General features: G+C 69.8%; 36 protein-coding genes and 1 pseudogene (1 of these 37 running past the window's edge). 20 read left to right on the top strand and 17 right to left on the bottom strand.

All coding sequences use genetic code 11. From position 1 onward, the window contains the following. Both IF188_RS20545 and IF188_RS10475 read right to left on the bottom strand, forming a co-directional pair. Positions 1-2,936, bottom strand: partial view of a DEAD/DEAH box helicase family protein gene (locus IF188_RS20545; protein ID WP_191171754.1) — the 5' portion only. It extends 454 nt beyond the left edge of the window; the window shows 2,936 of its 3,390 coding nt (coding positions 1-2,936); it begins with the start codon at positions 2,934-2,936; its stop codon lies off the left edge, out of view. Between the two features lie 182 nt (positions 2,937-3,118). Then, complete coding sequence (locus tag IF188_RS10475; protein ID WP_191171753.1) at positions 3,119-3,448, bottom strand: DUF222 domain-containing protein; 330 nt, start codon at positions 3,446-3,448, stop codon at positions 3,119-3,121. A 145-nt stretch (positions 3,449-3,593) separates the two neighbouring features. Here IF188_RS10475 and IF188_RS10470 point away from each other — a divergent pair, with 145 nt between their 5' ends. The 3 genes from IF188_RS10470 to IF188_RS10460 all read left to right on the top strand — a co-directional run bounded on the left by IF188_RS10470 (position 3,594) and on the right by IF188_RS10460 (position 6,909). Next, the gene (locus IF188_RS10470; protein WP_191171752.1) at positions 3,594-5,003 is read left to right on the top strand and encodes an HNH endonuclease signature motif containing protein; all 1,410 of its coding nucleotides are present in this window, start codon (positions 3,594-3,596) and stop codon (positions 5,001-5,003) included. 123 nt (positions 5,004-5,126) lie between these two features. Then, positions 5,127-6,065 carry an Ltp family lipoprotein gene (locus IF188_RS10465; RefSeq protein ID WP_191171751.1) on the top strand — a complete coding sequence of 313 codons (939 nt, stop codon included), beginning with the start codon at positions 5,127-5,129 and terminating at the stop codon, positions 6,063-6,065. A 97-nt stretch (positions 6,066-6,162) separates the two neighbouring features. Beyond that, a complete protein-coding gene (locus IF188_RS10460; protein ID WP_191171750.1) occupies positions 6,163-6,909 on the top strand; it encodes a PIN domain-containing protein in 747 nt (248 codons plus the stop codon). A 144-nt stretch (positions 6,910-7,053) separates the two neighbouring features. On the opposite strand, the gene IF188_RS10455 is transcribed toward IF188_RS10460, so the two are convergent. The 3 genes from IF188_RS10455 to IF188_RS10445 are packed head-to-tail and all read right to left on the bottom strand — an operon-like array spanning position 7,054 to position 10,756. Next, on the bottom strand, positions 7,054-8,019 hold the full coding sequence (locus IF188_RS10455) for a restriction endonuclease (protein WP_191171749.1): 966 nt from the start codon (positions 8,017-8,019) through the stop codon (positions 7,054-7,056). Further along, positions 8,016-9,197, bottom strand: a complete 1,182-nt coding sequence (locus IF188_RS10450) for a restriction endonuclease subunit S (protein WP_191171748.1) — start codon at positions 9,195-9,197, stop codon at positions 8,016-8,018. Before IF188_RS10450 ends, IF188_RS10455 begins: the two co-directional genes overlap by 4 nt. After that, a complete protein-coding gene (locus IF188_RS10445) occupies positions 9,194-10,756 on the bottom strand; it encodes a type I restriction-modification system subunit M (RefSeq protein WP_191171747.1) in 1,563 nt (520 codons plus the stop codon). The genes IF188_RS10450 and IF188_RS10445 overlap by 4 nt, the downstream gene beginning before the upstream one ends. Before the next feature lie 249 nt (positions 10,757-11,005). Here IF188_RS10445 and pulA point away from each other — a divergent pair, with 249 nt between their 5' ends. Continuing rightward, positions 11,006-16,777: a pullulanase-type alpha-1,6-glucosidase gene (gene pulA / locus IF188_RS10440; protein ID WP_191171746.1), complete on the top strand. Its 5,772-nt coding sequence runs from the start codon at positions 11,006-11,008 to the stop codon at positions 16,775-16,777. Between the two features lie 58 nt (positions 16,778-16,835). On the opposite strand, the gene IF188_RS10435 is transcribed toward pulA, so the two are convergent. From IF188_RS10435 to IF188_RS10425, 3 genes are read right to left on the bottom strand one after another with little or no spacing between them, the layout of a single operon-like run. Continuing rightward, entirely contained in the window at positions 16,836-17,192 is a 357-nt protein-coding gene (locus IF188_RS10435) for a hypothetical protein (RefSeq protein WP_191171745.1), read from the bottom strand. A 38-nt stretch (positions 17,193-17,230) separates the two neighbouring features. Further along, the gene (locus IF188_RS10430) at positions 17,231-17,599 is read right to left on the bottom strand and encodes a bleomycin resistance protein (RefSeq protein ID WP_191171744.1); all 369 of its coding nucleotides are present in this window, start codon (positions 17,597-17,599) and stop codon (positions 17,231-17,233) included. 40 nt (positions 17,600-17,639) lie between these two features. Then, complete coding sequence (locus IF188_RS10425; protein WP_191171743.1) at positions 17,640-17,819, bottom strand: hypothetical protein; 180 nt, start codon at positions 17,817-17,819, stop codon at positions 17,640-17,642. Between the two features lie 137 nt (positions 17,820-17,956). On the opposite strand from IF188_RS10425, the gene IF188_RS10420 reads away from it, so the two are divergent. The 3 genes from IF188_RS10420 (at position 17,957) to IF188_RS10410 (ending at position 22,033) form a co-directional block, all read left to right on the top strand. Next, positions 17,957-18,283 carry an L-rhamnose mutarotase gene (locus tag IF188_RS10420; RefSeq protein WP_191171742.1) on the top strand — a complete coding sequence of 109 codons (327 nt, stop codon included), beginning with the start codon at positions 17,957-17,959 and terminating at the stop codon, positions 18,281-18,283. 121 nt (positions 18,284-18,404) lie between these two features. Next, the gene (locus tag IF188_RS10415) at positions 18,405-18,758 is read left to right on the top strand and encodes a YciI family protein (RefSeq protein WP_191171741.1); all 354 of its coding nucleotides are present in this window, start codon (positions 18,405-18,407) and stop codon (positions 18,756-18,758) included. A gap of 260 nt (positions 18,759-19,018) precedes the next feature. Continuing rightward, positions 19,019-22,033 (top strand): glycoside hydrolase family 2 TIM barrel-domain containing protein, encoded by a 3,015-nt coding sequence (locus tag IF188_RS10410; RefSeq protein ID WP_224751722.1) that lies wholly within the window; start codon positions 19,019-19,021, stop codon positions 22,031-22,033. A 10-nt stretch (positions 22,034-22,043) separates the two neighbouring features. Here the strand turns inward: IF188_RS10410 and uidA are convergent, their stop codons facing one another. From uidA to IF188_RS10395, 4 genes and pseudogenes are all read right to left on the bottom strand, one after another. Further along, entirely contained in the window at positions 22,044-23,840 is a 1,797-nt protein-coding gene (gene uidA, locus IF188_RS10405) for a beta-glucuronidase (protein WP_191171739.1), read from the bottom strand. Then, positions 23,834-24,160 carry a glucuronyl esterase domain-containing protein gene (locus IF188_RS10400; RefSeq protein WP_191171738.1) on the bottom strand — a complete coding sequence of 109 codons (327 nt, stop codon included), beginning with the start codon at positions 24,158-24,160 and terminating at the stop codon, positions 23,834-23,836. Before IF188_RS10400 ends, uidA begins: the two co-directional genes overlap by 7 nt. 34 nt (positions 24,161-24,194) lie before the next feature. Continuing rightward, positions 24,195-24,947, bottom strand: a pseudogene (locus IF188_RS20665) (glucuronyl esterase domain-containing protein); the annotation flags it as partial. A 114-nt stretch (positions 24,948-25,061) separates the two neighbouring features. Beyond that, positions 25,062-26,330 (bottom strand): ROK family transcriptional regulator, encoded by a 1,269-nt coding sequence (locus tag IF188_RS10395; protein ID WP_191171737.1) that lies wholly within the window; start codon positions 26,328-26,330, stop codon positions 25,062-25,064. Positions 26,331-26,551: 221 nt separating this feature from the next. On the opposite strand from IF188_RS10395, the gene IF188_RS10390 reads away from it, so the two are divergent. The 13 genes from IF188_RS10390 (at position 26,552) to IF188_RS10330 (ending at position 49,046) form a co-directional block, all read left to right on the top strand. Beyond that, entirely contained in the window at positions 26,552-30,187 is a 3,636-nt protein-coding gene (locus tag IF188_RS10390; protein WP_191171736.1) for a glycosyl hydrolase, read from the top strand. Between the two features lie 10 nt (positions 30,188-30,197). Next, entirely contained in the window at positions 30,198-33,506 is a 3,309-nt protein-coding gene (locus tag IF188_RS10385; protein ID WP_191171735.1) for a DOMON domain-containing protein, read from the top strand. A gap of 73 nt (positions 33,507-33,579) precedes the next feature. Next, complete coding sequence (locus IF188_RS10380) at positions 33,580-34,731, top strand: oligogalacturonate lyase family protein (RefSeq protein ID WP_191171734.1); 1,152 nt, start codon at positions 33,580-33,582, stop codon at positions 34,729-34,731. An 83-nt stretch (positions 34,732-34,814) separates the two neighbouring features. After that, entirely contained in the window at positions 34,815-37,061 is a 2,247-nt protein-coding gene (locus IF188_RS10375) for an FAD-dependent oxidoreductase (protein WP_191171733.1), read from the top strand. Between the two features lie 125 nt (positions 37,062-37,186). Continuing rightward, complete coding sequence (locus tag IF188_RS10370) at positions 37,187-40,249, top strand: alpha-mannosidase (RefSeq protein ID WP_191171732.1); 3,063 nt, start codon at positions 37,187-37,189, stop codon at positions 40,247-40,249. Positions 40,250-40,340: 91 nt separating this feature from the next. Then, complete coding sequence (locus tag IF188_RS10365) at positions 40,341-41,729, top strand: ABC transporter substrate-binding protein (protein ID WP_191171731.1); 1,389 nt, start codon at positions 40,341-40,343, stop codon at positions 41,727-41,729. A 78-nt stretch (positions 41,730-41,807) separates the two neighbouring features. Beyond that, positions 41,808-42,743, top strand: a complete 936-nt coding sequence (locus IF188_RS10360) for a carbohydrate ABC transporter permease (RefSeq protein WP_191171730.1) — start codon at positions 41,808-41,810, stop codon at positions 42,741-42,743. Then, a complete protein-coding gene (locus IF188_RS10355; RefSeq protein ID WP_191171729.1) occupies positions 42,740-43,723 on the top strand; it encodes a carbohydrate ABC transporter permease in 984 nt (327 codons plus the stop codon). Before IF188_RS10360 ends, IF188_RS10355 begins: the two co-directional genes overlap by 4 nt. Positions 43,724-43,727: 4 nt before the next feature. Next, the gene (locus IF188_RS10350) at positions 43,728-44,651 is read left to right on the top strand and encodes a dihydrodipicolinate synthase family protein (RefSeq protein ID WP_191171728.1); all 924 of its coding nucleotides are present in this window, start codon (positions 43,728-43,730) and stop codon (positions 44,649-44,651) included. Beyond that, entirely contained in the window at positions 44,648-45,754 is a 1,107-nt protein-coding gene (locus tag IF188_RS10345) for a hypothetical protein (protein ID WP_191171727.1), read from the top strand. The genes IF188_RS10350 and IF188_RS10345 overlap by 4 nt, the downstream gene beginning before the upstream one ends. Before the next feature lie 9 nt (positions 45,755-45,763). Beyond that, on the top strand, positions 45,764-46,582 hold the full coding sequence (locus IF188_RS10340) for an IclR family transcriptional regulator (RefSeq protein WP_191171726.1): 819 nt from the start codon (positions 45,764-45,766) through the stop codon (positions 46,580-46,582). Next, on the top strand, positions 46,579-47,733 hold the full coding sequence (locus IF188_RS10335) for an amidohydrolase family protein (RefSeq protein ID WP_191171725.1): 1,155 nt from the start codon (positions 46,579-46,581) through the stop codon (positions 47,731-47,733). Before IF188_RS10340 ends, IF188_RS10335 begins: the two co-directional genes overlap by 4 nt. Then, on the top strand, positions 47,730-49,046 hold the full coding sequence (locus tag IF188_RS10330) for a Rieske 2Fe-2S domain-containing protein (RefSeq protein ID WP_191171724.1): 1,317 nt from the start codon (positions 47,730-47,732) through the stop codon (positions 49,044-49,046). Before IF188_RS10335 ends, IF188_RS10330 begins: the two co-directional genes overlap by 4 nt. 9 nt (positions 49,047-49,055) lie before the next feature. Here the strand turns inward: IF188_RS10330 and IF188_RS10325 are convergent, their stop codons facing one another. Genes IF188_RS10325 through IF188_RS10305 form a run of 5 tightly spaced genes read right to left on the bottom strand, consistent with a single transcriptional unit; the run spans position 49,056 to position 57,557 of the window. Continuing rightward, positions 49,056-50,672, bottom strand: coding sequence for an FAD-dependent oxidoreductase (locus tag IF188_RS10325; RefSeq protein WP_191171723.1), 1,617 nt, complete (start codon positions 50,670-50,672; stop codon positions 49,056-49,058). A 49-nt stretch (positions 50,673-50,721) separates the two neighbouring features. Beyond that, complete coding sequence (locus IF188_RS10320; protein WP_191171722.1) at positions 50,722-52,416, bottom strand: hypothetical protein; 1,695 nt, start codon at positions 52,414-52,416, stop codon at positions 50,722-50,724. Continuing rightward, the gene (locus IF188_RS10315) at positions 52,406-55,573 is read right to left on the bottom strand and encodes a GH92 family glycosyl hydrolase (RefSeq protein WP_191171721.1); all 3,168 of its coding nucleotides are present in this window, start codon (positions 55,571-55,573) and stop codon (positions 52,406-52,408) included. Before IF188_RS10315 ends, IF188_RS10320 begins: the two co-directional genes overlap by 11 nt. A gap of 20 nt (positions 55,574-55,593) precedes the next feature. Then, positions 55,594-56,574 (bottom strand): carbohydrate ABC transporter permease, encoded by a 981-nt coding sequence (locus IF188_RS10310; protein WP_191171720.1) that lies wholly within the window; start codon positions 56,572-56,574, stop codon positions 55,594-55,596. Further along, a complete protein-coding gene (locus IF188_RS10305) occupies positions 56,574-57,557 on the bottom strand; it encodes a carbohydrate ABC transporter permease (RefSeq protein ID WP_191171719.1) in 984 nt (327 codons plus the stop codon). The genes IF188_RS10310 and IF188_RS10305 overlap by 1 nt, the downstream gene beginning before the upstream one ends. Between the last annotated feature and the right edge of the window lie 114 nt (positions 57,558-57,671).

Below are 57,671 nucleotides of genomic sequence, written 5' to 3'. Positions count from 1 at the left end.
AAGCCGAGCAGCTTCTCGCGGAACGCTCGCCGGTTGAGGCCGGGAACGACCCGTGCGAGGTCGACGTCGCGGACGCCTTCGAGCGTGTCTTCGAAGTCCGTGTACACGATCGCCTGGCTTTCGCGACCGATCAGACGCACGAGGTCGCGCAGCTTCACGCGGACTCGCTCGAGGAGGACGACGTCCACGCCCTGCCACCATTCGGGGTCGACGATCGCATCCAGCAGGACTGTCTGGGCGGCGACGGCGGGAATCGCGCGTTGGTCACTGAGCGCCTGGGCGATGCCGATGATGCGCGACACGATTCCGGCAGGCATCGGATCGCTCGCGGCGACGGCGACCTGGGCGTCCAGTACGAGCGCGTCGAACCGTTTGGCGGCCTCGTCGTTGTCTTGCTCGGCGGCCGACGGAAGCCCGGCCAGTTCGGCAGCGGCATCCACGTCTGCGGCCGTGAGCGTCTGCCACGCGTCAGCCGTCGCGAACCGCTCCACCGTGCGCAGACGCGCTCGTACCAGGAAGTTGTCGCGGTTCATGCCCGTCACCGTGGCATGCAGGCGGCCTGCGAGCGCCGAGCGCAGCGCGGCGGCATCCGGATCCGTGACCCCGTGCAGCGCCGCGAGCAGCTGCGTACGCAGCCGGAACGTGCGTTCCGAGAGCGAAGGCGAGTGAGAGATGGATGCCTCGGGCAGCTCCTCGTTGAAGAAATCGAGGTTGCCGCACACATCGAAGATGACGAAGTCGCGCTTGTCGTCGCCGGGGCCGTAGAGGTCGGGCCGCAGCCGCGTGCCACGCCCCACCATCTGCCAGAACTTGGTGTGCGAGTTCACGGGCTTGAAGAAGACGAGGTTGACGACGTCGGGGATGTCGATGCCGGTGTCGAGCATGTCGACCGAGATGGCGATCTGCGGGTTCTTGCCCGGCGTCGAGAAGTCGTTGATGAGCGTCTGGGCGTATGGTCCTGAGGCGTACGTGATCACGCGGGCGAGCTTTCCGCGCCTCTCGGGGAACTGCGCATCGAGGCGCTGCTCGATGAACTCGGCATGCCGTTGGTTCTTCGCGAACACGATCGTCTTGCCGAGCACGTCTCCGCCGCCGACGCGACGACCCTCGGTGACGAGCACCTCGAGCACCTTGTCGACGGTATCGGCGTTGAACAGCCAGCGGTTCATGGATGCCGCGTCCACGGCATCCGGGATCTCGCCGTCCTGCCATTCCAGTTCGTCCCACTGCTCGCGTTCGTGCGCGGGGAGGTCGGCGTAGCGGATCCCGCGCGTCATGAACCCGAGGTCGATCGGCCGTGCGACGGGAGGCACGAGAAAGCCGCCGGCGATCGCGTCGTCGAGCTCGAACGCGTCTGTGGGCACACCGTCGTCCAGTTCGAACAGCCGGTAAGTGTTGTGATCGACGTCCGCGCGCGGCGTGGCGGTGAGGCCGACGACGAGGGCGTCGAAGTAGTCGAAGATCTCGCCGTACCGGTTGTAGATCGACCGGTGTGCCTCGTCGACCACGATGAGATCGAAGTAACCGGGGCCGAAACGCCGCTGCGCGTCCTCACCGGAGTCGATGAGCCCCATCACCGTCTGGTAGGTCGAGACGAAGACTCGGCCCTCGCTGTCGGCGTCGGTGACGAGGTTGACCGGCGCACTGTCCGGAAGATGCGCCTTGAACGCCCCGACGGCCTGATTGACGAGGGCAGTCCGGTCGGCCAGGAACAGGACGCGTTTGACCCAGTTCGCTTTCTGCAGAATGTCGACGAGCGCGATGACGGTGCGGGTCTTGCCGGTTCCGGTGGCCATCACGAGCAGCGCCCGCCGACGCTTCTGCTCGAAGGCCTCGCTCACGGCACGGATGGCCCGGAGCTGATACGTCCGCTCCACGATGCTGCGGTCGATCGGCACGATGGCGAGCGGACGGAGGGTGCGGCGCCGTTCGATGGCCAGGGCGAGCTGATCCTTCGTCATGAATCCGGCGACCATGCGGGGCGGATAACGACGGTCGTCCCACAGCCAGGTCTCGAAGCCGTTCGTGTAATAGATCAGGGGGCGCTGGCCGAAGTCCCGTTCCAGGGCATCGGCGTAGAGCTCGGCCTGCAACCGCCCCTCTTTCGCACTCTTCGTGGTGCGCTTGGCCTCCACGACGGCGAGCGGCTTGCCGTCGTCGCCCCACAGCACGTAGTCGACCTTGCCGGTTCCTGACGGCGAAGGGATGCCGGTGACCGGCCATTCCCGATCGCGGCTGTCGGCAAGTGCCCATCCTGCCTCGCGCAGGTAGAGGTCGATGAGGTCGCGCCGGGTCTCGGCTTCGGTCGCGAGGGTCGGGTCGGGCGTGCCGCGGGACGCGTTGGCTGCGTCGTTCGCGGCTCTGGCCGCCGTCGCCTCGGCGTGGAGGGCATCGAGCTGCGCCTGCAGCGCTGTGCTGCGCTCCTGCTCTGCGGCCAGAGCGCGACGCGCCTCGTCGAACTCCGCCTGAGTGCGCTCGAGTTCCGCACGCGCCCGCTGGACGACCGCAGCCGGCGCCGGCGGGACCTTTGCGAAGTCGAACGGCGGCGCATCCACGCCGTCGGGATCGCCGTAGCAGTGGTCGAGCCAGCGGCAGATTGTATGCAGCTGCTCGAGCGAGCCGCGCGCGCGATCGAGGGGCATCGCCGAGTCCTTGTGCACGGCATCGTTGCCGACGCGTCGCACGAGGCGCAGCCCGCCGTCGACGTTGACGCCGACGGCCTGGCGAAACGCCTGCTGCGCGGTCAGGTTGGCGAACGAGTCGTCGTAGGGCCGCGTCAGCTTCTCGGCGGCGTAGATCCACTCGGTGAACATCTCGCCCGCCCGGCGGGAGTAGGTGGCGGACGCACGCGGGTCGCTGCGCAGGTACGACTCTGCGCGGGATGCGGCCTCCCACACTTTCGGCCAGCGATCCCGGACGAAGTCGAAGTTCCCCACGAACGGCTCCCGGCGGCAGGCTCGGCCCCTGCTCTCGCGCCATGCTAGCGAAAGGTGCCGACATCAGGCGTTCGGTGTCGATCTGGTCGCGGTGAGCGCGTGAGCGCGTGGGCGCTCCGCGCGGTGGCGAGGCGTCGTCGGTGGTCCGGCGGCGGGGTCGTGCGGCATCCACCGCGCTGCAGCTACGCACGCGGGACGGGCGCGGGTGGTGTCGCAGCCTCCAAGGCCGCCGCGACGCGTTCCATGAGGAGCATGAATGCGTCGTGGCTGCGCTGATCGGCTGTTCGGTTGTTTCGCGTGCCTCCGGGAAGAAAGCTCCTCATGTCTTCGGCGTGCAGTTCGGCCGTCACACGACCGAGCGCGTGCACGAGGGCGGCTCCGGCGTCGCCGCCGATCGTGCCCTCGAACTCGAGCATGCCGTCGTGCTCGTGGCTGTTCGCCATGATGACCTCGAATGCTTCGATGATCAGCCGAGCGGGTTCGCCCTCGACGATGGTTTCGTTGTCTGTCATGGTCGCACCGTAGGGCGAGCGTCGGACATCCATCGCGTCCTCCACAGGTGCAGGGCTTGGGGGTGTGGAGCGGGGTTATCCACAGGCGTGAAATCGCCCTGGATCAGGGTGTTTGGATGTCGGAACCCCTCGGCATGATGGGGGTATGACGAACTTCATCGACGCTCTCGCGGGGGTTGATGATGTGTTGGCGAACGTGGTGGCCGACGTGGTGGAGGGGTTGCGGGTCGCGACGGATGCAGACGTGCTGGGGGTGTTGGCGGCGGCGGGCAGGGTGCGGCGCCTGGTCGACGCGGCGATGGTCGAGGCGGTCGCGGTGATCGTGGAGCGCGACGAGGCGGTGTCGCATGCGGATCGTGCGACGACCCGGTACGGATGTCGCAGCACGGCCGAGTTGGTGCAGCGGGTGACTCGGGTGTCGGGCCGGACGGCGGGGGACGTGGTGGCGGCGGCCCAGGCGGTGCGGCGGTCGGTGGCGCCGTCGTCGGGCGAGGTGCTGCCGGCCGAGTTCCCGGGGATGCGGGACGCGTTGCTGTCCGGGGATGCGGGCCTTGACGGGGTGGTCGCAGTGTCGGGGGTGTTCCGGGGTTCGCTGGGCGGGCGGGCGGGGATCCTCGCTGCGGATGAGGAGTTGGCTGCGGTCGCGCAAGGACGTGCGGCGGATGCAGGCGGGTCGGTGTCGGCGGATGAGCTGCGGGCGATGGCGCGGGTGTGGGCGGTGTTCCTCGATCCGGACGGGTCCGAGCCGGTCGACACGCGGGCGTTGCGCAAGCGTGGGCTCACGGTGGGGAGGCGCGGGTCGGACGGGCTGGTGCCGGTGCGGGGTGGGCTCCTGCCAGAGGTCGCTGCGCAGCTGCAGCTCGGGCTGGACAGTGTGCTGAACCCGAAGGTCGACGTGTCGGGGCCTCGTTTCGTCGAGACCGATGACGGTGACGGTCCGTTCGAGGATGCGGCGGATACGCGGACGGCGGGGCAGAAGCGGCATGACGCGCTGGCGATCCTGCTGGCCGCGGCCGCGGCATCCGGGGAGTTGCCGATGCTCGGCGGTGCCGCACCCACGTTGGTGGTGCAGGTGCGGGAGGACGATCTTTCCGCCGGACGCGGGTGGGCGCATCTGCCCGGGTATGACGAGCCGATCTCGATCGGGGTGGCCCGGCAGGTCGCGTGCGCGGGTGTGGTGGAGCGGGTGGTGCTCGGCGAGGGTGGCCGGATCGTGTCGCTCACCACGTTGGACCGGGTGTTCTCGCATCATCAGCGGCGGGCGATCACCCTCCGCGACGGCGGATGCGTGATCCCGGGGTGCGACGTGCCTCCGCAGTGGTGCGAGATCCACCACGTGCAGGAACACTCGCGGGGTGGGCCGACGCACACTGACAACGGGGTCTTGTTGTGCTGGTTCCACCATCGCACGATCGAGACCGGCGGCTGGCAGATCCGCATGGTCGACGGCACCCCGCACGTGAGGGGTCCGTACTGGTGGGACGCCGAGCGTGCCTGGCGGCCGGCGACGAAATCCCCGATCCGGCGACAGAACCAACTCCCGTTGCGGATGTGATCCACGCGCGACCGACCGACGCCGCCAACGCAATGTCGGAGGTCTGGTGTGTCCTGTTCTACTGGCCGTCGGCCGGTGGCGCGCACCTGGGGGTCTGCGCCTCGAACGACCAGAAGGTTCGTCATGTCTGGAATCAACAACAACTCGTCTTCGTCGCTGCCGGTCGCGGGGTGGTATCCCGACCCGCACAGGGCCGGCGGGCAGCGCTACTGGGACGGCGCGCAGTGGACCGAGCACGTGGCCGCGCCGGAGACCGACGGGAACGCAGCACCGGCCGCGGGGCAGCCCGACGCCGGCGCACCGGGAGTGACCGGGACTCCCGGTGCTGGCCTCTCCGCGCCGGCTTCGGTCGCAACCGGCGTCACGATCGCGGCTCCGGTCAAGCGCGGGCTGCCGACGCTGAAGTGGTGGCAGTGGGCGCTCGTGGCGTTCGGAGCCCTCATGCTCGTGAGCATCATCGTGGGCAGCATCGGCGGCGGCCGTGACCAGGCCGCGGTCACGCCGGCGAAGTCGGCCTCGACCGCGCCCGCGCCCGTGCGTGAGGTCGAAGCGCCCGCGGCTCAGCCTGTCGATGATCGCGAGAAGATGCCGGGCCTGGTCGGGCACACCGTGGCGGAGGCGCGTGCCGCGGTCGAGGCCGCCGGGTTCGTGATCGAGATGCCCGTCGACATCGGCGACGACTGGGTGGTGCTGACGCAGACGATCAGCGAGGGACGCCAGGCGGATGCCGGCACCGCCGTGTTCATCACGGCCGAGGCTCCCAAGCCGGTCTACACGCTGGCGCAGCAGAATGCGATCGGCAAGGCGCAGTCCTACCTCTCGTTCGCCGGGTTCTCGCGCGTAGGCCTGATCGACCAGCTCGAATACGAGGGCTACTCCACCGAAGACGCCACGTTCGGCGCCGACAACGCGGGGGCCGACTGGAACGCCGAGTGCGCCGAGAAGGCCGCGTCCTACCTGGAGTTCTCGTCGTTCTCGCGTCAGGGACTGTACGACCAGCTGGCGTACGAGGGCTTCGCCGACGCCGAGATCCAGTTCGGTCTCGCGGCGGTGGGCTACTGAGCCGTGTCGGGGTGGCCGTCGCTTCGGCGGCGGCCGCCCGTTCGATGTCCCTCTTGTCTGCCACGATGAATGAATGCGATTCCGGCGCCGACGCGCGATGAGGGTCGGTGTCTACGTCGACGCCTTCAATGTCTACTACGGAGCACGCGGGCAATGCGGGCGTGGTTCTGCGGGATGGCGATGGCTTGATCTGCTGAGCTTGAGCTCGAGTCTGGCCGAAGCCCGGTTCGGGCCGAGGGCGGCCATCGTTGGATTGGCCTACTGCACCGCGCTTCGCGAGAAGGAGGGCGATCCCTCGTCGGTCCGCGATCAGCTCGTCTATCTCAATGCTCTGCAGCTGGACGGGCGTGTACGCGTCGAGTTCGGGCAGTACAACGTCAAAACCGGTAAGGGCGTACTGCTCGCTCCCAGCTCAGCACGGCGACGCCGATATCAACGGGTCATCTCGCCAGGGGTAGCGGAGATCCCTGCCTGGCTGCCTGCCGAAGAGACCATCGGGCCCGAGGGGGACACGAATCTCTTCGTGCACTATTCGTCCTTCGAGGAGAAGGGTTCCGACGTCAATGTCGCGACTCGGCTGCTCACCGACGTCCTCGAGCGTCGTGTCGATGCAGCGATCGTCGTGTCGAATGACGGCGACCTCAGTCTGCCGCTCCGAGTCGTCCGGCAGCACGTCCCCGTCGGTCTCGTCAATCCGACCGCTCGGCCCCTGTCGCAGATGCTGAAGGGTCTTCCCGCAGACGGCGTTGGCGGCCACTGGTGGGTAAAGCTCGGGCCCGATGACTATCGGGCACATCAGTTTGCGGAATCAGTTGGAGGTTTCGACAAACCTGTGGGCTGGTGAGCTCGGTGTCGGCGAGTTGTGCTTTTATGGAGACACACCACCCAGTTCTCTCCCTAGCGGAGGGGCTGGGTCTTTTCTTGCGCACACCGTCTCTTGCGTGACCTGCAGCCACACGGAAACTGACTGCGCAGCCACTCGTATCAATCACAGCATCAGCGGGTCTCCGATGAACACGTCGGTATCGATGCGGCGGATCGGGATCTGGCGCTCCACCGTCACTCCCACGCCATGCTTGACCATAAGCTTCGCGAGCTCGCGACCCTCGATCAGCCGCACATTTGTGCTGTGGGTGCGAGCGACCTCTTCATGTGAGGTCTTCGGGAACGTCGACGTCGTGATCATCACTCCGACCGATGCGCGATGCAGACCCAGGCTGCCGATGAACGCGCGGACCGCCTCCGCGCTCACCGTGTTGCCCTCGGCGTAGCGCTTGGCCTGGATATAGACGCGTTCGAGTCCGAGCTTGTCGCGCCAGACGACGCCGTCGATGCCGAGATCGCCCGACCGTGCGGTCACCTCGTAGTCGTCGCCGTATCCAAGCGCAGCGATGAACCGCGTCACCAGATCCTCGAAGTAATACGGGTTCTGGACCTGGTGCAGCAGCTCGTACACCTGCTCCTCGAGCTGGCGAGTGAGGAGCTTGACCGCGTCCTCGATCTGATCCTCGGGCGTGCGCTCGTCGTCGAGCGCTTCGACGACGTCGCCCGGGCTCACGGAATCGGACGCTGCCGCCCTGCGGTCTTTGCGGAAACTGGCGATCCACTCGATGTAGGCGGGGTACTGCCGCAGTGTCGACTCGTCGACTCTTTCGTCAGCCCGTGCTCGGCTGCGGCCCTCGACCGTCAGCGAGTAAACTGCCCGCGCTGGTTGTTCCAGCAAGCCCGCGCCCTTCGAGCGCGACACCGCCCACCCGATGCGGTTCCAGTACACGGGTTGCCGCGCCGACGGAGTCACTTCAGCCTTGGCGGCGTCGCTGAGGCCGACGCGGTCGGCGACGCGGTCGTAGATCTGCTGCAGGGTGAGCGACGGCTCGTCGGCGAGAACACGGAACACGGGATCGATGAACTCGTGCCACTTCGGAATGGATGCCCGGGCTGCGGGGTCGCTCATAGTTCTCCTCGGAACGCGCGGTACTGGAGGGAGACGAAGAGCGCGTCCATTTTTGTCGCTGCCGAACGCATGGTGGAATCGACGATCGCACGCTCGGCTTCCAGTTCGTCGATCTGCCGCTGCGCTTCGATGCTGGGGACGGGAACGACAACAGATGCGAGCAACTGTTGGTTGACCTTGTATGTGCCGTTGGTGGTGCGTGCACCGCGCCGAATTTGCTCGCGCACGTATTCGTGACGCCAGGCGGCCAGGAGCGTCGCTGAAGTCACCGCGGATGAAGGGCGAGTAGCGATCATTGTGTCAGGGAACGCGACGCCCTCGAGCGTTTCAGGTGCCGAAGCCATGACGCCGACCAGGTCGGCATTGCCGTTGCCTCGGCAGATTAGATGCAGACCGGCCGTAACGAGCTTGTCCGCCGAATGGGGCGAGGTGAACGTGTCCCTTTTTCGAAAGTGGGCGTCGAATGAGCCACGCGTGATCGCCGAAAGCGTCAGCACGTCGCCTTCCACGTTGCCGCTTCGAGAGGGCGAGATGCCGTTCCTTAAGGGTTCGTTTATGAGCGTTCCGAACGGTCGGTGTTCGACTGCACCGTCGATGAGTGAGCTGATCCGGTTGTCCACCGCGTGATTCATCAGCTGGCGGTCTCGTGCGCGAGACGCTCGGACCGCATCGGCCTCGTCGAGGATCGCCGCGATGCGGCGCTGCTCGGGGAGAGGCGGGAGCGGGAACCGGAGACGCAGCGTCCGATCGACATTGAGATTTGAGATGTTGGTCGTCTGCTGGCCAAAGCCGCGCACCGTTTGCTGGATCGATGGTGACGAGAACCAACGGAAACCGAAGCGCGGGTCAACCATCCGCGGGTCGAAGCGAAGTCCACCGATGAATCCGCCGATGAGCATGCCCGTGGCCTGGGCGTCGGCAAGGACGGCCCGACCCACAAGGTGCCAGCTATTTGCAGATGAAACAAGGACGTCATTCGCCTGGACCTGCTGTTGGGCGCGATGACGCAGATCGCCGCGCACATACACGAGATCCCCGAGATCGAGCGTGGACTGGATGTTCTTCGTACGAAGGCAGGCGACCCCGCCCTCGCCTTCGCCGACGACATCGGCGGGCTTGTAGGTCACACCGCGGACGTACTTGGCGACCTCACCCAGTGGCACCGTCTCCCAGGTCACGCGAGCATCTCCCGCAGCCGCGCCAGCCCGTCCTGGATCTCGACCTCTAGCGCATCGAGCTCGTCGAGGATCTCCAGCGGACTCCGGTGCTCGACCTCCTCGACCTCGATCTCTTTGTACCGGTTGAGGCTCAGGTCGTAGCCGTTGTCGACGATCTCCTGGCGCGGAACCATGAACGACTGCGCCGTGCGGGGGCGGGCGTACTCGGATTCGAGTTGTCCGTCCGGTCGGGGCGTTTCGTCTCGCTTCGCTCGCTCAACGAGCAGGGAGCTGTCGATCGGGGACGTGGTGAATGAGTGCCACCTCGCCAGCACATCCGGCAGGTCGTTCGCCTCGATCGGCGTCCGCTTGTCGTCGAGGGTCATGCCGTCGGCCCGCACGTCGTAGAACCAGACGTGATCCGTGCCGCCCGACGAGGTCTTCGTGAACAGCAGGATCGCGGTCGACACCCCGGTGTACGGCTTGAAGGTTCCCGACGGGAGCTTGATCACCGCATCGAGCTTGTGGTCGTCGACGAGCAGCCTGCGCACCGCCTTGTGGGCGTTCGACGAACCGAACAGCACGCCCTCGGGAACGATGACCGCCGCGCGGCCGCCGTTTCGCAGCATCCGGATCATCAAGACCAAGAAGAGAAGCTCGGTCTTGCGGGTCTTCACGACCTTCTGCAGATCCTTCGACACCGTCTCATCGTCGAGCGAGCCGGCGAACGGCGGATTGGCGAGCACGAGCGTGTACTCGTCGAGTCCGGGATGCCCCTCCGACAGCGAATCCGCACGCTCGATCGTCGGGTTCTCGACGCCGTGCAGCAGCATGTTCATGCTCGCAATGCGGGCCATCGAGGCATCGGAGTCGTACCCGGTGAACATCGGGCCATTGAAGTGCGCCCGGGTGGCGGCATCCGTCCAGATCTCGGGATGATGCGCGCGCACATACTCCTCGGCCGCGACCAGGAACCCGGCCGTGCCCACCGCAGGGTCGATGATGCGGTCGTCGGGGCGCGGCTGCTGCATGTCGACCATGAGCTGGATGATGTGCCGCGCGGTACGGAACTGGCCGTTGGTGCCGCTCGTCGCGAGCTTCGACAGCATGTACTCGTAGATGTCGCCCTTGGTGTCGCGGTCCTCCATCGGGATGTCGGCGAGCAGGTCGACCACCTTGGTCAGCAGCGCAGGCGTCGGGATCGTGAAGCGCGCGTCGCGCATGTTGCGGGCATAGCTGGAGCCTTCGGAGCCGAGCTGCCGCAGCCACGGGAACACGTGCTCGGACACGACCTCGAACATCTCGGCCGGCGCATAGCCCGTGAAGACGCTCCACCGCAGGTCGCGATACGGGCGCCGGCCCGGGAGGTCGCTGTCGTATCCGTCGGGGAAGACGGGGTTCTCGATCGGGTCTCCGAACCGTGCAGCCTTCTGCTCCGCCTTGGTGTGCAGCTCGTCGAGTCGCTTGATGAACAGCAGGTAGGTGATCTGCTCGATGACCTCGACCGGGTTGGCGATGCCGCCCGACCAGAACGCATCCCAGACCTTGTCGACCTGCCCCTTCAGCGGACCCGTGACCACACCGTCTCCCCTCGCGCGTGCAACGTTCCCACGCTAGTCCAGCGGCATCGCGACTCGCCCTGCGAACGGACGTGGGTCACTGCAAGCGGTTGCGAAAACATCGGGAGAGTGGATGCCGGCGGCCGCAGCATCCGGTCCATGAAACGGTTCTCACTCTGTAAGCGCTTGCAATTCTTGTGAATCCGCTGTTAGTGTCGGCGGACAGCTCACCGGCACGTCGTCGTGCCTTCTCCCCATCCAGGAGCCCTGATGTCACAGCCGACACCTCTCCGGACGCGCGCGTTCACCGCGACGCTCACGGCCGCCGCACTCATCCTCACCGGGGGAGTGGTCGCCATCGCCCCGGCCGCCGCCGCGGAGCGCACGTTCGCACTCGTCGGCAGCGTGCAGTCCGAGCTCGGCTGCTCGGCCGACTGGCAGCCCGACTGCGCGGCGACCGACCTCGCCGCCACCGGCACCGCCGGCGTGTACGCCGCCGAGTTCGACGTTCCCGCCGGCTCGTACGAGTACAAGGTCGCGGTGAACGACGCGTGGGGCGAGTCGTACGGATTGAACGGCGGCAACGACAACATCCCGCTCACGATCGCGGGGCCGTCCACGCTGCGCTTCGTGTTCGACGACAACACCAAGCGCGTGGGCGTCGAGGCGAGGAGCCTGCGCACCGGCTACACCGCCGACGACGACGCGCTGGTCGCGCCGCCGGTGCGCGAGCCCGGCAGCCAGGAGCAGTTCTACTTCGTGATGACCGACCGGTTCGCCGACGGCGACACGTCGAACGATGAGGGCGGGCTCAGCGGCGACCGGCTGACCAGCGGGTTCGACCCGACCGACAAGGGCTTCTACAACGGCGGCGACATCGCGGGGCTCCGCCAGAATCTCGACTACATCGACGGCCTCGGCACCACCGCCATCTGGCTCACGCCGAGCTTCAAGAACAAGCCGGTGCAGGGCACCGGAGCGAACGCCAGCGCCGGCTACCACGGGTACTGGATCACCGACTTCACCCAGATCGACCCGCACCTCGGCACCAACGCCGAGCTGCAGGCGCTGATCGGCGAGGCGCACGCCAAGGGCATCAAGGTCTACTTCGACATCATCGCCAACCACACCGCCGACGTCATCGACTACGCCGAGAAGCAGTACGGCTACATCGACCAGAACTCGTCGCCGTACACCGACGCGAACGGCGTCGCGTTCGACCCGCACACGTACGCGGGCACCGATACGTTCCCGGCGCTCGACCCCGCGACGTCGTTCCCGTACACACCGGTGATCGCGGACGCCGACAAAGACCTCAAGGTTCCGGCGTGGCTCAACGATCCCACGCTGTACCACAACCGCGGCAACTCGACCTGGTCGGGCGAGTCGGTCACGTACGGCGACTTCGACGGTCTCGACGACATCATGACCGAGAGCCCGACGGTCGTGGACGGCTTCGTCGACGTGTACGAGAACTGGATCGACCTCGGCATCGACGGCTTCCGCATCGACACCGCCAAGCACGTCAACTTCGAGTTCTGGCAGCAGTGGACGACCCGCGTGCTCGACTACGCGCACGCACAGGGCAAGCCCGACTTCTTCATGTTCGGCGAGGTCTATGACGCCGACCCGGCCAAGCTCTCGCCGTACGTGCGCGACACCGACATGTCCAGCGTGCTCGACTTCACCTTCCAGTCCTCGGCGGTGAGCTTCGCCGGCGGCGGCAACGCGAAGAGCCTGCAGAACCTGTACGCGGGCGACGACCGCTACACGACGCCCGATTCGTCGGCGACCGCGCTGCCGACCTTCCTCGGCAACCACGACATGGGCCGCGTCGGCTACTTCCTGAAGGACGCGGACAACGCGCTGCAGCGCGACCTGCTCGCCCACGATCTGATGTTCCTCGGTCGCGGCCAGCCGGTCGTGTACTACGGCGACGAGCAGGGCTTCGTCGGCACCGGCGGCGACAAGGACGCCCGCCAGTCGCTGTTCGCGAGCCAAGTGCCCTCGTACCAGAACCAGAACCTGATCACCGGTGAGAGCGCCGGCTCGGTCGACCGGTACGACATGTCGGCGCCCGTGTACGCCCGCATCGCTGAGTTGGCGGCGCTGCGGGAGGCGAACCCGGCCCTCGTCACCGGCGCGCAGATCGAGCGCTACGCCGACAACGGCGCAGGCGTGTACGCCTTCTCGCGCGTCGACCGCGACGAGAAGGTCGAGTACCTGGTCGCCCTCAACAACACCACCGCCGACAAGGCCGTGAACCTCACGACCCTGACCGCGAACGCGTCGTACGCCCCGGTCTACGGGACTTCGACCGCGATCTCGACGGATGCCGCCTCCGCGACGTCCGTGAACGTCCCGGCGCTCTCGGCCGTCGTCTACCGCGCCGGCACGACCGTCACGGCGCCCTCCGCCGTGACACCCGTCACCGTGACGGTCCCTGCGGCCGGCGCCGGCCTGAGCGGTACCGCTGCCGTGACCGCGGACGTCGACGACACCACCTGGCAGGAGACGAGCTTCGCCTGGCGCGTCGTCGGGTCGGACGAGTGGCACGCGCTCGGCACGGCCGAAGACACCGATCCCGGGGTCTTCCACACCGTCGGCGGTCTCGCGACCGGCACGCTTGTCGAGTACCGTGCTGTGACGACCGACGCCGCGGGCAACCACGCCGCAGCCTCGACCTACGCCTCCGTCGGCAACAAGGTCAGCACGGGCATCGACGAGACGCCCGAGGAGCCGGTCGAAGAAGAGCCTCAGACGCCGACCGAGTATGGCGCCGTGAGCGTCCCCGGCAGCTTCAACGCCGCGGCCGGCTGCCCGGGCGACTGGCAGCCCGACTGCGACGCCGTGCAGATGACCAAGGTCGACGGCATCTGGCATCTCGCGCTGGGCGACCTGAAGGCGGGCAGCTACGAGTTCAAGGTCGCCACGGAGAAGAAGTGGGACGAGAACTACGGCGCCGGCGGCGTGCAGAACGGCGGCAACATCACCCTGGTCCACGCCGGCGGGCCGGTCGAGTTCTTCTTCGACCCGCGCACGAAGAACATCCGCACGACGGATGACGGCCCCGTCATCACGCTGCCCGGCTCGCTGCAGAGCGAGCTCGGCTGCGCGGGCGACTGGATGCCGGACTGCCTGGCGACCATGATGTTCGACCGTGACGGCGACGGCGTGTTCCAGTTCACGACCGACGACCTGCCCACCGGCTCGTACGAGGTGAAGGTCGCGCACGGCCGCTCATGGACCGAGAACTACGGCGCCGGCGGCGCTCCGGGCGGCGCGAACATCACATTCAGCGCGACCGCCGGCAAGGTCGTGACGTTCCGGTACACGCTCGAGACCCACGTTCTGACCGTCAAGGCGAGCGACCCGCCGCTCGCCGGCACCGGTGAGCTGCGCGCGCACTGGATCGATGCCGAGACCCTCGCCTGGCCCGCCGACCTCGGGACGGTGACGGCCGACACCGCGTGGCAGCTCTACGGATCCCGGGATGCCGCACTCGGCGTCACCGCCGACCGCGAAGTCGCCGGGGGCACCGACCCGATCGCGCTGACGCGCATCGACGGCGGTCTCACCGACGACCAGAAGGAGCGGTTCCCCGCGCTCGCCGGCTACGTCGCGCTCCGCGTCGACGTCGACCGCGAGGCGGCTGCCGATCTGCTCAAGGGCCAGCTCATGGTCGCCCAGCGCGGCGCGGCGGGTGCGCTCACGGCGTTCACCGGAGTGCAGATCCCCGGCGTGCTGGACGACCTGTACGCGGATGCCGTCGACGACGCCGACCTCGGCGTGACGTTCGCGAAGAACGGCAAGCCGACGTTCCGGCTGTGGGCGCCGACCGCGCAGACGGCGACGCTGCTGACGTGGGACGCTGGCACAGACGGTGATCCTGCGCGTCACGAGGCGACCTGGGATGCGGCATCCGGAATCTGGACCGTGAAGGGCGACAAGAAGCTCGCCGGCGACGAGTACCTGTGGGAGGTCGTGGTCTACGCCCCGACCACCGGCAGGATCGAGACGAACGACGTCACCGACCCGTACTCGGTCGCGCTGACGACGAACTCGGAGCGGTCGGTCGCGATCGACCTCGACGATAAGCAGTGGCGCCCGAAGGCGTGGGAGAAGACGAAGGCCCCCGAGATCGCGCGCCCTGTCGACCGAGCGATCTACGAGCTGCACGTGCGCGACTTCTCGATCGGCGACACCAGCGTTCCCGAGGCCGAGCGCGGCACCTACAAGGCGTTCACGCGCGACAGCGCGGGCACGAAGCAGCTGCGCCAGTTGTCGGCCGCCGGCATCAACACCGTGCACCTGCTGCCGACGTTCGACATCGCCACGATCGAAGAGGACCGTTCGAAGCAGCAGGCACCCGACTGCGACCTCGCATCGATGCCGGCCGACAGCGACCAGCAGCAGGCGTGCGTGGCCGCCGTCTCGGCGACCGACGGCTTCAACTGGGGCTACGACCCGTACCACTACTCGGTGCCCGAGGGCTCGTACGCCGTGGATCCCGAAGGCGGCGCACGCGTGTCGGAGTTCCGTGAGATGGTCGGAGCCCTGCACGGCATGGGCCTGCAGGTCGTGCTCGACCAGGTGTTCAACCACACCTCGGCGTCGGGGCAGAACGCGACGTCGGTGCTCGACCAGGTGGTGCCCGGGTACTACCAGCGACTCAATGCCGCCGGCAATGTCGAGACCTCGACGTGCTGCCAGAACGTGGCCACCGAACACGAGGTCGCGCAGAAGCTGATGGTCGACTCTGTCGTGATGTGGGCGCGCGAGTACAAGGTCGACGGCTTCCGCTTCGACCTGATGGGCCACCACTCGAAGCAGAACATGCTCGAGATCCGCGCCGCGCTCGACGAGCTCACGCTGAAGAAGGACGGCGTCGACGGCAAGGCCATCTACCTGTACGGCGAGGGGTGGAACTTCGGCGAGGTCGCGAACAACGCCCTCTTCGAGCAGGCCACGCAGGGACAGCTCGGCGGCACCGGCATCGGCACGTTCAGCGACCGGCTGCGCGACGCCGTGCACGGTGGCAGCCCGGTGGCCGGCGAGACCATTCAGCAGCAGGGCTTCGGCACGGGCCTGGGCACCGACCCCAACGGCGCGCCCATCAACGGCACGACCGAAGAGGCGCTCGCCGACCTCGCGCACCAGACCGACCTGGTGAAGCTCGGCCTCGCGGGCAACCTGCGCGACTACACGCTGACCGATCACACGGGTGCCCTGAAGGCGGGCGACGAGCTCGACTACCGCGGTGCGCCGGCCGGCTACGCCGACCAGCCCGACGAGATCATCACGTACGTCGATGCGCACGACAACGAGACGCTGTTCGACCTGTCGATGCTGAAGCTCCCGGCCGACACCACGATGGCCGACCGTGTGCGCATGAACACGCTGGAGCTCGCGACCACGACCTACGCGCAGACGCCATCGTTCTGGCACGCGGGCACCGAGCTGCTGCGCTCGAAGTCGCTGGATCGCAACAGCTACAACTCGGGCGACTGGTTCAACCGCATCGACTGGACCGGCCAGCAGTCGACGTTCGGCTCGGGTCTGCCGATGGCGGCCGACAACGACGACAACTGGGGCATCATGCAGCCGCTGCTGGCGAACCCCGCCAACAAGCCGCAGGCGTCCGACATCGCCACGGCCGAGGCATCCGCCCTCGACCTGCTGCGCGTGCGCGACGAGGTGGGGCTGCTGCGCCTCGGGTCTGCCGAGCTCATCGAGCAGAAGGTCACGTTCCCGAACAGCGGACCGGATGCCGCACCCGGCGTGGTCGTGATGCTCATCGACGACCTGGTCGGCAAGGACGTGGACCCGAAGCTCAAGGGAGCGCTGGTGGTGTTCAACGCCGGCACCGAGCCCGTCTCGCAGACGGTGTCGGCGTTGAAGGGCCGCTCGTTCGCGCTGACGCCGGCGCTCGCGAAGGGCTCCGACCCGGTCGTCAAGACGACGACGTGGGATGCCGCCACCGGCACGGTGACCGTCCCCGCCCGCACCGCCGTGGTTCTGGTGGAGGCGCAGAAGCGCTGACGCCGGCATCCCGGCATGACATCGCCCGCTCGCCCTTCGGGCGAGCGGGCGATGTCCGTCAGAGGCTGAGGTTCACGAGCAGCTGGTCGGCGGCGCGGCCGATCCCGCTCAGCTGCCACGGCACGACTACCAGCGCGATGACCGTGAACAGGACGATCGTCGATGCTCTTGCCCGCCGCACGATCCGGTCGACGAGCAGTCCGACGACGCTCACGATGCCGATAGTGCAGCCCGCGACGCTCGCGAACGCCATGCGCACGTAGTCCTCGTCGGTGGGAGCGCCCTGCGGCAGCGTCATCAGCGCGAGCGCGATCGGCACGATCACCAGCCCCAGCACGAGTACGAGGGGCGCGGAGAACCCGCGCAAGCTGGTGCCGGGCCTCGTGGGGCGCGGCTTCGTCGCGACGTCCGTCATGGCGCGAGCCTAGCGGTCCGGCGGGTGCCTTCGACAGCTCAGATCGCGCTGCCGACCCGCACCAGGTTGCCGTTGCGGTCGACGACGGCGAATTCGCGCATGCCGTAGTCGGTGTCGACCGGCGCCGTGATGCGGCTGCCGGTCGACGGATCCGGCTCGACGAGTCCCGCCCAGAGCTCGTACAGGCCCCGCGCGTCGTCGACGAACAGGTAGCACATCGACGCCGTGGTGAACGGGTCGACGTCGGGCGACTCGGTGAAGTGCAGCTCGGCCTCGCCGCGGCCGATGATGAGGTACTGCCATTCCTCGGGCGGTGCGCCGCGGTTCTCGAACCCGAGCCGCTCGTAGAACTCGAGCGTCTCTCGCAGGTCGCGGCTGAGGAGGATGGGGACGGCCCGCTCGGTCATCCCCGCAGGTTAGCGTGTCCCGCGGACGCGGCGGCAGGGGTCAGAGCGAGCCGAGCAGCTGCGCGCCGAACACCGCGACCGCGGCGAGGCCGACGCCCGCGACCGCGAAGCCCGCGATCGCGAGGACCAGGATGTTGCCGCCGATCGTCAGCAGAGCAGCCGCGACCGGAGAGAGCTCTCGATGACGGGCGATGCGGACCGAGGACGTGGTGGTGGCCATGACTTCGACGCTACGGAGCGCCGTCCCGCCGTGCGTCCACCCGTGGTCTCATCCGGGTCCACCTCTCGGATGATTCCGGCGCGGCCGCATGGGCTACGGTGGAGCCCGTTCGCACCCGCCGTCCCGGAGGCCCGACCATGAGAGTCGCCCTGCACTCGATCGTCAAGGACGGTCATGAGAGCTCCTACGACCGCGAGCACGAACGCATCCCCGACGACCTGGCAGCCAGCTTCGCGCGGATCGGCATCCGCGACTGGACGATCTGGCGGTCGGGATCGCACCTGTTCCACGTCGTCGACTGCGACGACTTCGCGGCGGCGATGCGGGCGCTGGAGGACGATCCGGCAGACGCCGCGTGGCAGGCGCGCATCGGCGAGCATGTGGACCATTTTGTCCTCGACGGCGAGGCGCCCGAGGGCATGATGCTGCCCCAGGTCTGGCGGCTGAGCGAGCAGCAGGGTTGACGCCCCTGGCGGCGGCATCCAATCAGAAAAAAGAAATCCAGGGAATTGTCGATGTGTGCGGACGCCGCGCGACGACCCCAGTGAGGCGGGTGCCTGCCCGCCCGCACCGGAAGGATCTGACATGAAGTACATGATGTTCGTCGTCACCTCGCTCGAGCCCGACGCCGAGGTCGACGAGTCCGACGTCGCCCTGTGGGTCGACCCGCTCGACGCCAGCGGCAAGCGCGTCATCGGCGAGGTGCTCGCCCCGCAGGGCGAGTCCACGGTCGTCAAGGTGCGCGGCGGCAAGGTGCTCACCACACGCGGACCCTTCGTCGAGACCGCCGAGGTCATCTGCGGCTTCGACATCCTCGAAGTCGACAGCCTCGACGAGGCGATCGAGATCGCGTCACGGCATCCGATGGCCCGCAACGGGCAGCTGGAGCTGCGCCCGTTCATGGTCTGGCCCGACGGCGCGGGGCGCGCGGGGGCCTGAGCCGCGGCATCCACTCATCGAGAAAGGGCGCGCTCCCGTCGTGACCGACGGGAGCGCGCCCTTTCGCGGAATGGGTCCGCGTTTGTTGAGCAAGCGCTTGAGCAAATTGCGGGGCAGGACTTCTGTCTGCGTGTCGACTGGGATCAAGAGGAACAGCGTGACTGCTCCGGACGAAGAAAGGGAAACCGTTAGACTGCGGTGACCGAGGCCCCGGGAGGATCGAGATGGTTCGTGAGACCACAACGCCCGCCGAAGCTGTGATGAGCATCGGACACCGCGAGGAGGGCCGTCGGCTTCCGGCGCGGGCGGGCGTGGCGACCGACACCGCACGGCTCGATCTGAGCGGACTGTGGGCGTTCCACTACAGCGTGGATGGGCGAAGCCCGGAGGGCGCGCTGCAGCCACCGTTCGACGACACCCTTTGGGACCGCATTCGCGTGCCCTCTCATTGGGTCCTCGAGGGCGATGGGCGATACGGCCGCCCCCAGTACACGAACGTGACACTGCCGATCCCGCTCGACCCGCCTCACGCGCCCGATCTCAATCCGACCGGCACCTATCGGCGCACCTTCGAACTCGCCGACGGATGGCTGGACGGCACGGTCGTGCTGCGCACCGAGGGCATCGAGTCCGAGGCCACCATCTGGGTCAACGGGATCGAGCTGGGGACCCGGAACGGCTCCCGGCTCGTTCAGGACTTCGACGCCACCGACGCCGTGCACCCCGGTGAGAACGTCATCACGATCCGGGTGCGGCAGTGGTCCGCCGGCACCTACCTGGAGGACCAGGATCAGTGGTGGATGCCCGGGATCTTCCGCGAGGTCGTGCTGCTCCACCGCCCCGCCGGGAGCATCGACGACGTGTGGCTGCGGTGCGAATACGACCATCTCGACGGCAGCGGCACGGTCGTACCGGAGATCGCCGCGCACGCGGCGGCCTGGCCGGTGACGCTCGAGATCCCCGCGCTCGGTGTGCGGATGACGTGGGCCGATCGCGACTCGGTGTCAGAGATCCGGATCCCCGCGGTGCAGCCGTGGTCCGCCGAACGCCCCGACCTCTATGACGTACAACTCGTCGCCGCGGGGGAGACCGTGTCGATGCGTGTCGGCTTCCGCAGCATCGCGATCCGGGACGGGGTCCTGCAGGTGAACGGCCGTCCGATCAAGATCCGCGGCATGAACCGGCACGAGATCGACGCCGAGCGCGGACGGGTCTTCGACGAGGAGGAAGCGCGGCGCGACCTCATCCTGATGAAGCAGCACAACGTCGACGGCATCCGCACCGCGCACTACCCGCCGCACCCTCGCCTGCTGGATCTCGCCGACGAGCTCGGATTCTGGGTCGTGCTGGAGTGCGACCTTGAGACCAGCGGATTCCTCGATCAGGAGCCGCACTGGCGGGGCAATCCTGCGGACGACCCCGCATGGGGGCCTGCGCTCCTCGACCGCGTCATGCGCACCGTCGAGCGGGACAAGAATCATCCGAGCATCATCATGTGGTCCATCGCCAATGAGAGCGGAATGGGCTCGGGGCTCGCGGCCATGTCGGCGTGGGTGAAACAGCGGGATCCGGGTCGCCCCGTCATCTACGAAGGCGACTACACGGCCGACTATACCGACGTGTACTGCCGCATGTATCCCACGCTCGAGGAGATCGACGCGTTCCTCGCGGACGACGGGCCGATCGGGGTCGCCTCGCATCCGGCATCCCACGTCACCCCGGAGCAAGCCCGGCGCGCTCGCAGTCTGCCGTACTTGCTTGTCGAGTATGCCCACGCGATGGGAACCGGCCCGGGGGGTCTGGACGGCTATGCCGCCCGGATCATGTCGGATCCGCGCATCGCGGGCAGCTTCCTCTGGGAGTGGAAGGATCACACGCTCCGCGCAACGACCGCGGACGGCACCCCGTTCCTCGCGTACGGCGGCGATTTCGGCGAGGAGGTGCACGACGGGAACTTCTGCGCCGACGGACTCGTCGCCGCCGACGGCAGTCCGCGCGCCGGCCTGACGGCGTGGGCGCAGCTCTCAGCCCCCGTGACTGCGCGGTGGACGGATGCCGGGATCCTGGTCGAGTCGCATCGCACCTTCGTCGACACGTCCGATCTTCGACTGCGCTGGGCAGTGCTGTCCGACGGTGTGGAGTACGCCGGGGCAGCGCTGGAGTTCGCGCCCGTCGGCCCCGGCGGACACGTGATGATCGAGCCGCCCGCCGAGCTCGGGCGTGCGCTCGCCGTGGCTGCGGTCGGCGGCGAGACGGTCGTCCTCGTGCAGGTCGTCCTCGCGCACGAGACGACGTGGGCTCCCGCCGGGCACGTGGTGTCGGGGGCTGCGCACCTCGTCCGTCCGCGCAGCCGGCGTGAGCCGGTGACGGAGCCGGCGGGCGTCGAGAGCGGTGAAGCCGGCCTGCGTGTCGGACCGGCCGTCTTCGACGAAGCATCCGGCGACCTCCGCGGCATCGGCGGGATCCCGATCGGATCCGCCGCGATCGATCTCTGGCGGGCGCCGACCGACAACGACCTCGGACGCAACCCGCTCGACTACGAGGCCGAGCCGCCGACGCCCGCGAACGTGGGCGAGGGATCCGGCATCGGCGGCACGTCGGCAGCCGACCGCTGGCGGCGGCGCGGCCTGCATCGGCTGCGGCGACGCATCGTCGTCCGCGAACGATCGGATGCCTTGCTGCACAACGTCGACCGATGGATGCCGGCAGGGACGAGCGAGGGCGTGGACGCATCCTTCACGTGGTCCGCCGAGCGCGGCGACGCCGTGTGTGATCTCGCCGTCAGGCCCGCCGATCCGCGGCTCAACGGCATCTGGCCGCGGGTGGCGTGGCGTCTGGAGCTGCCGGCAGAGGAATGGGACGTCGAGTGGTACGGGTACGGTCCCGGCGAGTCGTATCCCGACCTCATGGCCGGTGTGCGGCTGGGCCTCTGGCGTTCGGGGATCGATGGTCTCGCCCCGGACGTCGCGCGCCCGCAGGAATCGGGGCACCGCTCCGGAGTCCGCTGGCTGCGGCTTGCCGCGCGGAGCCGTCCCGCGCTCCGGATCGAGGTGCTCGAGGGCTCACCCGGTTTCTCCCTCCGCCGGTGGAGCCCGCTGCAGACGACGGGGGTCGCCCATCCGCACGAACTCCCGCTGCCGACGGCTGCACACCTGAGCATCGAACTCGGCATGCACGGCGTCGGAACCCGGGCCTGCGGCCCCGACGTGCGTCCGGAGTTCGCGCTGCGGCCGCGGGAGCTGCGCGCCAGGCTCCGATTCTGCGTCGAGGAGTGAGCCCGGGCCGTCAGTCGTCGGTGCCGGGCTTGGCGCGGCCGATCTCGCGCCAGCGCGTGCGCAGGGCGTGAGCCGCCGCCTTGGGCTTGCGGTCCCGCGTGAAGACACCCTTCTTATTGCCGTCGACGCGGAAGTACCCCGACTTCGTCTGGAAGTCGGCGAAGTTCCACACCTGCTCGCCGACGACCGCGGGTACGCGGTCGAACACGCTGTGGTACACGTCGAGCATGCCGACCTGGTACTCCTCGGTCCACGGCTGGTCCCAGACGGAGTGGAAGCCGGCGATCGTGTCGGCCCCATACTCCGTGACGATGATGGGGCGGCGGTACCGGTGCTCCCACTCGCGCAGCTCCGCCTCCAGCCCCGCTTCAGCCAGCACGAGGTCGCCCGCGTCCTCGTACCATCCGTAGTAGCGGTTCAGGCAGAGCACGTCGGCGAACTGCGAGGCCCGGCACATCGTCGGCGACGCCGCGATGAGGTTGACGAAGGTCACCGGACGCGTCGGATCGAGTTCGCGCGCGAGCGCGAACAGCGGCTCGAAGTACTCGTCGGCTCCCTCGATCATCGAGTCGGGTTCGTTGGCGATCGACCACATGACGACGCACGGGTGATTCTTGTCGCGAGCGATGAGCTCGCGGATCTCGCGCTTGTGCGCATCCTGGATGGACGGGCCGAAACCGCTGGTGAAGGTGTTGTGCTCCGCGCCGCCGGCGACGGCGATACCGCCCTCGATCCTCTTGTTGAGGCCGACGGCGGCCGTCTCATCGATGACGACGATGCCGTTGCGGTCGGCGAAGTCGAGGACCTCCTCGGCATACGGATAGTGGGAGGTGCGGAACGAGTTCGCCCCGATCCAGTCCATCAGCTGGAAATCGTGCACGAGGTAGGCGTTGTCGTGCCCCTTGCCCCGTACGGCCGTGTCCTCGTGCTTGCCGAAGCCGGTGAAGTAGAAGGGTTCGCCGTTGATGGGGAAGCGTGCGCCGTCGACGGCGACGGTGCGGATGCCGACCGACAGCGGATACTCGTCGACCACGACGTGACCGACTATGGCTTCGATGACCAGTCGGTACAGGTACGCGGATCCCGGTCGCCACAGCCGCGCATCGGCGACGCGCAGCACGCCGGCCCGACCCTCGCCAGCGGAGACGACGGCGCCAGCCTCATCGACCAGCCGCACGCGGACGGATGCCTCGCCGGACACCTCGACGGTGTAGTCCACGAGCCCGGTCGTGCCGTCGATGTCCGTCACCACCGTGACGTCGCAGACGTGCACCGCGGGCCTGCTGGCCAGCCACACGGAGCGGTGGAGACCGGCGTAGTTGTAGAAGTCGTGGGAGTAGTCCTGGACGAGGCGGCCATCGGGGCGCGCGGTGACCGTGCCCGGCGGGATCGTATCGGGGGTGAGGCGATTGTCGACGCCGATGGTGAGCAGGAACTCCGCCCCTGCCGCCACGCGATCGGTGACATCGGCTTCGAACGGGAGGTAGCCGCCCTCGTGCTCGGCGACGAGCACATCCCCGACATAGACGACACTGTGGTGGGTCGCCGCATCCACCCGCACGATGACACGCTCGTCCGTCCAGCCGCGCGGGACTCGCACGATGCGCTGGTACCAGACCCAGCCGACGTGATCGCGGATCGATGGGTCGGTGAAGATGTCGTTGTAGCTCGCCGGCACGGGTGCCTGCAGGGCGGGAGCGAGCGGACCGGCCCACGGGGTGAGAAGGGTGTCGTCGTCGACGGCGAAGTCCCACAGGCCGTCGAGGGCGAGGAGTTCACGAGTGGATGTGATCCGCGGCCTCAGCATGTCCGTGACCCTCCGTCGTCCTTCACGTGTCGTGCGAGGAACGTCAGGATGTGCTCCCAGTCCTCCTCGCCGAGGGAGTGGCCTCCGGGACGCAGGTGGTACCCGACCCGCGCATTCGCGAGAACACGATGCGCGGAGAGCGCGGCCGACGTGGCGAGGTATTCGCCGACCGGGTCGGCCCAGTCGTCCTCCGTGGCGCTCGCGACGTAGAGCGAACGAGGAGCCAGGGCCGCCAGCAGGTGATGCTGATCGATGGGCAGATCGTCCTCTCGGCTCGCATACGTCGCGAACCGCGGCGTGAACCACGCGGGGAACCGCATGGTTGATCTCCTCGATGGACTCGCCCGCCAGGTGCCGGGTGAGCGCCGCGCCGGCGCATCCCGATGCGTTCGAGACGACGCCCGCGAATCCCTCGTCCTGCGCCGCGGCCCAGAGAGCCGCCTTGCCCAGGCGCGAGTGACCGAGCGCGACGATCGCGTCCGGATCCACCCTGTCGATCCGAACGAGCAGGCGGCGGAGGCAGGAGAGCCCCCACGCCCATGCGCCGATCGTTCCCCATGGATCGGCTGCCGGACGGTGCGACAGCCCGCGGATGCCGTCGCTGACGTGTTCGGGATCGTCCGGCTCGATGTCGCCCGCGTAGACGGTCGCGAAGCCGAATCCGGCGCGGAGCACGAGCTCGAGGGGCCATCTGCTCGCGGCGGCGCCGCGGCCGGCCGCGGATGCACGGTCGCCATCGGTCGGCACGTTTCCGCCCGGCCGCACCCAGCTGCGGTGCAAAGGCACCCCCGGGTCGTCCGAGACGGTGTGGTTGCCGCCGAAGTTGAGCGCGGCGATGACCGGAACGGAGGACCCGGCGCGGGGGAGCACGACGAGGACGTCCAACACCCGGACTGCCTCGCCGTCCGAGACCGTCACCTCGAAGAGCCGTCGCACGCCGAGCCCGTCGCAGACCTCGGCGGGTTCTCCGACCTCACGCGCTGTCTCGGTCCAGCCCGGCCGCGGGGTGCGGCCATAGACGTGGTCAGCCAGGAGCTCGATCCAACCGCTTCGCGTCTGCTCCCACGTCCCTGCGGTGAACTCGTCGAGCGGCGGCGCGGCGGTCATGCCCTGTGTCATCCGGATCTCCTCTTCTCGCCGCGCGATACCCGCAGCGTGATCAGCTGGAACGGTCGAAGGGTCAGCCGCGGCTTGACACGGGGCCGCCCTTTCGCCTTCCGCTCAGCCCGCGAGCAGCAGGGTCGACGGCTTGGGTGAGAATTTGTTGTCGAGCACGAGGCAGGCGGCGCCGATGGCCGCGACGTCCGAGCCGAGCTGCGTGCCGGTGATCGTGATTCCGTGCAGGTCTCGTGAGACGGACTCGGCGGCGATCACCGGCGGGATCATCTGCAGATAGCGCTCGGCGACCCGTTCCCACATCGCCCCGCCGATCACGACGCGGTCGACGTCGAGCATGTTGGTTGCGGTGAGGACCGCGGATGCCGCGAACCGGCCGGCCCGGTCGATGATGGCGCCGGCGTGCTCGTCGCCGTCGTCCGCGAGCTCGCACAGGGCGGCGAACGCGACGTTGGCCGCCGCGGGGCTGTCGAGATCAGTGTCGGCGGGAAGCACGCCCAGTTCGACGCCCTGCGCGGCGAGCTCGCGCGGCGATCCCACCTGCCAGAACGCGTGGAAGCGGTCGGTGTAACGGTCGCCGTACTCCTCGGACGAGACGGGCATGCGCCCGACGTCCCCTGCATTGCTCGACATGCCGCGGATCACCACGTCGTCGATGACGAAGCCCATGCCGATGCCGGTCCCCAAGTACAGGAACACGAAGTTGCGCGACTCCCCGGCGCCGCGGTCGGCCCACTGCTCGGCGACGGCGCCGGCGATGACGTCCTTGTCGAGCAGCACCGGCAGACCGGTCGCCTCGCGCAGGTGGTCGCGCAGCGGCACTTGGTGCCAGCCGGGCAGGTGCGGCGGATCGAGCACGAGGCCCTTCTGCACGTCGACCGGTCCGGGGGAGGCGATCCCCACGCCCAGGATGCGGGCGCGGTCGATGGGCGCGCCTTCGATGAGCTGCTCGATGTGCTCGCTGATCAGCGTGAGCACCGACTCGGGGTCGCGCACATCGGGGGTGGGATGGCTCGCATCGACGACGACGCGCCCCGTGAAGTCGAGCAGCACGTAGGTGATGACGGCCGGGTCGATATGCACCCCGACGGCGTAGCAGCCGGTCGGATCGAGCTCGAGCATCGTGCGGGGCTTGCCGTACGCGACGGGCTGCTTGCCGGTCTCGAGCACGTAGCCCTGGTCGATGAGCCGCCGGCAGATGTTCGACACGGTCTGGGCCGACAGGCCGGTCTCGGTCGTCAGCTCGACGCGGCTGCAGCCGCCCTCGGCGCGCCGGATGGCATTGAGCACGACTGTCTCGTTGAAGTCGGCGACCCGGGGGAGGTTCGTGCCGCCGGTGGAACCCCGTGCGCCGGGGGACCAGGAACGCTCCATACGTGCTCCTCGCTGAATCCGGTCCCGTGCGTCCGGCCGCATCCGTGCCGGGAGTCTGCTGTTACCGTACACGGCCGGTCGGCCATGTACGGAGGGCCCTTGCCATCGGCGAGTCCCTGCCTCTATGTTAATCCATACATTTGAGGAAGTAAGTCGCACAGCCCCGCTGCGCACCTCGAAGATCCCGTATTCCGACAAGGTCGTCCGAACTGGAGTCCCCAATGCATACGCGCAGATCGCTCTTCTCCCTGGCCGTCACCGCGGCCCTCGTCCTCTCCGCAGTCCTCGTCCCGTCCACGGCCTCGGCTGACAGCCTCGACACCGTGGTGGGGGACTTCGAGAACGGCTCCCTCTGGTCGTTCAGCAACGGCTCTGAGTTCCCCGGCGCCACCGGCGGCATCGCCGCCGACCCCGACGCGCACTCGGGTGCGGCATCCGCCCGCCTCAGCGCCGACTTCACCGCCGGTGGCAAGTACGTCGCGATGTCGAAGAACGCTGCGATCGACGTCGTGTCGCTGAGCTTCTGGGTCAAGTCCACCACCGGAACCCGTCTCGCGCTGCGTGCCGTCGACAGCACCGGGCAGACCCACCAGCAGCGCATCTCGCTCACGCCGGGAACGGACTGGCAGCACCTCGTCGTCACCGACTTCGCCGCCGGCAGCGGGTACTCGCACTTCGGCGGCGCCAATGACGGCGTGTGGCACGGCCCGTCGAAGACGTTCTCGATCCTTGTCGACGAGAACAGCTTCGGCGGGGCGAAGACGGGCTCGATCCTGGTCGACGACGTCGTGGCCACCAAAGCGCCGTCGACACTCGCCCTCGACCAGGTCGCCGAAGGCAACGTGTTCGTCGAGGGTGAGACGCCCGCGGTCGATATCCAATCCAGCGGCGATGCGGTCGCGTGGACTCTCACCGGACTCGACGGCGTCGCGGTCGACAGCGGCACCGTCAGCATGGCGTCGCCCGTCGAGCGACTCAGCTTCGCGGGTCTCGACCTCGGGTACTACACGCTCAGTGCAACCGCGTCGTCCTCCGGAACCGTGATCGGCACTGCGAGCACGGTCATCGCGCTCCTCGTCGAGCACGGTGCCAGTCCGGTCGATTCGCCGTTCGGCATGGCCGCGCACATGACCCGGTGGGACGCCCCGGACTTCACCCTCACCGACCTGCTCGCCGACGCGGGTGTCGCGCACGTGCGCGACGACGCGTCGTGGGCATCGGTCGAGACCGCGCCGGGCTCGTACTCCTACGTCCGGTACGACGGAATGGTGGCGAAGCTGGATGCCGCCGGCATCGACTGGCTGCCGATCCCGGCCTATACGAACGCGTTCTACGACGGCAATGCCACCCCGTACACCGACGAGGGTCGCTCCGCCTACGGGGACTTCGCCGTCGCTCTCACCGACCATTACGACAGCACCGCCGTCGAGATCTACAACGAGTTCAACCTGCCGGGCTTCGGAGACCGCGGCGACGGCCCGGCCGACGCCAAGGCGGAGTACTACTACCCGCTCCTGAAGAAGGCGTACGAAGACATCAAGGCCGTCGATCCTGACCGCACGGTCGTGGGCGGTGCGACCGCCGGAGTGCCCCTCGCGTGGCTCGAGACCCTGTTCCAGCTCGGCGGCCTGCAGTACATGGACGCCCTCTCGATCCACCCGTACCTCTACCCGGGTTCGCCCGCGGGCCTGGACACGCTCATCGACCAGGTGAACGCGCTCGTCAAGAAGTACAACAACGGCCAGACCATCCCGATCTGGATCACCGAGCAGGGCTGGGTCACGGGTACCAACGCCCGGGCGGTCTCGGAGCAGACGCAGGCGGACTACATCGTCCAGGCGCACGTGCGCGCCTTCGCGAAGGGCGTCCAGCGGTACTTCTGGTACGACTTCATGGACGACGGCACCGACGCCGGCAACGTCGAGAACCGCTTCGGCATCGTGCGCAACACCGCCGACCAGCTCGGCAAGTGGACGGCCAAGCCTGCCTACGTGGCCTATTCGACCCTCACCGACCAGCTGCAGGCCGCGGACTTCGACCGTGTCGAGACCGCCCCGGCAGGCGTGTCGTGCTACGTGTTCGACGAGGGCGGCGCCGACAAGCGTGTGGTCTGGTCGACCACGCCGAGCACTGTCGCGCTCGCCGCCACGGGTCCGGTGACGGTCACCGACCAGCAGGGCCGTGAGACGACGCTGCAGCCGGCGAACGGCGCCGTCGAACTCACCGTCGGCGCCACGCCGGTGTACATCGCCGGCGCGGTCACCGGTGTCACCTCGTCGCGGCTGTCGCTGACCCTGCCGGCCTCGGTCGCGATCGACGACACCTTCACCGCGACGCTGGGCGTCGACAACAGCGACGGCACGGCCCCGCTGTCGGGCGAGTTCACGCTCGACGGCCAGACCGTCGCGGTCGAGGTGGCCGCCGGCGCCACCGCGGAGTTCCCGGTGTCGCTGACCGCCGGGCGAGACCTCGGCGCGCGCAGCTACCGCGGCGAGCTGCGCGTCGGCGGCGCCCTGGTGGCGACCGTCGAGGGCACCGTCACCGTGAAGAACCGGATCGGCGTCACCGCCCGGCACGCCCTGCGCGACTCCGGCGACGTGCTCGAGGTGACCGTTTCCAATGCCTCGGTCGGCGCCGTCCCCGCCGACGAGATCGCGTACACGATGGGCACCACCTCGGGCACGGCCGCCGTGCCCGAGGTGCCCGCCGACGGCGGCGTCGTCGTCGACGTCCCGCTCGCGGGCCTCGCGCCCGGCACCTATCCCACGTCGGTCTCGTACGAGATCGACGGGCTCCCGGCGGCGACCTCGTCGACGACGACGGTGATGGTGGATGCCGCAGCCCAGCGCGTCCTCGCGCACCAGGTGACGGCATCCGACGCCGCACCGCTCGATCTCACCGCCGACGGCACCAACGCCGTCACCGGGTGGGAGGGCGAAGCCGACCTGAGCGGAACGATCCAGCCGACGTGGGACGCGGAGGGCCTGCACCTGCACGCGACGATCGCCGACGACGTGCAGGCTCAGCCCAACAGCGGCGAGCAGATCTGGGCGGGCGACTCCATCCAGTTCACCGTCCAGGCCGGCATGCCGGGCGAGACGAAGCCGTGGGACGAGATCGGCATCGCGCTGACCGCCACCGGACCGGTGGTGTGGAAGTGGGTCGCGGGATCGGGTGAGACCGGCGAGGTCGCGGGGGCGGAGGCATCCATCGTCCGAGACGACGCCGCCGCGACCACGACCTACGACCTCACGCTGCCGTGGAGCGCCGTCGCTCCAGCCGACCCGGCGACGCGACTGGTCAGCATGTCGTTCGTCGTGAACGACGACGACGGCGCCGGCCGCACAGGCTGGATCGAGGTGGGCAGCGGCATCGCCCGCTCGAAGGACAACGCGCTGTACCTGCCGTTCGTCCTCGAACCCGCGCCTCCCGCACCCGTGTGCGACGCGACCGTCGACCAGGACGTGCGTGGCTCGCTCACGCTCACCGAGGGTCTGACCTGCATCACCGGCGTGACGGTGTCAGGACCGGTCACCGTCACCGGCGGTGCGTCCGTCACCATCACCGACTCGGTCGTGAAGGGCATCGTCCTCGCACAGGGTGCCGATGCGGTGACCGTGACCGGCTCCGAGGTGCGCGGCGCGCTCTCGGTGCAGGGCGCGACCGGTGCGGTGCTCGTCGAGGGCTCGACCATCGCCGGCATCGGCTCGTTCACCGGCAGCACCGGGGGCGTGACCGTGTCGGGAAACACCGTCTCGGGCGCGCTCACCTGCTCAGGGAACGACCCCGCCCCCACGAACGGCGGCGTGGCCAACACGATCACGGGCGCGGCCACCGGCCAGTGCGCGGGCTTCTGAGAGGACTGACATGAGAGCGCGTGAGAGATCACGGAAGCTGCTCGCGGGCGGCCTCGCCGCCGCCCTGCTGACGGCCGCGCTCGGGGCGCTCGCCCCGACTGCCGCCGTCGCGGCGGCACCCGATGCGTCCGTCGTGCTGGGTGCGACGCCGCAGCTGAGCGGCGTCGACAAGGTGCGCCCGGGTGACGCCGGAAAGGACCCGGCCGTCATCACGACCACCGTCGACGGCGTCGAGTGCTGGCAGATGCGCGACGATCCGTACGTCCGGTACGTGTACGTCGACGTCGCGGATGCCGTCATCCCGACCGGTGCGACGCGCGCCATCGTGCGGGTGTCGTACTTCGACGTCGGCACGGCGGGCTTCGACATCCACTACGACGCGAAGGCCGGACCCTGGACGGGGTCTCGCAACCAGCAGCTCACCGACACCGGGACCTGGCAGACGACGGCGTTCGAGCTGACGGGCATCAACTTCAAGAACCGTTCCAACGGCGCCGACTTCCGGCTGAACGTCAAGGCGCTGGAGGGCTCGATGCCGCCGGTGTGCTTCTCGAAGATCGAGGTCAGCTTCACCGACAAGCCCGTCGCGGCGCTCGACTCCCTTGCGATCATGAGCCCGTCGCTCATCTTCGCCGAGGGGGCGGCGTCGGTCGACGTCGCGACGCCGGCCGACGAGGTCACCTGGCGCCTCGGCGACGCGAACGACGTGGCGCTGCGCACCGGAACGACCGCGGTGACCGACGGCGAAGGAGCGATCGATCTCACCGATCTGCCGTTCGGCTACTACACGCTCGAGGTCACCGCTGACGTCGGCGCGCCGGTCACGCGCACGACCTCGCTGGCCGTGCTGGACGACCCGCCCGCGGGGTGGAACGGCGACGACGCGTTCTTCGGCACGCAGCTCCATCGCGGCCACCAGTCCGCCGGTGAGACCGAGGCGCTCATGGACGCCATGGTGCTGGCCGGCTACGGCATGAGCCGCATCGAGACGACGTGGGGCGAGGTCGAGAAGCAGAAGGGCGTGTACGAGTTCACCGGCGAAGGACAGCGGGTCGTAGGCGAGCTCGCCGACCGCGGCCAGCAGGTGATGTGGAACGCGGGGCTCGCGAGTCCGCTGTACGACGACAACCGCACTCCGGCCGGCGCCGAGGCGATCGACGCGTTCGCGGCGTACGTCGGGGCGACGGCCGCGCACTACAGCGGGCAGGGCGACTCACATGACGTCGGCATCCTGAACGAGTACAACTCCGCGGGCTTCAACAACGGCACGTGCGGTCTGACGGCGGCCTGCTATCTCGACATCCTCGAACCGACGTACGCTGCGGCGCATGCCGCGGACGCCGATGCGAACGTCATCGCGCCGATCAGCGCGGGCGTGCAGCTGGCGTGGACGCAGGACTTCATCGCGCAGGGCGGCCTCGACCACCTCGACACGTATGCGACGAACTACTACGGCTACTCGCAGAACGGCGCGGGCACCCCGCCCGAGCAGGCCACGGAGCTCGCCAACCTGCGGCAGCTGACGCAGATGATCGACCAGGCCGACCGCGACCGCGACATCCCGGTGCGCATCACCGAGAACGGCTGGCCGACGCACATCGCCGGGTCGACCCTGGCGCAGCAGGCCGACTACGCGATCCGCGGACCGCTGCTCGCTCAGCTCGCCGGCGCCGACGAGTACCTCTGGTACGACCTGTACGACGACGGGTTCAACGCCGGCGTGAACGAGGACCGCTTCGGCCTCATCAACCGTGCGGACGACACCGCGTGCTTCCTGTGGAAGTGCCCGGGCGACAACTACACGTACGGTGCCGTGCATGGCATCAGTCCGAAGCCCGGGTTCGTGTCGCAGGCGGTCGCAATCCGCCAGACGATCGGCCGCGACCTCGCCGGCCGCGACGACCTCGGCTCGGCGTCGGCGTACAGCCTGCGCTACACCGGAGCGAACGCGGCGGACACCGTGCGCGTGCTGTGGAGCACGGGCACCGACACCGTCACGGTCACCTCGGCCGCCGGGTTCACGCTCACCGACCAGTTCGGCAAGGTGCAGCAGGTCAGCAAGGACTCGGTGTCGCTGCAGCTGACCGGTTCGCCGGTCTTCGTGAAGGGCGACGTCGCGGTCTCGACGACGGCGCCGCAGTTCACGGTCGATGTACCGCGGTCCTCGGTGCTCACGCACGACCTGCCCGTCACGGTCGCGGCGGTCCCCGGGGCGGATGCCAGCGGTGCGACGCTCGTCGTGTCGGCCGACGGCGTCGAGCAGACGATCAAGCTGAAGAAGGACGGCCCTGTCACGCTGACGCTCCCGGGCGTCGACCGGCTCGGCGAGCGTGAGGTCACGGTGACCGTGTCCGACACGAAGGGGCGTCTCATCGCCCAGGTGCGCGGCGCCACGGACGTGGTCGACCCGTACGTCGTGTCGGCGCGGCCGTCGATCACGCAGGGCACCGACGGCTACGCCTACGCGCTCGACGTCACCGTGACCAACAACGCCCCCGACCTGGGCGTCGACGTCGACCGCATCGACTGGACGCTGGGCACCCAGAAGGGGACGGTGACGGACGCCGTCACGATCCCGGGCGGCGAATCCCGCACGGTCTCGGTGCCGGTGTCGGACCCGAAGGTGTTCGCCACGCAGAAGTACGCGATCACGGCGCACTCCGGCGCCCTCGCCCGGTCGACCGCCGGATCGCTGAGCTTCTCGCCCGTGGAGAACGACGGTGCGACCACGCTGCCGGCGGTCGATCTCAACACGCTCGGCACATGGACGTCGATCCGCGGCGGCACGCGCACCGGCGCAGCCGACCTCGGCGGTGCGGTCCGGTTCACCGCCACACCTGACGCGCTCGTGCTGCATGCGGCGATCACCGACGACGTGCACCTCGCCGACCGCACCGACCCGTCGCTCAGCTGGCAGGTCGACTCGGTCCAGTTCAGCACGTACGACCTGTTCCCGACCGTGCTGGGCGGCGAACGGGTCGAGATCGGCGCGGCGCTGTCCGGCTCGGGCCCCGTCGTCTACACGTTCGCGGCCCCGGCGGGACTGCCCACCGGGCTCACGCCGGGAGCGACCGCCGACATCGTGCGCGACGAGGCCGCCAAGACGACGACCTACGACCTGTCGGTGCCGTGGTCGTCCCTCGGCTTCGACGGTCCGCCCGCCGGGGTGTGGGGCTTGTCGTTCCTCGCCAACGACGCCGACGGCGGCGTGGCTGGTGCCGACGCGCGTGCCGGATTCCTCGAATGGGGCTCAGGTGTGGGAACCGCACCGAAGAACCCGGCGCTGTTCAAGTCCGTCCAGGTGTTGGGACTGGACTGAACGCGGACGGCGGGGAGGTCTCAGCCTCCCCGCCGTCCGGCGCGTCCGCGCACCATCACCAGAAAAGAGGAACATGTCCCCGCGCACCCGCGAAGCGCCGCGGCTCCTGCTCGAGAACGCGTACGCGACCTATCCGCATGCCAACGCCTACTACGGCGACGGCGGGCGGTGGGTCGCTCTCGGGCGTGCCGACGGCGTCGACGAGATCGTCGGGGTGGAGTGGGATGCCTCGGGCGCCGGCGGCGGTGAGCCCGAGGCGCTCGTGTCCGCCGCGTTCCTGGCCGAGGCGTCAGGACTCGACGGCCCGGCCTGGAGTCCCGAGGAGCCCACGCGGTCGGTGCCGTGGTTCGACGTCGCGCTGCGCTCGCAGACCCTGGTGTGCGCCCGCGGCGGCGCGCTGATCGCTGTCGAGCTCGCCGCCAGCACCCGCTGCCCGCGCGTGGCGTATCGCTCGCAGGACGGCTGGACGCTCGACGGACTGGCGGGCGTCGCCCCCGGCGGGCGGACCGCAGTGGTCGCCGAGGAGCGCGAGGGCGTCCATCGCGCGCTGCTTGTCGACCTGCGCGACGGGTCGTCGCGCGAAATCCTGCGACATCAGTGGCACGCGAACCACGTTCACTTCGCACCGGCCGATCCGTCGTGGATCGGCTACGCGCACGAGGGGCCGGCGACCGCCGTCGACGACCGGGTGTGGGGGTGGAACCCCAGCGGGGCTCCGGCCGGCCGGTCGGTCGTCGACCAGCACGCGCTGTCGGACGACCCGCCCTCGGCGGTCGCTCTCGGTCACGAGCGCTGGATGTTCCACGACCTCGGCGCCGTCGTCGTGGCGTACGGCGAAAGCCCCGCGGGTCCGAGGGGCATCTACGAGGTGTTCGTCGACGGCCGCCCACCGCGCCTGGTGTCGGCGGGGGAGCGGGACTGGCACGTCGGCATCTCGCGTGACGGGCGGCGGCTCGTCGTCGACACGACCGGGCCCGCGGATGCGCCGGGCCGCGGCTGGCAGGATGCCGGCACGGCGAGCTCGCTCGTGCTGATCGACGCCGCGACGGGGGAGCGCCGCACGCTTGCCGAGGCAGGGTTCATCGCGCACCCGTACCACCCGCATCCGTCGTTCACTCCGGACGGCCGTGCCGTCGTGTTCAACCTCGTCGAGCGGGATGCCGCCGGCGCCGTCGTCCGCCGCGGCGCCGCGATCGTCGGCGTGGATCCGCGGGGCGCGGGCTGACCGGTCCTGATCGGTCGCTAGACGGATCGATAATCGTTAACTAGTGTCGTCGGGCCACCCCGTCGCCTCAGGAGGAAGAACTCGTGCAGGAACTCACCCATCGCTCGGACGTCACGGTCGTCGGAGGCGGGCTGGCAGGGGTCGCCGCTGCGATCTCGGCCGCACGCAACGGCGCCCGCGTCGCGCTCGTCAACAACCGCCCAGTGCTCGGCGGCAACTCGTCGAGCGAGGTGAGGGTGTGGGTCGTCGGCGGAACCGCGCACGGCGCGCAGAAGTTCGCGCGCGAGACCGGGATCATGGGCGAGCTGTTCCTCGAGAACCAGTGGCGCAACCCGCAGGGCAACCCGATCCTGTGGGATCACGTCGTGCTCGACCTCGTGCGCGCCGAGCCGAACATCACGCTGTTCCTCAACACCGAGGTGCGCGACGTCGAGGCCGACGGCCCGGCCGAGGACCGCAGCATCCATTCCGTGACCGGGTGGCAATCGGGGTCGGAGAAGCTGATCACGTTCGAGTCGCCGATCTTCGTCGACTGCACCGGCGACGGGCTCGTCGGGTTCCTCGCGGGCGCGCGGTTCATGTCGGGACGCGAGGACCGCGCCGCGCACGGCGAGCCGTGGGCGCCCGAGGTCGCCGACGACGACATGCTCGGCAGCACCATCCTCTTCTACACGAAGGACGCGGGGGAGCCCGTGAGATTCGTGCCTCCGGGGGTGACGAAAGACATCGTCGCTGCCGGCATCCCGATCCATCGCCACATCGACACGGCGATGAACGGCTGCGACTACTGGTGGATCGAGTGGGGCGGCGAGCTCGACGCGGTCCACGACAACGAGCGCATCCGCGACGAGCTGTGGGGCGTCGTCTTCGGCATCTGGGACCACATCAAGAACTCGGGTGAGTTCGACGCCGACACCCTCACGCTGGAATGGGTCGGCACGATGCCCGGCAAGCGCGAGTACCGCCGGTTCGTCGGAGACCACGTGCTGACGCAGCAGGACGTGCTCGATCAGACCCGCTTCGACGACAACATCGGCTTCGGCGGCTGGTCGATCGATCTGCACCCTCCGGGAGGGGTCTACTCGGATGCCGCCGGCTCGATGCATCTGCACGGTCCGGGGCTGTACGAGATCCCGTTCCGGTCGCTGTACTCGGTGAACGTGTCGAACCTGCTCATGGCGGGCCGTGACATCTCGGCGAGTCACGTCGCCTTCGGCACGACGCGTGTGATGGCGACGTGCGCCGTCACGGGCGAGGCCGCCGGCGCGGGCGCCGCGCTCGCCGCGCGCTACGCCGTCTCGCCACGCACGCTGCTGGCCGAGCGTCGCGACGAGGTGCAGCAGACGCTGCTGCGACAGGATGCCGCCATCGCGGGTGTTCCTTGGCATGACGCTCGCGACCTGGCGTTGGCCGCCGACGTGTCGGCATCGTCGCAATTGCGGCGGCTCGCTGCCCCGCGCTCCGACGCTGGTGCTGAAGAGCGTGTGTCGCTTGCAGACCGCGACTTCGGGGTGCTGCTCCCGGTCGACCCGCGTCTGGACGCCGTGTCCATCGACATCGAGGCCGAGCGTGCCACGACCGCCGTGGTCGAGCTGTGGAGCACCCGCAACGGCATGAACCACGTGCCCGTCGATGTCATCGACCGCCGCGAAGTCGCGGTGCGGGCCGGGCGTTCGGAGCTGCGGGCCGAATTCGCGTACGTGCCCGATGCCCCGTGCAGTGTCGTGGTGGTGATCCGGCGCGACCCGCACCTGGCGGTGCGAATCGCCGACGAGCTGCCGCCGTTTGGGGTGCTCGGCCTGCTCAGCCGCGAGCCCGGGCTGACGACGGGCCAGGCGCAGACGAACGCGTGGTCGGCCGTGGAGCTGCGCCGCCGCACACCGCGGTTCGCCGTCGAGCCCGACACCGACGCGTACCGCCCGTCGCAGGTGGCCGGAGGTCTCGCGCGCCCGTTCGACGGCCCGAACCTGTGGTCGTCCGGCCAGGTCTCGGGGGAGGAGTGGGTGCAGCTCGCGTGGCCCGAGGAGCACGAGATCGGCAGTGTCGAGCTCGTCTTCAACGACGACGTCGACGAGGATCTCGTGAATCTGCACCATCACCGCACGCCGTTCCTCGTGATGCCCGAGCTCGTGCGCGACTACCGCGTGGAGACCGCGAGCGCGGGGGAGTGGCATCCACTCGTCCGCGTCGAGGGCAACCACCTGCGACGGCGAGTGCATCGGCTGGAGGAGCCCGTGCGCGCGAATGCGCTGCGGGTCGTCGTCGAGGCGACGAACGGCGCGACCACGACGATGGTCGTCGCGCTGAGGGCCTTTCCCCCGGGCGTGTGAGCCGGCTCAGGGCGCCTCGGCGCTCGGGCTTGACTAAGTCTATCAAGTTGATTTATCGTATCGATCACGAGGAAGACCTCGACCCGGGCGTACCAGACGCCGCAGCTTCAACGAAGAGGATCGCAGTGCACGACAACCGGCTCATCGTCGAGGGGCGCCTCGAGCGCTTCATCGCCGAGTTCCTCACTCCGGCGGTCTACCGGCGGGTCAGCCCGCTGCGGGTCGAGGCCTGGGAGGTGCCCGACGAGCCGGTCGCGGCGGCCGTCGCCTTCGCCGCCGAATACGCGCCGATCGCCCTGCCGTACGCGTGGGGACGCCCGTGGGGGACCGTGTGGTTCCACGCCACCGGCGTCGTGCCAGTCGACTGGTTCGATGAGCAGGGCCGCCTGCCCGAGGCGACCCGTCTCGAGGTGGTCGTCGACCTCGGCTTCTTCGGCGACCGTCCCGGCTTCCAGGCTGAAGGCCTCGCCTACCGCGCCGACGGCTCGATCATCAAGGCCGTCTCGCCGCGCGCCTCGTACCTGCCGTGGGCGGGGGATGCCGGCACCGCCGTCGACGTGTACGTCGAGGCCGCTGCCAACCCGGACGTCGCGGGCGACTACGACTTCCTCCCGACGCCGCTGGGGCTCAAGGCCACCGCCGGCGACGCCCCGCTGTACACCGCGAAGCAGTTCGCCGTCGCGCTCCTCGACGAGAACGTGTGGGAGCTCGCCCGCGACGTGTGGACGCTCGACGGGCTCATGCGCGAGCTCAGCGTCGAGAGCCCCCGCCGCGCCGCGATCCTGCGCGGCTTCGAGCGCATGCTCGACATCGCCGACCCGCTCGACCTCGCCGGCACCGCGATCGCTGCGCGCGGCATCCTCGCTCCACTCCTCGCGAGCCCCGCCCACGCGACCGCCCACGACGTCGTCGCGATCGGGCACGCGCACATCGACTCGGCGTGGCTGTGGCCGTTCCGCGAGACCATCCGAAAGTGCGCGCGCACGTTCTCGAACGTGATCGCCCTGATGGACGAGTACCCCGAGTTCCGCTTCGCGTGCTCGTCGGCGCAGCAGCTGAAGTGGATGAAGGACCACTACCCGGCGCTGTACGTGCGGATCAAGGAGAAGGTCGCGAGCGGCCAGTTCATCCCGGTCGGCGGCATGTGGGTCGAGCCCGACATCAACATGCCGGGCGGCGAGGCCATGGCGCGCCAGTTCGTGGCGGGCAAGCGGTTCTTCCTCGAGGAGTTCGGCGTCGACACGCAGGAGGTGTGGGTGCCTGACACGTTCGGCTACTCCGCCGCGCTGCCGCAGATCATCGCCGCGAGCGGCTCGAAGTGGTTCGTGACGCAGAAGATCTCGTGGAACCAGACCAACCAGATGCCGCACCACACCTTCCTGTGGGAGGGCATCGACGGCACGCGGGTGCTCACCCACTTCCCCTCGGCCGACACCTACATCTCCGAGCTGTCGGGCGCAGAGCTCGCCCACGCCGAGCGCAGCTTCCGCGAGGCCGGCGCCTCGACGGTTTCGCTCGTGCCGTTCGGGTGGGGCGACGGCGGCGGCGGACCCACACGCGAGATGATCGCCGCCGCCGCCCGCCTGCGTTCGCTGGAGGGATCGCCGACCGTCACGATCGACTCGCCGCAGCGCTTCTTCGAGCGCGTCGAGGACGAGTACCCCGAGCCGCCGGTGTGGTCGGGCGAGCTGTACCTCGAACTTCATCGTGGGTCGCTGACCTCGCAGCACCACACCAAGCAGGGCAACCGCCGCGGCGAGCACCTGCTGCGCGAGGCCGAGCTGTGGTCGGCCACGGCCGCCGTGCGCGAGGGCGTCGCCTACCCGTACGACGAACTCGAGACCAGCTGGCACACGCTGCTGCTCAACCAGTTCCACGACGTGCTGCCGGGCTGCTCGATCGCGTGGGTGTTCGAAGACGTCGCGCGCGAGAACGCCGCGCTCACCGAGCGCCTCGAGCGCATCGTCACCGCGTCGGCGACCGCGCTCGTCGGCGAGGGCGACCGCACGCTCGTCCTCAACGCCCGGCCGCAGTCCGCCGCCGGGGTCTCCGCGCTCTCGATCGGCGGACTGGATGCCGCCGCCGCGCCGGCGACCGCCGTCGAGCACGACGGGGTCGTGGTGCTCGACAACGGGCAGGTTCGCGCCGTCGTCGACGAGCGGGGCCTGCTGGTGTCGCTTGTCGACACCCGCACGGGTCGCGATGCGATCGCACCCGGCGCCGCCGGCAACCTGCTGCAGCTGCACCGCGACATCCCCAACAAGTGGGACGCCTGGGACATCGATGAGCACTACCGCCGCGTCGTCGAGGACCTCGACCACGCCGACGCGATCTCGGTCGTCGCCGACGGCGACGAGGCTGCGGTCGTCGTCGAGCGTTCGTTCGGGGCGTCCCGAATCGTCCAGACGCTGCGGCTTCGGCGCGGCGCCGAGGCGCTCGAGCTGCACCAGGACGTCGACTGGCACGAGACGCGGCGCCTGCTCAAGCTCGCCTTCCCTCTCGACGTGCACGCCGACCGGTCGGCCGCCGAGACCCAGTTCGGGCACGTCTTCCGCCCGACCCACACCAACACGTCGTGGGATGCCGCACGGTTCGAGATCTGCGCCCACCGCTGGATCCACGTCGCCGAGCCGGGTTACGGCGTCGCCATCGCCAACGAGTCCAGCTACGGCCACGACGTCACGCGCGACACACGCACCGACGGCGGCACCACGACCACCGTCCGCGTCTCGCTGTTGCGGGCGCCAGTGTTCCCCGACCCCGAGGCAGACCAGGGCCACCACGACCTCACCGTCTCGATCCGGCCGGGCGCCGGCATCCGAGACGCCATCGACGAGGGCTACCGCCTTAACCTGGCCGAGCGCACCGTGCGCGGCGGGCGCGACGTCGCCCCGCTGGTGCGGGTGTCGCACCCGGCGGTGCGGGTCGAGTCGGTCAAGCTCGCCGAGGACCGCAGCGGCGACGTCGTCGTGCGCCTCTACGAGTCCGAGGGCGCACGGGCGTCCGTCGACGTCGCGTTCGACATCGACGGTGCCACAGCCACGGCCGTCGTGGACCTGCTCGAGCGCGAGCTCGACGCACCGGCGGGCAGCGTACTGACCGCCGAGCGGGCACAGCTCGTGCTGCGCCCCTTCCAGCTCATCACCCTCCGCATCCGGCGGGAGGTCACGGCCGCAGCGGCGGAGTGAGAGCCGCGGCCGCCTGCCCAGCCGGCCGCGGATGACCAAGAGAGAAGTTCAGCCCCAGGCGCATCGCGCCCTCTACGAAGGAGTAGCAGTCATGTATCCACGCAACACCCGCAGACTCGCCATCCCGGCGGTCGCCCTCGCGGCCGGGCTCACCCTCGCCGGGTGCGCAGGCACCCCGAGCGCCGGCCCGACCGACTCGGGAGCCGCGTACGACCCGGACGCGAAGGTCACGATCACCGTCGGCGAGATGCCCACCGCCGATCAGGCCGCGTCGCTGGAGACGTTCGACGAGCGCGTGGCCGCGTTCGAAGAGCTCCACCCGAACATCACGGTCAAGGGCGAAGAGACGAAGTACGACCCGTCGACGTTCAACGCGCTGCTCGTGGGCGGCACGGCGCCGACGACGGTCGGCATCCCGTTCACCGACATGCAGTCCCTGATCGAGCGCGGCCAGGCCGCCGACATCACCGAATACGTGGCCGACAGCGACATCCTGTCGAGCCTGAACCCGACGCTCGACAAGGTCGTGCAATCGGGCGACCGTCAGTACGGCGTCGTGCGTCAGGCGTACACGATGGCCCTCATCTACAACCGCGCGCTGTACGAAGAGGCGGGCCTCGACCCCGACGACGCGCCCACGGACTGGGACGGCGTGCTCAAGAACGCCAAGACGATCACCGAGAAGACCGGCCAGACGGGCTTCATCATCCCGACGACGAACAACAACGGCGGCTGGCTGCTGACGACGATGTCGTACTCGAACGGGTCGCTCGTCCAGAAGGTCGACGGCGACAAGGTCACCGTCACGGTCGACACCGACGGCATGAAGGACTCGCTCCAGCTGCTGCACGACGTGCGGTGGGAAGGGGATGCCGCGGGCGCGAACTTCCTGCTCGGACCCGACGACATCCGCAGCGAGTTCGCCGCGGGCAGCGTCGGCCAGACCGTCAACGGCGGGTCGATCTACAACGACATGGTCATCAACCGCGGCATGACCGGCACCGACATCGGCATCGCGCCGATGCCGCAGGGCGACAAGGGCCTGGGCGCCCTCGGCGGCGGCACGATCCAGTGGTTCAACCCGAAGGCGACGGCCGACGAGATCGGCGCGGCGACCCTGTGGACCGAGTTCTACTGGCTCAACAAGTACGTCGACGAGGACGCGGCCGTCGCGCTCGCGAAGTCGCAGGCCGACGACGGCCGCCCCGTCGGCGCACCGGAGCTGCCGATCGTCAACGCCGAGGCGTACGAGACGTACCTCGGCTGGATCGAGCCCTACATCAACGTCGACCGGAGCATCTACGAGGCGTACCTGACGTCCGACCTCGCGGTCGTGCCCGAGCCCGCGATCAAGGCGCAGGAGCTGTACGCGGCCCTCGACCCGATCGCGCAGGCCGTGCTGACCGACGAGAATGCCGACATCGACCAGCTGCTGGCCGATGCCGAGACCGCCGTGCAGGCGATCGTCGACGCCGGCTGATCCCCCCTCCCGGCGCGGCCCCGCTACGGGCCGCGCCGGGACACCATCCCCCCAGACCCCGACCCGACAGGACGACGCATGACCCAGGTCACCACCGCAGCGCAGCGGCGTCGCGCCCAGCCGCCGCTGCAGCGCCTCACCAGGTGGGTGCGCGGCGGCGGCATCACGACCTTCCTCTTCTTCGTGCCGCTGCTGTTCACCTTCGGCTACTTCGCGTGGTGGCCGATCCTGCGCAGCCTCCTCCTCGCGATGCAGAAGACCAACCTCGTCACCGAGCCCACGTGGGTCGGCTTCGACAACTTCCAGCGCGTGCTCGCCGATCCGCTGCTGGCCACCGCGGTGGTCAACACCCTGTGGTTCGCGACGCTCGCGCTCATCATCGGATTCCCGATCCCGATCCTGATGGCGACGTTCATGGCCGAGCTGCGCCGCACGCGCCAGATCGCGAGTGTGCTCGTCTGCCTCCCGGTGATCATCCCGCCGGTCGTCGCGGTGCTGCTGTGGAAGCAGTTCTACGACCCGTCCCCCAGCGGCGTCTTCAACGAGATCCTGGGGGTGTTCGGCATCGGCCCCCTGCCGTGGCTGCAGAGCCCCGTGATGGCCATGCCGTCGATCGTCGTGCAGGCGACGTGGGCGAGCTTCGGACAGGCGACGATCATCTACCTCGCCGCGCTGATGTCGATCCAGTCCGACCTGTACGAGGCGGCCGAGATGGACGGCGCGCGCATCTTCCGCCGGTTCTGGCACATCACGCTGCCGCAGATGCGTGGCATCATGCTGCTGCTGCTCCTGCTGCAGATCATCGGCACGATGCAGGTGTTCACCGAGCCGTTCGTCATGACCGGCGGCGGCCCCGTCAACAAGACCACGACGGTGCTCATGCTCATCTACAACTACGCGTTCCAGCAGGGCGACTACGGCAAGGCGACCGCCCTCAGCCTGCTGCTGGCCGTCGTCCTCACGATCGTCTCCGCGGTGTATCTGCGGCTCACCCGGAGCTGGAGCAAGTCATGACCGACACCCTCACCGCGCCCACCGACGAGGTGCTCATCACCGGTCTGCCGACCGATCCCGCGCCCCAGCGGCGCCGCGCCCGACGCCGCAAGGCGGTCGAAGCGCAGGACCGCACCAACATCTCCGATCTCGACCGCAAGAGCAGGCGGATGCGCATCGGCCTGCTCATCCTGAACATCGTGCTGATCGCGGTGCTGCTCGTGATCTCGGCGGGTCCGCTGCTGTGGCTCGCGAAGGCCGCGGTCTCGACCACGCAGGACATCCTGCGCGAGCCCTTCGCATGGTGGCCGAGCGGCGTCCAGTGGCACAACCTCGTCGACGCGTGGGTCAAGATCGACATCGGCAAGTACCTGCTGAACACGGTGTGGCTGGCGGCGGGGGTGTGGTTCTTCGGGATGCTGGTGGCCCTGACCGGCGCCTACGGCATATCGATCCTGCGCCCGTCGTACGCCAAGGTCGTCAATGCCGGCGTGCTGGCGACCCTGTTCATCCCGGGTGTCGTGTCGCTCATCGCGCAGTACGTGACGGTGCTCGACATGCCGCTGCTGCACTGGAACCTCATCAACACGTTCTGGGCGGTGTGGCTGCCGGCGGCCGCGAGCGCGTTCAACGTGCTGCTCATCACGCGGTTCTTCGACTCGCTGCCCAAGGACGTGTTCGAGGCCGCGAAGATCGACGGCGCCGGCCCGTTCCAGGTCTTCTGGCGCATCGTGCTGCCGATGTCGAAGCCGATCATCGGCGTGACCTCGCTGATCACGATCATCGGCGCGTGGAAGGAGTTCCTGTGGCCCCTGCTGGTGCTGCCGAGCCCCGATCTGCAGCCCCTGTCGGTCGGCCTCTACAAGGTGACCGCGAGCGCGGACCTGGCACTGCTCATGGCGGGCATGTTCATCTCGGTGATCCTGCCGATCGTGCTGTTCCTCATCTTCCAGAAGCAGTTCCTCAAGAGCGCCGGCCAGGCCGGCGCGATCAAGGGATGACCGCATGACCGTTGCGTTGCGCGGCGTGATCCCGCCGCTGGTCACCCCCTTGACCGACGAGGGCGAGCTGGATTCGGCATCCCTCGAACGGCTCGTCGGCCACCTCGCCGACGCGGGTGTCGACGGGCTGTTCGTCGGCGGCTCGAGCGGCGAGGTCGCACTGCAGACCGACGACGTCCGCGTGCGCACGCTGCAGGTCGCGGTGGCCGCCGCCGGTGGCCTGCCGGTGCTCGCGGGAGCCATCGACACCGGGACGGCCCGGGTCGTCGAGCACGCGCGTCGGGCTCAGGATGCCGGAGCCGCGGGTGTCGTCGTCACGCCGCCGTTCTACGTGGCGCCGCATCCCGACGAGATCGTCGCGCACTACCGTGCCGTCGCGGCCGCGGTCGACATCCCCGTCATCGCGTACGACATCCCGTCGGCGACACACGTGCCGCTGCCGCTGCCGGCGCTGCAGGCGCTCGCAGAGGAGGGCACGATCGTCGCGCTCAAGGACTCCAGTGGCGACCTCGGGAGGTTCCGCGTCGCGGTGGAACGTGTGGCGCACACCGGCATCGGTCTGCTGACCGGGTCGGAGGTGTTCGCCGACCTGGCGCTGCAGGCAGGTGCGACGGGCATGGTGCCGGGCCTCGGCAACGTGGACCCCGACGGGTACGTCCGCATCCAGCGGGCGGTCGAGGCCGGCGATCACGCGGCCGCGGCGGCCGAGCAGCTGCGCCTCATCGAGCTGTTCCAGATCGTCGACGTCGCCGACCGCACCCGCATCGGGTTCACCGCGGGGGCGCTCGGCGCGTTCAAGGCCGCGCTGCACCTGCGCGGCGTGATCGCGTCGCCGCGCACGTTCGCACCGTTCCTCCCGCTCGACGACGCCGAGGTCGCCCGCATTCGCGGGCTGCTGGTCGAGGCCGGGCTGCCGGTCATCCGATGACGGCCCCGGCGACGGCGTCCGTACGCCTTGTGCGCGTGTCGCCCGACGACGGCGTCGCGACGAGCGCGTGGCCGCAGGGCAAGCTGTGCGTCACGACCGCGGGGCGTGTGTTCCAGGGTTTCAACCGCGGCAGCGCGCACGTCTCGGCAGACAAGGCGCCGGTCCTGACGTGGAGTGACGACGCCGGCGCGACATGGTCCGAGCCGCTGACGATCGGCACCGTCGAGCCGCACGCGCGCGGAACGGACTGCTGGGCGCTCGGCGTCGATGCAGACGACGTGCTGTGGGCGATCGTGCGCGGCCGCGGCGCGACCAGCGCGGTCGGCGACACCGCGCACACGCTGTGGTCGTCTGCCGACGCCGGCCTCTCGTGGTCGCGCCGGCTCGAACTGCCGGTGGAACAGGACGGCTTCGTGCCGGAGCTGTTCCACGACCTCTGCCTCGCCGGTGGCCGGATGGTCTCGGGCTACCACTTCGCGGATTCGTCCCGGCTCGGCTTCATGTTCTTCGACCCGTCCGACCCGGTCGGCACGTTCGAGGCCGTCGATGTCGTGCCCGACGGCGGCCCGATCTGCGGGCACTGCGAGCCGACGATCGCGTGGGATGCCTCAGCCGCTCGCATCGTCGGCGGACTGCGCAGCCAGGCCGCCGGCATCCCGACGCAGTTCTTCGAGCTGCGCCCCGACGGCACCGGGTTCGCCCGCTGGCCCGCGCCCGACACGGTGCTGTACAGCCCGCTGCCCGTCGCGGTGCGCGGCGACGTGTTCGCCGCCGCGCTGGGGGAGCGGTTCACGACGGGCGAGGTGTCGCTGTGGCTCGGCACGCGCGCGGCGTTCGACGCGCGCGGCGTGGCGGGGTGGACCCGCCATGAGCTGGCGCAGGCGCTGGAGGCGCCGGTCGCCGGTGCGTCAGAGTCCGGCGTCCCCGCCCTCGCGTTCGTCGGCGATGACCTGCTCGTCACCTGGAGCGCCGAGCGCGCCGACGGTTCGTCCGCGGTGTTCGCGGCCCGGCTCGAGCTCGGATCGATGGATGACGCCACCCGATCAGCCCGAGAATCCGACGATGCCGAAAGCAGGGTGGTCCGTCCTGGCGGGAGCTCGTAGCCTGCCGGAATGACCGAAACGGAACCGCGCGCCGGAGTGCAGTCCGTGCACCGCGCGCTGGACGTGCTCGAGGCCACCGCGCGGGCGCAGGTGCTGGGGGTCACGGCCGCCGCCGAACGCCTGCAGCTGTCGACATCGACCGTTCACGGGCTGATGCGGACGCTCTCCGACCGCCACTATCTGCAGCGGGTGCCGGGCGGGTACCGGCTCGGTCCGGCCGTCGCCACGCTCGGCGCACTGTCGGGCGCCGCCCGCATCCTGACGCCCATCGTCGAACCCGTGCTGGGCACGCTGAGCCTGCATACCGGACTCGCCACCACGGCGACGGTCCTGGCCGGGCGCGAGGCGCACCTCATCGCGTCGGCGGTCGGCCCCGGCGCTGTGACGGTCCGCACCGACCGAGAAGACCTGCGCGATCCGCTCGGGCTCGCGACCGGCCGCGTCCTTGTGGCGTACGCGCCCCGCGCGTCGTGGCCCGCGTTCTTCGATGCCGCGTCCGATGTCGCGCCACGCTGGTCGGTGCTCGAGTGGGAGCAGGAGTTCGCCCGCATCCGCGCCGCCTCGGTCGCCGTCAAGCTCACCGACGACCCCCGTGGCGCGGTCAGCCTCGCCGTGCCGGTCATCGGGACGGGCGGCGTGGTCGTGTGTGCGATCGGATGCTACAGCCCGGCCACTCTCGCAGCCGACCTGTTCGACGACGCCGCGCTCGAGCACCTGTGGCGGGCCTCGGACGGGCTGTCCCGGGCGCTCGGCGGGCCCGAGCCGCGGCATCCGCAGCTCGACTTCGCCACCCTGCTGGATTCTCTGACGAAAGCGATCCGCCGATGAGCCTCGTCGTCGACACCGACGTGCACAACGCCCTGCCCGACCTCACCGCGTACCTGCCGATGGCGTGGCGCGAGGCGTGGCGCCACCAAGGTCTGCCGCCGGGACAGTACATCAACCCGCGCGGCGGGGTCGCGCGCCACGACGTCACGCCGCCCAACGGAGGACCCCCGGCGAGCGACCCCTACTTCCTGATCAGCGACCATCTGGACCGCTACGACATCGACTACGGCATCCTGACCGGGCCGCACCTGCTGGCGCTGGGCACCGACCCCGACTACCTGAACGCGCTCGCCGTCGCGCACAACGACTGCACCATGGACTACTGGCTGCCGGTGTCGGATCGCTTCCGCGGCTCGATCCTGGTCAACGGCGACGAACCCGAGGGTGCGGTGCGCGAGATCCGGCGGTGCGCGGTCGATCGCCGCTTCGCGCAGGTCATCATGTCGTCGGCGACGCGGCGTCCGCTCGGCCAGCGGCAGTACCACCCGATCTACGAGGCCGCCGTCGAGGCGGGCCTGCCGATCGCGGTGCACCCCGGCACCGAGGGCGCCGGCACGGCCGGGCCGCCGACGCCCGTGGGCTGGCCGTCGCGCTACATGGAGTGGCACAACATCCTGCCCATCGGGTACATGGCGCAGATCAACAGCCTCGTCACCGAGGGGGTGTTCGAGATGTTCCCGACCCTCCGGTTCGTCGCGATCGAGGGCGGCACCGCCTGGCTGCCGCACCTCATGTGGCGCATGGACAAGAACTACAAGGCACTGCGCGACACGACCCCCTGGCTCCGGCGACTGCCGTCGGAGTACATCCTCGACCACGTGCTGCTCACGACGCAGCCGCTCGAAGAGCCGCGGCATCCGGGTGAGCTCGAGCAGATCTTCGCGATGATCGAGGCCGGCCGCACGCTCATGTTCTCGTCGGACTACCCGCACTGGGACTTCGACAACCGGGACGTGATCCTGCGAGCGATCGACCCGGCGATGCGCGACCGCATCATGGGCGGGACCGCCGCCGAGGTGTACGGGCTCACCGTCCGGCCCGCGCGTGAGCAGCTGCCCGCGCATCTGCCGGTGGGTGCCTCGGTGGTGGACGCGGGGCCGGCTGGCCCCGGTCCAGAGTCCGCGACGCGGTGGCTGGAGCCCGTCGAATGAGCGCGGCCTCAGTGGGTGGTGCGGCACTGGGCGGTGGGGTGCTCGCCGACCTCGTCGACGTCCCCGCGCAGGGCTCCGGGCCGCTCACGTGCGAGGTCGACGGCGTCGAGATCGGCCTGTATCGCGTCGGCGAAGGCATCGTGGCGTGGCGCAACGTGTGCCCGCACGAGGCGGCACCGGTATGCCGCGGGCCGATCGCGGGCACGCGGCTGGAATCGGCGGTGCACGAGTACAAGTACGGCCGCCACCAGGAGGTTGTGCGGTGCCCGTGGCACGGGTGGGAGTTCGACCTGCGCGACGGGGCGCACCTGGCCGCCGGATCGAACGCCCGCCTGCGCGGCTTCGGCGTCGAGGTGCGCGACGGCCGCGTCTACCCCCGGCGATCGGGCGCCGAGGCGGCGATCGCGCTGTGCGTCGAGGCCCGCACGACGCTCGCCGACCGGGTCGTCGAGCTGCGGCTGCGCGCCCGTGACGGCGCACGCCTTCCCGCCTGGGCGCCCGGGGCGCACGCCGAGCTGCGGCTGCCCAGCGGCCTCGTACGCCACTACTCGCTGTGCGGCGACCCGCGCGAGCGCGACGCGTACACGATCGCCGTGCGGCACGAGCCCGACGGCCGCGGAGGCTCCACCGAGCTGCACGCGCTCGCCGAAGGCGCCGAGCTCGAGCTGGTGACGGTGAGGAACCGGATGCCGCTGGTCGCGGCATCCGCGTTTCTCTTCGTCGCGGGCGGCATCGGCGTCACGCCGCTGCTGCCGCTGGCCGAGGCGGCGGGGCGGGGGAGCACGCCGAGCGCTTTCGTCTACGCCGGCGTGGACGCGGCCGCCATGGCGTACCGCGATCGCGTACGCCGGCTGGCCGGCCACGAGATCGTCGAGTCCCGCCGCGACGGCAGGCCTGAGCTCGCGTCGCGCATCGCCGCGCTCCCGGACGGCGCCGCCATCTACTGCTGCGGTCCCGAGGGGCTGATGGATGACGTCCGGCGGCTCGCGGCGCAGGCGGGGATCGCCCTCCACGCCGAGGCGTTCAGCCCCGCGACGGGACCCGGCGGGCAGCCGTTCGATCTCGTGCTCGCGGGCAGCGGCGAGCGGATCGCGGTGGGCGCCGACGAATCCGCGCTGAGCGCGGTGCGCCGCGCCGGGCACACGGCGGCCTCGTCGTGCGAACAGGGGTGGTGCGGCTCGTGCGAGGTCGCGGTGCGCGCGGGCGACCCCGACCACCGCGACGAGGTGCTCACGGCGGCCGAGCGCGACGCCGGCGGGGCGATGATGCTCTGTGTGAGTCGCGGCCTCGGCGAGGTGACCGTCGAGCTGTGAGGCCCTGGGTCAGCGCTGCGCGCTGAGGAAGAGGGCGTGCTCGTCGAGCACCCGACGCGGCCACGCGATCGGCACACCACGCTGCAGCATGGTCCGCTGCACGTCCTCGAGATGCCGTGCCCGGACGCCCTCGGCCGACTCGCCGGTGGCGAGCATCGTCGCCGCGAGCACCCCGGCCGCCTCGCCGATGCCCCACTCCACGGGATGCAGGCGGTAGGCGCCGTTCGAGATGTGCGTCGTGCCGATGTTCTTGTTGGCGGGGATCAGGTTGTCGGCGTCGCGAGGGATGAGCGCGCCGAGCGGGATCTGGAAAGGGTCGCAGTCGATGTCGACGTACGTGCGCCCCGCGGTCGACGGGTGCAGGTCGATGCGGTACGAGCCGATGCCCACAGAGTCGGCGAACTGCTCGACCGGCCGGCCGTCGCGCATCTCGCACCCGATGTGCTCTTCGGTGACGGTGAAGACGGCCCGGATGCGGCGAGCCTCGCGGATGTAGGGCTCCAGCGCGAAACCGTCCTCGCTGCCGACGACGTCGGGGCGCAGCCGCAGTCCCGGGTAGCCGGTGCCGCCGTCCGGGCGGCGAGCCTCGGTCTGCATCCAGTACAGAAGCGACTCCGAAAGGCCGCGCGCGCCGACGGCCGCGGCGGCGCGCTCGGCCGGACCGATGCCGGGGCCGACCAGCGGCTGCTCCCAGTAGTCGATCTGCGGCCAGTTCACGAGCGTGACGTCAGGGATCGACCCGTCGAAGTTGGCGGCGCCGAGCACGCGCCGGTAGTGCCAGAAGTCACGGCCGTCGGGCGCGACGGCGTCGGCGGGATCGCCCGAGAAGATCGCGCGGTGGCGGCGTGCGAGCGTGGGCGGCTCGAGGTCCTCCCACGACAGCTGCGGTGCCGGCCAGCGCGGGTCGTGCGTGTCTCGCCAGTGCGCGTACGATGCCGGCCGGTCGATGACGTGGTCCTCACCGGGGCGGTGCTCGATCGCGAAGCACCACGACACGGCCTGCTGGTCGAGTGGGTCGGCGACCTCGAGGGCATGCAGTTCACCGGTCTCGTGCTGCGCCTCGGCGCCTGTGACGAACTCCAGTGCGGCCAGCTCCAGCAGGTCGCCCAGCTCGGTCGCGTCGATCACCACGTGCGCATCGATCGTCAGCTCGTTGCCGGTGCGCGTATCGCGCACGGTCACCGAGCGTATGCGCCGGCCCTCGCGCTCGACGGCGATCGGCGTGCGATGCCGCAGCACCGTCAGCCGCCCGGTGGCGTATGACGGCGAGAGCACGGACTCGATCGCGACGGCCGCGACCCGGGGCTCGTGCGTGATGCGCGACACGTTGCCCAGGCCCGGGTTGAACGGTCGCTGCCGCCTCCCATATGGCGAGACGGGGTACTGCTCGGCGTAGATTCCGCGGATCGTCGCGCGCAACCGCGCGTACGTCGTCGAGGCCAGAGTCTCGATCCACTGATTCTCGTCGGGCGGGACGGCCTGTGTGGTCAGCTGTCCGCCGAGCCACGGACCCTCCGTGGTGATGACCGCGGTGCGGCCGAGCGCGACCGCGCTCTGCGCGGCGGCGATGCCGCCGAGACCGCCGCCGACGATCAGGACGTCGGCGACCTGGATGCCGGATGACATGGGAGTTCTCCTTCGAGATGTCGGGTCAGGGATGGCGCTTGCGGCTGATTCAGAGGTGCGAGCCCATGTTCAGCGTCTCGATCCGCACGCGGTGGCGCACAGATCCGGTCACCGGGATCACGATCCGTGCGTATCCGTCGTGGAGGGGCGGCGAATCGCGCAGCGCCCACGCGCGATGTGCGGTGGCACCGCCCGTGACGCGCACCGCATGCGTCTCGCCGCGGAGGACGACTTCGCCGGCGAGGAACAGCTCCTGCCCCTCGCGCAGCACGAACGCGAGGCCGGCGCCGTCGGCGACGAGTCCGGCATCCACGTCGATGAGGATCGCGCCGAGCGTGCCCGCCATGCCCGGCGCCGTGAGACGCACGTCGACGGCGGCGGGCTCGCATGCGACCTCGGCGGTGACCTCGAGCGGCGGGAGCCGGCGCACGTCGCGGCGGTCCAGGGAGGCATCCCAGCCGTCCGGTCGCACCGGCTCGCCCAGCGGGAGCTCGTAGCCCGGTCGCCGGCCCGGGGCGCCGGCAGAGGTCAGCAGGGCTCGCCGATCGCCGAACTCCGCCGACTGCGGCACGAACAGCCCGACGCCGTGCACGGCCTGGAAGAACTGGACCGACCGGATGCCGACGTCGCCATGCGCGACGGCGACGAACGACGGTGCGCGCCGCACGGTCGCAGTGAGGTCGCCGTCTCGGAACCGGGCGGCGCCCTGCCCCGCGAAGACGGTCCAGCAGCGGCTCGGGCGGGGGTCGGAGACGGTGCCCTCGGCGGCGCCGAAGTACGCGTCCGTCCACGCGCGCCAGAACAGCTCGTGCAGTTCCGCCGCCCCGGCGGCACGCTCCAGCGCAATCGACATCGACAGCAGCTCGCAGTCGTCGCGGAGCGTCCCCACCGCCTGGTAAAGGTCGATGAGCGACACCGGCACCGCACGAGAGCCGCGGTCCTGACGACTCGACAGCGACGAGTCCGCGCGGAGTGAGGCATCCAACAGCACCATGTCCGTCCGCAGGTTGTGCGCGGCCGCGTCGAGCGCGCCCGGCGTGCCGCGCAGCAGGTGCAGGAACAGCAGTGCGCGATCGGTCACGGCGTCGTACACGCCGACGCTGCGCTCGGGGAAGAAGCCGTCAGCGTCGATGTCGAGGCCTTCGTCGAGGATCGCCCGGATGCCCGGCTCCCACTCCTCGGCGTGTTCGGGCAGCACGGCAGCAGCCAGGGCGGCGGCCGACGCGATCACCCACCGGTGGTTCGGGGTGTGGAAGCCGCCGGCGAGCATTGCGCCGGCGGTGCCTTCGAGCAGCGCGCATGTGTCGCGCTCCCACTGCTCGAGCTCGGGCGGGACGCCGTGCCGCCGCAGCAGGAGCAGGGTCGCCGCGAGCTGCTGCAGCACGAACCCGGTGTCGGGCGCCGAGTCGGGGTTGCACGCGGGGAGGTCGAGCAGACCCGAGTCGCGGCGCGCCCGCAGCACGAACCGGACCGCGGCGGTGGCGCGCTCGGCGAGTTCGGCGCGTTCCGACGAGGGCTGGTCGTCGCAGGCGGCCAGCAGCGCCGCCGCGCACGAGAACGCGGCGGTGCCGTTATGGCCGGGGTCGGCGATGCCCAGCCGGGGGCTGATCCAGGCGCCGTCGTCGGACCGGCCGGCATCGCGCACCTGGCGGAACGCGCGACGCCGCACCTCGGCCCGCAGCGCGCGGGCGGTGTCGTGGCCGATCGTGGCCCCGTCGGATCCGGTCGCGGCTTCAGCGGGCATGGAGGAACTCCGTCTGTCTCAGGTCGATCGGCGTCTTCGCGGTGAATCGCACCGCCGTCGCCGCGGGCAGCGGGCGCGGGGCGAACGCGCGCGTGTGCGCGTCCCACCGGAAGGTCTCGGCCCCACGCTCATCGAGCAGCGTCCAGTCGCCGTCGACGAGCGCGTCGACGCGCCAGCCCGCAGGACCGGGGTCGCCCGGTGTCACGGTGTACAGCTCGACGACGACCGGGGCGGCGAAGGTGCACTCGACGCTCTCGCCGGGGAGCAGCGCGACGCCGTGTGTCGAGTCGTCGTCGAAGGCGATCCCCGCGCGCGGCGGTGCCGCATCCATCAGCAGCCGCGGCAGGGCACCCGGAGCGCTCATGGAGAACGGGCCATCCTCGGGCCGCGACGCCCAGCGCGACGGCGTCGGGCCGAGCGCGATCTCGATCCGCGCACCCTCGCGCAGCAGCGCGATGGGCACGCCCGCGCGCGTCCAGGGCCGCCCGTTCACGGTCACGGACTGGATGTACACGCTCTCGTGCGTGAGCCCTGTCGCCGTGATCACCGTTGTGGCACCGCCCAGCCGCAGCTCGGATCGCGTCACCGACGGCGCCGTCAGCAGCAGCTCGCCCGATCCTGGCGTCAGGGGGTACAGGCCGATGCTCGCGAACAGGTGCCACGCCGCCATCTCGCCGTTGTCCTCATCGCCGGGGAACCCCTGGCCGATCTCGCCGCCGAGGAACAGCCGCCGCACGCTGTCGCGCACGATCGCCTGCGCCTTGTGCGGAGCGTCGGTGAAGGCGTACATGAAGGGGATGTGGTGCGCCGGCTGGTTCGACAGCGCGTACATGCCGAGGCGGATGTCGCGCGCCTCGGTCATCTCGTGGATGATCGCGCCGTACGTGCCGGCGATCGCGTCGTCGCCCGTCTCGGGGGTCGCGAAGTAGGCGTCGAGCGCCGCCTCCAGACCGTCTCGGCCGCCGAGCAGCGACGCCAGAGCGTGGCCGTCGTGGGGCACGCTGAACCGCATGCCCCACGCGTTCGTCTCGGTGTAGTCGCCACCCCACAGTGCCGGATCGAACGTCTCGCGGCGCGAGCGGAACCGGCCGTCCTCGTCGCGGCCGACGAAGAACCCGGTCACGTCGTCGAACAGGTGCGCGAACGCTCCCGCGCGCGCGGCGAAGTACCGGGCGTCCGCCGCGAGCTCGTCGTGCCGCGGGTGCGTCGGATCCGCCGCCAGGTGCGCCGCCAGCACCGAGATGCCGAAGTCGTTGACAGCGCCTTCGAGCGTCCAGCTGAGGCCCTCAGGCGTCGCCGTCGACACGAACCCGCGGAACGGCGCCCGGGTGCTGTCGGCGCGTCCGACCTCGGGACGCGGTGAGGCGGTCGCGGCGTTGCGCACCGCGCTGTCGTAGGCGGTCTCGAGATCGGAGACGTGGATGCCGGCGGCCACGGCATCCGCGAACACGATGTCGCTGCTGGTGCCCACCATCGAGTCGACAGGGCCCGGGGCCGACCACCGCTCCATCCACCCCGACGCCCGGAAGTGCTCGAGGAAGCCGTCGAGCATGACGGCCGCACGCTCGGGCGTGAGGAGGAAGTACGCCGGCCACACCGTGCGGTAGGTGTCCCAGAAGCCGTTGTTGACGAAGGAGCGCCCCTCGCGCACGCGGCACCCCGTGTGCGTGTCACCGTGCGGGACGACGGGCAGGCCGGTCGCATCCGCGTGCACCCATCGCGGTGCCGCGGGCTCGCCGGCGTTCTCGCTCGCGTCGTTCGGGTAGAGGAACATGCGGTACAGATCTGAGGCGATCCCGGCCCGCTGATCCACGGTGCCGTCGATCGCGACCAGATCGAGCAGGGGCTCCCAGCGGGCGCGGGCGGCCGCGACCAGTTCGTCGAAGCCGCGGCCGGCCGGCGTCTCCTGTGCGAGCGCACGGCGAGCCTGCGCGATGCCGATGAACGACGTCGCGATGCGCACCGTGACCGCTCCGGCGCCGGCGACCGTCACCGAGGCCGACACCGTCTCGCGCCCGGGCGCGGTGCCGGTGCGCACCCGCGAGATCGGGCGGTCGACGCCGATCGCGAAGTACATGCGGGGCACATGCGAGGTGGCCGGTTCGTGGTGCGTGTCCGTGTACCCCGTGAACGGCGCATCTTCGTCGGACTCGTCGACGAACAGGCGGCCCCGGTCGTCGAGCTGGTCGATGACGAATCCGCCGCCGTCGGGCAGTGCGATCCGTGCGACCACGACGTGGTCGGTGGCGGTGAGCTCGGCCCGCAGGCCGCCCTCGAGCAGTGCGGACCACACGTGCGGTCGCGCGATCTCGTCGGCGTGCGCGAACCCGAGCGCGCGCACGGCGCGGTCCGCGGACGCGTCGGCGCCGAGCGGCGTCGGCATGATCTGCACGACGCCGCGGTCACCGATCCACGGGCTCGGCGCGTGCGAGACGGCGAGCCCCTGCAGTTCGAGCCGCGACCCGGAGTGGTAGCGATACGGCCACGAGTGCGTGCCTGCGTCGGTCAGCGGGATGCCGAGATTGAAGCCGTGCGGCACCGCGACGGCCGGCAGGGTGTTGCCCCGTGAGGCGAGCATCGCGGAGTGCGTGCCGCGACGCGTGTCGACGAGGTCGAGGGGGCTCGCGCGCGGCGCGTGATCCGGTTGGATCCGCACATCGCTGATCCAGCCCGTCGGCGCCGGGAGGCCCGGGAGCGGTTCGCCGGCGGGACTCAGGATACGCAGATGGATGCCTCGGACCCGGCGTCCGACAGCGGCGTCGAGGCCGATGCGACGCAGGTTCCACTGATCGGCGACGAGCGCGTTGGACGCATGCTGGCCTGCGGGGTCCGCGTCGTAGCCGGCCTGATCGACCAGCTCCAGGGGTTCCGAGGTGCCGCCGTCGTCGAAGACGAGCTCGAGCGCGACGGCGGTCGCGTCGAAGGCGCGGCCGCTGCGCACATCGGCCGCGGCGCCGCGGAGCTCGGGGAACACCGCGTAGCTCAGCAGCATCCCCTGCTCGACGACGACATCCACATCGACGATCGATGCGCTGCAGACCTCGCCCCGTGCGGCGCCGAGCAGCCGGTAGCGCAGGGCGGCGGCATCCGTCAGTCCTCGGCCAGGACCGGACGCAGGCGTACGCCGCGGGCCCCCGCCGGGGGTGATCTCCAGCATCGTCGAGACCCGTGGCGTCGTCAGCCCTTGATCGCCCCGGACTGCCCCGCGCTGCGAAGGAACTGCCGCTGGAACACCAGGAACAGCACGATCGGGATGATCACCGAGATGAACATGCCCGCCATGAGGATGCTGATCTCCGCGCTCGACGACACCTTGTAGAGGCCGACCGACAGCGGCTGCAGCTTGGGATCGGGCAGCACCAGGAGCGGCCACATGAACTCCTTCCAAGCGCCCACCAGGGTGAGCAGCGAGACGACGCCGATGACCGGCTGGGACATGGGCAGCACGAGCCGCCAGAACACGGTCCACGACCCGGCGCCGTCGACCTTCGCCGCTTCGAACACCTCGGCAGGCAGTTGCGCGAAGAAGTTGCGCATGAGCAGCACGCTGAAGGCGTGCGCGGATGCCGGCAGCCAGACGGCCCAGTACGTGTTGATGAGGTTCACCTGGATGATCGGGAGGCTGAGGATCGTCAGGTAGAGCGAGACGAGCGACACGACGCCCGGGATGAACAGGGTCGCGAGCACCGCGCCCTCGAGGAACTTCGCGTACTTGGGCTTCAGGATCGCGAGGACGTAGCCACCGGTGAGCGCCACCAGCAGTCCGAAGAACCAGTTGCCGCCGGCGATGACCACGGTGTTGAACAGGTACTGGCCGATGTCGATGCCGTTCCAGGCCTCGACGAGGTTCTGCCACTGGATGCCGCTCGGCCACAGCGCGAACGGCTGCGTCACGATGTCGGACGTCGTCGAGACGGCGGACTTCGCGAGCCACAGCACGGGCCCGACCGCGATGATCGCCAGGAAGCCGACCACGAGCACCGACAGCAGGCCGAGGGTGATCCTCGTCCGTGGACGGGCGCGTTCGGTCGCCGAGACCAGGGTGCGTTCGTCGAGATCGGCCTTCGCCTGGCGGCGGGCCTCGACGCGCGCCGCGCGACGGCGGTCGTGCGCGTTCGTGGGCCGCGGGGAGAGGACGACGGTGCGCGTCTCGGACATCACTTGGCCCACTTCCTGGTCAGCCAGAGGTACAGCGCCGACATGAGGCACAGGAACACCGCGAGCATGAGGCTGAGCGCCGTCGCCTTGCCGTAGTCGCCCGAGACGAACGCGTAGCGGAAGATCAGCATGAGGATCGTCGTCGTGCTGTTGTTGGGGCCGCCGCCGGTCATGACGTACGGCTCGGTGAATACCTGGAACGTGCCGATCACCTGCAGCAGCAGCATGAAGAGGATCACGGTCCGCAGCTGGGGGAGCGTGATGTGCCAGAAGCGACGGAGCACGCGTGCGCCGTCGACCTCGGCCGCCTCGTACAGCTCCGGAGGCACGGCCATGAGCGCCGCGAGGTAGATGACCGTGGTGCCGCCGAAACCCGCCCAGGTCGCCTGCACGACAATGGACGGCATCGCGAGGAGCGCGTTCTGCAGCCAGGGGACGGGGCCGAGGCCCACCCAGCCCAGCATCGTGTTGAAGAGCCCGTTCGCGCTGGGGTCGTAGAACTGCTTCCACAGAAGCACCGACACCACCGGCGGGAGGATCACCGGGATGTAGGCGAAGACGCTCGCGATGGTGCGCGTGCGGCGCAGTTCGGCGATGAACACGGCGAGCAGGACCGGCAGCGGGAATCCGATGACGATCGCGAGCAGCGTGTACCACGCGGTGTTGAGCACCGCGGTGCCCAGCTGCGGGTCGGCGAGTACGCGGGCGAAGTTGTCGAGGCCGACCCATTCGGCGGGCCCGACGAAGTTGGTGTGCTGGACGCTGAGGACGAGGCTGCGCAGGATCGGCCACCAGCCGAACACGGCGAACGAGATCATCATCGGCAGCGCGAAGAGCAGCATGCCGGGGCCGTCCCTGCGCACCCAGCGACGGAGCGGGCCGGTGCCGGCCGGGCGGGTCCGCGTGGGACGGGCGCACTTGGCGACCGCCGCCGGCGGCGGGGGCGCGGTGTGCGCGACCAGCCGTGCATCCTGGACCGTCATCTTCTTCCCTCCTCGGGACATGAGCGGCGGGGGGGGGGGGCCCCCCCCCCCCCCCCGGGGGCCGTGGCGCTGGGCCCACAGCGCCGGGGGGGGGTGGGCCAGCGGCGGGGGGTT

The organism is Microbacterium helvum (assembly GCF_014779795.1).
Taxonomy (GTDB): Bacteria; Actinomycetota; Actinomycetes; order Actinomycetales; family Microbacteriaceae; genus Microbacterium; species Microbacterium helvum.
This window is presented reverse-complemented; position numbering and strand designations above follow the sequence as displayed.

What these genes read in the sequence shown, in the direction of transcription:
- IF188_RS10340 (WP_191171726.1), top strand. Translation starts at nt 45,764, where the DNA reads ATGACCGAAACGGAACCGCGCGCCGGAGTGCAGTCCGTGCACCGCGCG.
- IF188_RS10425 (WP_191171743.1), bottom strand. Translation starts at nt 17,819, where the DNA reads ATGGCCACCACCACGTCCTCGGTCCGCATCGCCCGTCATCGAGAGCTC.
- uidA (WP_191171739.1), bottom strand. Translation starts at nt 23,840, where the DNA reads ATGCTGAGGCCGCGGATCACATCCACTCGTGAACTCCTCGCCCTCGAC.
- IF188_RS10330 (WP_191171724.1), top strand. Translation starts at nt 47,730, where the DNA reads ATGAGCGCGGCCTCAGTGGGTGGTGCGGCACTGGGCGGTGGGGTGCTC.
- IF188_RS10410 (WP_224751722.1), top strand. Translation starts at nt 19,019, where the DNA reads ATGAGCATCGGACACCGCGAGGAGGGCCGTCGGCTTCCGGCGCGGGCG.
- IF188_RS10470 (WP_191171752.1), top strand. Translation starts at nt 3,594, where the DNA reads ATGACGAACTTCATCGACGCTCTCGCGGGGGTTGATGATGTGTTGGCG.
- IF188_RS10420 (WP_191171742.1), top strand. Translation starts at nt 17,957, where the DNA reads ATGAGAGTCGCCCTGCACTCGATCGTCAAGGACGGTCATGAGAGCTCC.
- IF188_RS10415 (WP_191171741.1), top strand. Translation starts at nt 18,405, where the DNA reads ATGAAGTACATGATGTTCGTCGTCACCTCGCTCGAGCCCGACGCCGAG.
- IF188_RS10400 (WP_191171738.1), bottom strand. Translation starts at nt 24,160, where the DNA reads ATGCGGTTCCCCGCGTGGTTCACGCCGCGGTTCGCGACGTATGCGAGC.
- IF188_RS10455 (WP_191171749.1), bottom strand. Translation starts at nt 8,019, where the DNA reads ATGAGCGACCCCGCAGCCCGGGCATCCATTCCGAAGTGGCACGAGTTC.
- IF188_RS10460 (WP_191171750.1), top strand. Translation starts at nt 6,163, where the DNA reads ATGAGGGTCGGTGTCTACGTCGACGCCTTCAATGTCTACTACGGAGCA.
- IF188_RS10380 (WP_191171734.1), top strand. Translation starts at nt 33,580, where the DNA reads ATGTCCCCGCGCACCCGCGAAGCGCCGCGGCTCCTGCTCGAGAACGCG.
- IF188_RS10315 (WP_191171721.1), bottom strand. Translation starts at nt 55,573, where the DNA reads ATGCTGGAGATCACCCCCGGCGGGGGCCCGCGGCGTACGCCTGCGTCC.
- IF188_RS10320 (WP_191171722.1), bottom strand. Translation starts at nt 52,416, where the DNA reads ATGCCCGCTGAAGCCGCGACCGGATCCGACGGGGCCACGATCGGCCAC.
- IF188_RS10325 (WP_191171723.1), bottom strand. Translation starts at nt 50,672, where the DNA reads ATGTCATCCGGCATCCAGGTCGCCGACGTCCTGATCGTCGGCGGCGGT.
- IF188_RS10335 (WP_191171725.1), top strand. Translation starts at nt 46,579, where the DNA reads ATGAGCCTCGTCGTCGACACCGACGTGCACAACGCCCTGCCCGACCTC.
- IF188_RS10435 (WP_191171745.1), bottom strand. Translation starts at nt 17,192, where the DNA reads ATGACGGACGTCGCGACGAAGCCGCGCCCCACGAGGCCCGGCACCAGC.
- IF188_RS10395 (WP_191171737.1), bottom strand. Translation starts at nt 26,330, where the DNA reads ATGGAGCGTTCCTGGTCCCCCGGCGCACGGGGTTCCACCGGCGGCACG.
- IF188_RS10360 (WP_191171730.1), top strand. Translation starts at nt 41,808, where the DNA reads ATGACCCAGGTCACCACCGCAGCGCAGCGGCGTCGCGCCCAGCCGCCG.
- pulA (WP_191171746.1), top strand. Translation starts at nt 11,006, where the DNA reads ATGTCACAGCCGACACCTCTCCGGACGCGCGCGTTCACCGCGACGCTC.
- IF188_RS10475 (WP_191171753.1), bottom strand. Translation starts at nt 3,448, where the DNA reads ATGACAGACAACGAAACCATCGTCGAGGGCGAACCCGCTCGGCTGATC.
- IF188_RS10355 (WP_191171729.1), top strand. Translation starts at nt 42,740, where the DNA reads ATGACCGACACCCTCACCGCGCCCACCGACGAGGTGCTCATCACCGGT.
- IF188_RS10430 (WP_191171744.1), bottom strand. Translation starts at nt 17,599, where the DNA reads ATGACCGAGCGGGCCGTCCCCATCCTCCTCAGCCGCGACCTGCGAGAG.
- IF188_RS10465 (WP_191171751.1), top strand. Translation starts at nt 5,127, where the DNA reads ATGTCTGGAATCAACAACAACTCGTCTTCGTCGCTGCCGGTCGCGGGG.
- IF188_RS10385 (WP_191171735.1), top strand. Translation starts at nt 30,198, where the DNA reads ATGAGAGCGCGTGAGAGATCACGGAAGCTGCTCGCGGGCGGCCTCGCC.
- IF188_RS10345 (WP_191171727.1), top strand. Translation starts at nt 44,648, where the DNA reads ATGACGGCCCCGGCGACGGCGTCCGTACGCCTTGTGCGCGTGTCGCCC.
- IF188_RS10390 (WP_191171736.1), top strand. Translation starts at nt 26,552, where the DNA reads ATGCATACGCGCAGATCGCTCTTCTCCCTGGCCGTCACCGCGGCCCTC.
- IF188_RS10350 (WP_191171728.1), top strand. Translation starts at nt 43,728, where the DNA reads ATGACCGTTGCGTTGCGCGGCGTGATCCCGCCGCTGGTCACCCCCTTG.
- IF188_RS10365 (WP_191171731.1), top strand. Translation starts at nt 40,341, where the DNA reads ATGTATCCACGCAACACCCGCAGACTCGCCATCCCGGCGGTCGCCCTC.
- IF188_RS10310 (WP_191171720.1), bottom strand. Translation starts at nt 56,574, where the DNA reads ATGTCCGAGACGCGCACCGTCGTCCTCTCCCCGCGGCCCACGAACGCG.
- IF188_RS10305 (WP_191171719.1), bottom strand. Translation starts at nt 57,557, where the DNA reads ATGACGGTCCAGGATGCACGGCTGGTCGCGCACACCGCGCCCCCGCCG.